A 57671-nucleotide genomic window follows, 5' to 3' on the forward strand; every position below is an offset into this window, starting at 1 on the left:
CGTCGCTCCTGTTGGGCCTGTTGAACCTGTTACTCCCGTCGCTCCTGTTGGGCCTGTTGAACCTGTTACTCCCGTCGCTCCTGTTGGGCCTGTTGAACCTGTTACTCCCGTCGCTCCTGTTGGGCCTGTTGAACCTGTTACTCCCGTCGCTCCTGTTGGGCCTGTTGAACCTGTTACTCCCGTCGCTCCTGTTGGGCCTGTTGAACCTGTTACTCCCGTCGCTCCTGTTGGGCCTGTTGAACCTGTTACTCCCGTCGCTCCTGTTGGGCCTGTTGAACCTGTTACTCCCGTCGCTCCTGTTGGGCCTGTTGAACCTGTTACTCCCGTCGGACCTGTTGGACCCAGCTTAGGAACTGTCCCATCACAACTAAAACAGCAAGAATCAACATGTACACCATTTTGATTATTACACTCACAATACCCATTTATATTATTGCGCCATGAAGACATGTTGACCACTTCCTTCACATTCAATCTTTTAAGTACAATCGCCGAGTTAAAAAACATCTATTTAAATAACAAAGAAATACTTTACCTAGTCGGGATAAACACAGATTTATTCCATACATTCTATTAATTATTACATGCGATTTGCTCTCCTTTTGCTTGTACTTTCGCCTTCTTGCTCAAATGAAATTCTTTTTTTTCATTCTGCATATACATATAAACTTCAATCCAATTGGTGTATTCATCGGCGGACTACTTGCAGTTAAAATTCCCCTTTTTTTCATGGAAATTAGGATTTAGCTCAATAGCCCTTGCTTTAATAGAAATCGGCATTTCAGCTCTCAGCTCAACAATTATTCAACTCTTTATCGTTAACACAAATTTGAACGTTGCTGTACTTGGAGCACCTTATTTCTTATGGTTGATGAGGAAGAGTAGAAGGAAGGTTAGTTAAAAAAGGAAACTATCTTTTTTTCACGAATGTAACCTATGAACATAACTAGGAGGGATAAATATGTACCAAACTATTGAAGGCTTTCTACAATCATGGACATACGAGGCTGAGTCTACTCAAAAGATGCTCGATGCATTAACAGATGAGTCTTTGTCACAAGAAATTGCACATGGGCACTGGACATTAGGCAGAGTTGCTTGGCATATCGTGACGGCAATTCCAGTTATGCTATCTGGTACGGGGCTTAAGTTTGAAGGGGAAACGAAAGATTATCCTGTTCCAACTTCAGCTAAAACAATTGCAGATGGGTATCGTAAAGTGAATGCGACTTTTGTTGAAGCACTTCAAAGCGAATGGACTGATAAGGATTTAACTACTATTAATGACTTCTTTGGTCGCCCTATGCCGAATTCTATATTTTTAATGACACTTATTAATCATCAAAATCACCATCGCGGGCAAATGACAGTTTTAATGCGACAAGCCGGCTTAACAGTTCCTGGCGTATATGGTCCTGCAAAAGAAGAATGGGCTGTGGCTGGAATGGAAGCTCCTAAAATGTAACAACAGAAAAAGACAAGGTGTTTACACATCTTGTCTTTTTCTGTAACTTGTTTCATGTGAAACTATTTTACTAACTTCTATTATTGGAGTTATCAGCGTATCTCTTTATTTCACAAGTTATGGTACCCCTTGGGGAAAACAAACAGCAATTACGGAAACAAAAGAATATATTACAAAATACTTTGATCTAGATGCGGAAGTCAAAAATACTTCTTACGATGCTAAAATGAATAGCTATGCAATCTCCTTTGAGACAAGTAGAGACGGAGAGTTTACTATCGAATATAAAAGTCCTAATAACTTTAATATTTCTCCAGGAGTGCAAGAGTATTTAAGCAAACACTCCAAATTTACAGAGTAGTAACGAAGCATACATATACAAAAAAGAGTTGGTGTAACGCCAACTCTTTTTTCTTATTCTTGTCATACAGTTATATCTTCCTTCTCTATATTTTTAATTCCGTAATATGCAATCGCAACTCCAATTGCAGCAAGTGCTAGTTGAAGGGGAAGAAAAGTTGCTGTAGAAAACATAGGAGTGTTATTAATTGCGATTGATACAACAATCAGAGATGAAACAATTGTAGTTGGCACCGAACGTTTACGCATTCCGAAATATAGAGGGATTAAACTTATTCCCGCAGTTGCAATGGCTAAAGGAACAAGGTTTATCCCTTCTTGCTTCAATTGATCTATTGTGAATGAATTAGGAAGAATTGAAAAATAGCTATCTATCCCAAAGAAAACTCCTACTACTAAAATGTTAGATAAAATAACTGTTATAAATGTTACTATCGCTATAATGGCCAACTTACTACTCATCATTTTCCTCCGATTAATAGGATAAGAAAACATAAGTAGGATTGTTTTGTTTTTATATTCACTAATTATTAACCTTGCGATTAATACACTACCAAAAATAATAAATGTTGCTCTTACTAATGTACTAGCCGTTAACAACATCATCTGCGGATCCCTTATTTCCGGATCACCTTCTACTTGAGCAACGATGCTCGTAAAGATCATTAATGCCAGTATAGCGATATTTGCAATAATCGCTCCCCTTACATACCATCCAAGCTTAAACTTTTTCAATTCTAGCTTCATAAGATGTAGCATAATAGCCCTCCTTTCATTTACATTTTAATCAATATAAATCGCTCCTGTTTTACTTAAAATCTTCACTTCGTTTTTTTCATCACCAATAGTTCCCTCTTTTATTTTTTCTGTATTTTTATCTTTCTTAAGTCCTTTTACATTCACCATTACGTCAGACGAATTACTTTTAGCCGTAAGTTTCAAAGAAGTCGGAACACCTTTATACCGTACGCCAATATCTCCTGATTTTGTTTCTACAAATAATGATTTTCCTTCTTTCATATCTTTCAGTAATACTTCCCCGGATGTTGAAGTAATGTTCATATTTGAGTTACTTACATTTGTTATATAGTTATCACCAGTCGCAGACTTAATATTTAATTCTTGTACTGAACTATCTTTTACAGCTAATTCTCCATTTTGCGCTATGAATTCACCTTTCTCGGCTGATAGTCCTACAACCATTTCATCTCCAGACTCACTTTCTGTCACGATATTTTTCACTTCTATTTCGCTTATTTTCACATCACCCGATTTATTATTTAATACAATTTTATCTATTTTTTTCTTCGGAATAGCTATAGATATACTATTTTTCTTCCGAAACGTAAAACCATTAAAGAATCTGGTCGTCTTTTGCTTTTGCTTAATCACAACTTTATTTCCTTCATGTTCTATTTCGACGGGATCTATCTCTTTATCTACTCGTTTACCTTGAGCCGAAATTACTATTTTGTCAGCATCTGTACTTTTCAACTCAATATCCCAGTTTTCATTGTCCACTTCTATTTCTTTTATATGATTTATCTCAAAAGACTTTTCTTTCTTAAAATCTTTCCCCTGAAATGTCTTAAAACCAAAAATCACACTAGCAATTGTCAGAAATAAAATTGCAATTACTATTATTTTTTTCACTGTTCATACCCCAGTTCGTCGTTGTTTTAAGCTTCCTTCACGCTACATCAATCTTGTCGATTTTACGATACGAAAGATAACTAATAAAAATTCCTAATAAACAGAGTACAATTGGGATAAATATAAAATCATACATACTTACTTGACCGTTTCCAGGACCAACGTTACTGTTCATTAGCATCCCAATTATTACTGCAGAAGTAATCGTTGTCGGTGTTGATTTCTTTCTCATCCCAAAAAATAAAGGAATTAAACTTATTCCAGATATCATAAATGCACTTATAAAAGTAGCTGGAACGGTAGCTATTATTTCTCCTATCGTAATAGGTGTTTCAATTAGCCCTATCATTGGGTTCATAAAAAATATGAGCAAACTAATAGTGAACGTAGCGATAATCATGCTAATAAAACAAAAACTAAAAACAATTGTTAATTTCGCTCTCATTAACTTTTTCCTTTGCAGTGGATACATAAACAATAGTTGCATTGTTTTATTCTTATACTCATCAATTACTAAACGCGATAAAATGACCGCACTAAAAATAAGAAATGTCATCCTAATAAATATGTTTGCTAAAGTCATATATTTTGTGAAATCAGTGAGTGCCGCATCTGCTTCACCTTTCGCTCCCACCCCCATAAGACTTACCGCAGCAAAAATTGCTATAATACAAATGGCTACCCCTTTAAAGTAACTAGATAATTTATGTTTCTTCCATTCAAGTTTCATTAATTTAAACATATAAACCACACCTCCATTACTGACATAACTATCTCTATGCTACTAACATTCTAATTCCAGCAGTAACTACGCTTACTATTCCTATCACTAGTAAAATTAACGGCCATTTCCGCTCAGGTTTTCTATAATATAAAATCCCACTTATGAACATTACAATCAATCCACTTACTAGATTCACTAACAATCCATTAAGCATGAATGCCCTCTCCATCCATTACATTTAAGAAATATTCTTCTAAGGAACTATGTTTCTTATTAATACTTTCAATTTCTACATCGTTCATAATAAGTGCTTTTGAAATAGCTTGCTGCGTCGCTGCCGTATCATACACACGAATCATATTTCCACTCATTATTTTGTAATTTTTTATACCGAGTTTATCTTCTAAAATATAAGCTGCACGCTTCACATCAGGAACAGTAATTTCAATGTACTCTGTTTGTTTTCCGTTAATACTCTTCATTGAAACTTCTTTTATTAGCTTTCCATTTTGAATCATACCGATTGTATCTGCCATTAGTTCCATCTCGCCTAAAATATGACTAGAGACTAATAACGTAATACCATATTCTTTGCAGAGCATTTTAAATAAGTCTCTTAATTCTTTAATACCAATTGGATCTAAACCGTTAATTGGCTCATCTAAAATGAGTAATTCTGGCTTCGTCATGATTGCCCTTGCAATACCAAGTCGTTGCTTCATCCCTAATGAAAAGTCTTTTACTTTTTTATCATCTATACCGTGCAGTTTCACTAAATGTAAAGCATGATCAATTGCATTTTTATCGTAATAGCCCATATATTCACAATGTAATTCTAGGTTTTCCTTCGCCGTTAATTTATCATAAAAGATTGGATATTCGATAATTGTCCCCATGCGCTTTAACAATTCATAAGATGTATCCGTTAACTTCTCACCAAAAATTTCAATATCACCACTCGTCGGTTTTATTAAGTTTGTGATCATTTTCATAATCGTTGTTTTACCTGCACCATTCGGTCCTAAGAAACCATATATCTCACCTTTTTTTACATGCATGTTAACGCTAGAAATTACTTCTTTCCCTTTAAACACTTTCGTTAACTGATTCGTTTTTAATATATATGTCATGTCACTATCTCCTTTCGCACTACCTTATACTTCTATAATAGACAACGGAATTCTCTTTTTTCTTACCCGTTCCTTACAAATTCCTTACGCTGAAAAAAAGCTTGTAGAATCTACTTCTCTACAAGCTAAAACAGCATTTTTTTTAATACAACAGTAAAAATTGTTTTTTCATACGGCTTACTAGAAAGATGTATTTTTCCATCCATCGCTTCCACAAGTCTTTTCGTAATCGTTAACCCTAAACCGCTCCCTTGGTACAATCTATTTCTGGAATCTTCAAGTGTGTACATACGCTCAAACACTTTATCAATATGAGATTCATCAATTCCTTTTCCTGTATCCCATACATCTATATACACACTCGTTTCATCATCTCTTAACGTCACACCAAGTGTCTTTCCATCGTCTCCATATGTAATTGCATTGGATATTAAATTATTCAATACTCTACCTAACACTTCTACATTTCCAAGTGCAAATATATTTCTTTCTGGTATATCAATATGAACTTGAAATCCTTTCGTCGTCACTAAATCATAAAAAGACAAAATCTTCTCCCGACAAACTTCATTCATATTTACTTTTGTCATCTCGATTGCCTTGTCACCAGATTCTAATTTTGCTAAATCAAAAAACTTATGAATTAGTTCCATTACCTCTAATGTCTTCACATGCACCTTTTCAAGTAATATTTGCTGTTCTTCCTTTTTAATCGCTTTATCCTTATTTAACATTTCTGTATATCCAAGAATAACTGTTAGTGGCGTCTTTAAATCATGTGAAATATTTGAAAGCATTTTTCTCATCGAAATTTCTACTTTTGCATGATCTGCATTCGTTTTCTGTTTTGCATCTAATAGTTGATTAATTGCCACTAATAATTTTTGCAATTCTAGATTATCTGTCATAACGAGTAACTTCTCGCCTGTTTGTTCATTTACAATACTTTCTAACTTTTCGTATGTGTATCGTAAATTTTCACTACTGTTTTTCCTCATTTTATACTGTATGTAAATGACACATAAAAATATAAAAATAATACCTATTAACAAATTGACCATATTACATCACTTCCAACTTATAGCCGATGCCCCATAACGTTTTAATATATTCTGGATTAGATGGATCACTTTCGATTTTCTCACGCAATCTTCTCATATGAACATTAATAACGTTATCGTCACCGTAATACTCTTCGTTCCAAACTAACGTATATATTTGTGCTTTCGTAAATACGCGATTTTGATTTTTTACGAATAGCTTTAAAATCTCAAATTCTTTTAAAGTAAGTTTGAGGGGCTTCCCGTTTTTTTCAACCGTAAAATTAATCGGGTCAATTGTTAAATCACCAATTTGAATCATCTTTTCTGTTGTTTCTGTAGCCGAATATTTCGTAGACCTCCGAATACCCGCTTTTACACGTGCAGCCAATTCAATCATAGAAAACGGCTTACAAATGTAATCATCTGCTCCAAGTCCTAATCCAACAGCTTTATCAACATCTGTATCTTTTGCCGACATCATTAAAATCGGAACGGCACTCTTTTCCCGAATGATTCGCACAACCTCTAAGCCATCTAGCTTTGGCATCATAATGTCGAGGATAACTAAATCAAAGGATGATTTAAAAAATGATTGCACCCCTTCTTCCCCGTCAGACGCGATTGTAACTTGAAAACCTTCCTTTATTAAATACTTTTCCACCATCTCTTGAATTGAAATATCATCTTCAACTAATAAAATATGATGTGACATATGTCTATCCCCTTTTTTTACAAACATTAACATTTCAATTGTATCGTAACGAATGAATACTGGAAAGAATTATATGAATTTTCAAACCAACTTCCCTTCCTTCCTTAACAATGATATGATAAAATTCACTACTAATGTTCATAATTAACTTTATATAAAGGAGACTTATCATGTCAGAAAACAAAAAAGTAAGCTTAGCTGATTTAATGCGTGAACAACTTGCTAAGAAAAAGCAAGGAAATGGAAATGGTGCAAATAATACAAATCAAAGCCAAGCAACGAAAAAATTACAAAACCAACAAACGAAGAAAACAAACAACCAACGTAGACGTACAGGTGTATAAATGAACGGACAAAAACGTTCTAATATCGCACCCGGTCTTGAAGTTGACATTGTATTAAAACAAGATCAACGCACTGGTAAATTAACACGTGGAATTGTAAAAGATATTTTAACAAACTCCCCTTCTCATCCGCATGGCATTAAAGTACGATTGCAGGACGGGCAAGTCGGTAGAGTACAAAATATCGTTCAATAAGAAAAGGAGCTCAAGTCAACTCGAGCTCCTTTTTCTTTATTAACCTTTAATTTTCTCGATGAAAACTACTTTTAAATAGTCTCCTTCTTTGAATTGATCAATAGTACGAAAATCTTCTGGTAAAGAATGTTCTTCTAATATTTTGTATTTACCATTCATTTCTTTAAATGCTGTATCGATAAAGCCTTTAAACTTTTTCATATCGAATGCGCTACAATTTGTAGAGGCAACGATAATCCCATTATTTTCTGTAATCGCAATTGTTTCTTTTAATAAGTTTTTATAATCTTTCGCTGCACTAAATGTATATTTTTTTGAGCGTGCAAAGCTTGGAGGATCAAGTACAACCATATCAAATTTCATCTTTTTCTTAGCTGCATATTTGAAGTAAAGAAATACATCTTCTACAATAATATCTTGCGCTTCATAATCAACTTCATTTACACTAAATTGCTCAATCGTTTTACTTAAACTACGATTTGCAAGGTCGACACTCGTCGTTTTACTCGCTCCGCCCAGCGCTGCAAATACAGAGAAAGCACCTGTATAAGAGAACATATTTAATACTGTTCTCCCCTTTGCATATTTATCACGAATTTGTTTTCGAACGTTACGCTGATCTAAAAATACACCAACCATCGCTCCGTCATTTAAATAAACAGCAAAGTTCACACCGTTCTCTTTTACGATAAGCGGGAACTCACCGCGTACTCCTGCTACGAAATCATCGCCTTCAATGTATTTCCCTTTCGTATCAAAACGCTTTTTCTCATAAATACCTTTAAAGTTTGCTACTTTTTGAAGAGCTGCTATAATCTCATCTCTGAAAGTATAAATCCCTTCACTATACCAACTGACTACATAATAGTCGTCATAATAATCGATAATTAAGCCTCCAAGACCATCACCTTCACCATTTAGGGCACGGAATGCTGTCGTATCACTTGATTTGTAAAATTGCTTTCGTTTATGTAAGGCAGATTTTATTTTACTTTCAAAGAAAGATTGATTAATTTGTTCACTCTCTTTTCTCGTTAAAATCCAGCCGTATCCTTTATTTTGTTTTCCATAATAACCTTTTCCGACAAAATTGTTCTTCTCATCTACTACTTTAATGATTGTTCCTTCTTCCTGAACATCATTTAAATTTTGAATCGCATCTTTTAAAATAAGCGGATATCCACTTTTAATTTCTTTTATAAATTTCGGTTTTATTTTTACAGTTACTTCTGATCGCATATAATAACTTCCTTTCCATTTGCATGCTTTCTCTATAGGAAGCATTTAAAAAACGAGCCTGAAAAAACAGCCTCGTTTCACTATACCATATTATTGCTTTGCTAGTACAACTCACTCATTCTCTCACTTAACCGCCACATATTTACTACATTTTGAAATGGAAATCTTACTGTCCAAAATAATAAAAAAACTTATTTATTTCACATTTACCATTGACAATGATAATGATTTTCATTATCATTTAATGTATATGAGTTCTCGAAAATAAAGGCTACATTTATAGGAGGAATAAAACATGATTATTGTTACAAATACAGCTAAAATTACAAAGGGAAATGGGCATAAATTAATTGAGCGTTTTAATAAAGTAGGTCAAGTCGAAACGATGCCAGGCTTTTTAGGATTAGAAGTTCTTTTAACGCAAAATACAGTTGATTATGATGAAGTAACAATTAGCACACGCTGGAATGCAAAAGAAGATTTCCAAGGTTGGACGAAAAGCTCAGCATTTAAAGATGCTCACTCACATCAAGGCGGGATGCCAGAATATATTCTTGATAATAAAATCACTTACTACAATGTTGAAGTTGTACGTATGCCAATGGCTGCAGCACAGTAAACATATTTCTTTTTTAAAGTATAGAATATGAGAAGCGTTACCACTTCTCATATTCTATACTTTTTTATTTACTGCCTTTTTACTAGTTTCGCATGCACGACTAACCTTCCTGCTTCCGGATCAAGTGCATAGTCACACGTCGAAAGTGTTACGATTTGATCACTTGCAGTCAATTTTGTATCCGTTTTGTACAGCGATTTTTCTTGAATTTTCTCCAAAAATGATGTGTATTCCGTATCATTGCTAAAATCCGTTTCAATGTAATAAAAATCAGTTGTTGTTGTATACACCGAGAACACTTCAAGATCATATCCTTCAAATAATGTATCGTAATATAATTTACGATGAGACATGAAGAACTCTTCATCTAACATTTTCTTTAAACTTCCAAACATAGAACCATCTTTCATACGGTGACCATATAAAATAGTATTTCGATTTTGAGATTTCACATCATTACGATAGTCCATAAAAATGCTTCCTGCTCTCATATCTTCACCTTTATAATTACGAAATAAATAGTAATCATTGTCTTTCGCCTGAACGATTGGATAATTAATTTGTGTATCATCCATCGTAATCCATCCAACTATTTCTTGGTTAATTTGCTGCAGAGCTTTGAACTGTTTACGTACTTCCCCGTCTTGTGATTGCTCTTCCATCGGACTCTTTTCATAAATGTTTTGTGCTTCGGCCATTACTTTACGATTTTCATAGTAATCCATGAAAATATCACCTAATTCATATACTGAATAGAAAAAGGTACCTAAAAAAACAACTGTAAGTATTCGTTGAAAAAAAGAATTCTTCTTCCGTTCTTTTTTACTACTCAAATCATCACCTCAAAACGGATTGTTCGCATATTTAAATACCCATTGGGACCATATACAACCCTGTATCTTCATCTTGCTTTACAACGACATCTACACCGTATATCGTCTTTATCATACTTTCTGTCACAACATCATTCGGCTTACCTTTCGTAACAATTTCGCCGTCTTTCATAACGATAATATGATCACTATAGCGAATCGCCTGATTGATATCATGTAATACCATAACGATTGTCAATCCATGTACTTCATTTAACTCTTTTACTAGCTCTAATATTTCAAGTTGATAATAAATATCTAAATATGTTGTCGGTTCATCTAAAAAGAGCATTGGTGTTTTCTGAGCTAACGTCATGGCAATCCAAACACGTTGTCTTTCTCCACCAGATAAAGCGTGAATCTCTTTATCACGTTTACTTAGCAAATTCGTACATGCTAAAGCCCTTTCGATTGCTTCTCTATCTTCATCAGTTTGCGAGGAAAAAACATTTTTATGAGGCATACGACCATAACTTGTTAATTTCTCTACCGTCATGTCTGCCGGTGCTTCATTTTGTTGATGGACAACGGCTAACTTTCTAGCAAACTCTTTTGGTTTATATTGACTAATCGCCTTCCCATCGAGTATTATCTCTCCGCTACGAGGGTCGTGATTTCTTGACATCACGCCAAGTAATGTCGATTTCCCGCAACCGTTTGGACCAATAATTGTTGTAATTTTACCAATTTCTATTTCACTACTAACCGACTTTAATCGATCCGTTACATTATCATACGAAAAGGTTACATTTTTAATTTCCATGAACTTTATCACTCTTTCTAAGCAAGAATATTAAGAATGGGCCACCAATTACTGCCATAATCGTCGCTGCTGGTATTTCGTTAGGTGGCACAATTAACCTTCCAATCGTATCCGCCGTCAAAATTAATAACGCTCCTGCAAGAGCAGAAAATGGAATTAATACTTTATGATCCGAACCGACTAGTTGTCTTGAAATGTGCGGAACGAGTAATCCTACGAAAGCAATAACACCTGCAATCGCTGTTGATACTGCTGCTAAAAGTACTGCAATAGCAGAAATAATAAGACGAACTCTCGTCACGTGCAAACCTAAGTTTTTCGCAGTCTTATCTTGTAGCGATAATAAGTTACACCAAGCTCCTACAAACAGAGCAAGAATAAGACCAATTGTTCCATATGTAACCATTATTTCTACATCGCCCCACGTCTTCATCGTTATGTTAGAAGTCGTCGTTTGCTTAATACTCTTAATGAAGTATCCGCAAATCGTAATGAACGATTCATTTAATCCAGTGAACATTGCATTAATAGCTATACCAACTAAAATAATGCGAAGCGGACTTAACCCTGACTTCCATGAAAATGCATAAACGAGATAACATGCAAACGCACCACCTAAAAAGGCGAATACGGGTGTCCAGAAAAAGAATTGCGGGAATAACGTAATAATAACAAGTGTCATAAAACTTGCTCCAGAAGATATCCCAATTACCCCAGCATCAGCAAGTGGATTTTTCATAACAGCTTGAAAAAGCACACCTGAAACGGCCAGAGCTGCTCCAGTAAATAGTGCAATAATAATACGTGGGAAACGTAAATCTTTAATCACTTCAACATCTTCATTCCCCCCTGTAAATATCCCTTGCACAAGCTCAACAATACCTATTTCTAAACTCCCTTTCATCGCTGACAATGATGTCATAACAATAAGCAATGCAGTAACAATGAGGAAACTCCAAGTTTTTTTATTCATTCCACTCTTCCTTTATATTAAAATGCATCACGGATACATCATTTTTTTCAATTCATCTAACGCTTCAATTGCTGCTAGATTACCTGTCGTCCCAAATAAGCGCTCTTCTAAATCGTAAACACGGTTATTTTTAACTGCAGCGAAATGTTTCCAAATATCATTTGTTTTAAATTCTTTATCAAACATTTTCACAACTTCATCAGGCATACCATGAGCTGCTCGTAAAATAATATCTGGATCAGCTTTTTTTAAATACTCTGTATTAGAAGCTAAATACTCTACTTGTTCACCTTGCACAATATTTTTACCACCTAGTTGTTTCACTAAATCTCCAATATAAGAATGCTCTGTTGCTACTAAATAACTCCCTGGTACACCTAATAAAATAAGCACTGTCGGTTCTTTCTTTCCCTTTACTGCTTTTTTAATCTCTACAACCTTGTTATCTAACTTCGTTACAACTGCTTCAGCCTGTTTTTCACGTCCATATCGCTTACCTAAATCGCTAATGGAATTTTGCATATTTTTCAAGCTTGTTAAATCTAAAAAGTTTGCTTTCATGCCCACACCATCAAAAACTGGCTTTAATTCATATTCAAGTGTTGTCACGGATAAAACTTCTGACGGCTTTAACGATTTTACCTTTTCCATATCAGGACTCATCGGATTCCCGACTTCAGGTAAACCTTTATATCTCTTTGGTAAATCTTTCGTACTTGTTGGAACACCAACTAAATCTACTTCTAACGCATCCATAATTTCAGTAACAGCAACTGTCGTTGCAACAATTCTCTCTTTACTCTCACTCTTTACCTGTTTTGCTGCTTCTTTTTTGGGCGCCGAGCATCCAGCTATACTCACTAATAGAATGATAGCCATTAGTACACTAGCAATTTTCTTCACTCTCAATCACCACTCCTTTCCAAACAATATGAAACAAGTCTTGATGCATGCGAACATGCATCAAGACTCCAAAAATTACAATCTTCCTGCTCTATATTTACGAACTAGTAAAGCAAGTGACCCAAGCAATAGCACCATGTATAAACCTAGTTGTGCTGTATCTGCCGTTTTTGAGTTTTTCTCTTTTTTCGAATCATTTTTTTGATCTTCTTTTTTCTTCGTATCATCTGCATTTCGGTTAAAATCAGGATTATCTACTTTTTTCACATTATCTACTTTCGGTGTAATCACCGGATTGTTCGGATCATTTTTTGGATCCTCTTTAATCGTTCCTAACGCACCAATATTATTTGTATCAAATTGAATTTGGACATCGTAGAAATGATGGTAGTTCATTTCGTTGATATCAACTTTTACTTTTGCATTTAATTTTGCAAATAAATCACTTACTTCAAATTGCACTACTCTCGTATTTGCATTTTTATCTTCGCTTACTACTTTCGCATCAGCAAAAAGACTGTTATTTTCCGTTTGGAATTTTGTAATCCATGCACTATTTTTCAACGTCATCTCAATGTACTTTTTACCATCTTTAACGATTAATTTTGCTGGGTGTACAGTATAGTCATGCATCTTTGAAAACTCATTTGTTTTATCTTTTAACACTTTAAATGGAATATCATATTGACCATCCACTAAATTTTTCGGATCAACTATTACTTTTGGTTGATTATTTCCCCCTTGGTTGTCGTTTCCACCTTGGTTATCGTTTCCGCCTTGGTTGCCGTTTCCACCTTGGTTGTCGTTTCCGCCTTGGTTGTCGTTTCCGCCTTGGCTACCTAAAACTTTAATACTATCTTGATCAAATACAAATTGAACATCGTAGAAATGGTGATAATTCATCGCATCAATATCTACTTTTACTTTTGCGTTTAATTTTTTAGATAAATCATCTACTTCTAACTCTACTACTTTCGTATTTTGCTCTTTATTCTCACTTAACACTTTTGCGTTAACAAAAGAACTATTCTTTTCAAACTCAAACTTTGTAATCCATGCACTATTCGTTAATGTAAACGATACATACTTCTTACCATCTTTCACTTTTAGTACAGCTGGACTCTTTGTATATGTGTTCATCATTGAGATTTCTTCTGTTTTATCTTTTAGAACTTTAAAGCCAATGCTGTATTCACCATCTTTAAGGGCTTTTGGATCAATGGTTGTGTTGTTACCTTGGTTATTGTTTCCACCTTGGTTATTGTTTCCACCTTGGTTATTGTTTCCACCTTGGTTGTTGTTTCCGCCTTGGTTGTCGTTTCCGCCTTGGTTATCGTTTCCACCTTGGTTATCGTTTCCACCTTGGTTATTGTTTCCGCCTTGGTTATCGTTTCCACCTTGGTTATTGTTTCCGCCTTGGTTATCGTTTCCGCCTTGGTTATCGTTTCCACCTTGGTTATTGTTTCCGCCTTGGTTATTGTTTCCACCTTGGTTATTGTTTCCGCCTTGGTTATCTAACGGTTTAATGCTACCTTTATCAAATGCAAATTGAATGTCGTAGAAATGATGATAATTCATTGAATCGATATCTACTTTTACTTTTGCATTTAACTTTTTAGATAAATCGTCTACTTCCACTTCCACTACGCGTGTATCGGCTTTTTTATCTTCACTTAATACACTCGCATTAACAAACGAACCATTTTTCTCAAATTCAAACTTTGTAATCCATGCACTATTCGTTAATGTGAATGATACATATTTTTTACCATCTTTCACTTTTAACACGCCTGGACTCTTCGTATACGTGTTCATCATTGAAATTTCTTCTGTTTGATCTTTTAAAGCTTTGAAACTGATGCTGTATTCGCCGTCTTTCATTGTTTCAACATTCGGCTTCTCTACTTCTGGTTTCTCTACCTCTGGCTTTTTATCTCCATCTGGTTGCTTTTCTTCGTTCTTAATTGGCTCTAATTTATCTTGATTAAATTGAAGTTGTAATTCATGCGTTTGTTTATAATTTTGTGATGCCACTTCAATAAATACTTTTGCATTAAACTTTTTAGATAAACTGTCTACTTCAAATTCTACTACTCTTGTATTTTTCTCTTTATCTTCACTTACTACTTTCGCATCAACAAATGAACCATCTTTTTCTGTTTGGAAATTTTTAATTGATGCGTTATCTGTTAATGTTACAGTCGCTTTTTTCTTACCATTTTCTACTTTTAATACTGCTGGACTTATTAGCTTGTCTTTCATTCTAGATTCTTCATCTGTCTTATCTTTTAATACTTTAAATGGAATGCTGTACTCTCCATCTTTAATTGTTTCAACTTCTGGTTTTTCTACTTCCGGCTTTTTATCTCCATCCGGTTGTTTCTCTTCGTTTTTAATTTGTTCAAGCTTATCTTGTCCAAATAAAAGTTGCACATCATGTGTTTGCTTATAGTTTCTTGATGCCATTTCGATAAATACTTTTGCATTTAGTTTTTTAGATAAATCGTCCACTTCAAACTCTACTACTCGTGTATCTTTTTCTTTATCTTCACTCACTACTTTCGCATCAACAAATGCACCATCTTTTTCCGTTTGGAAATTTTTAATTAATGAGCTACTTGTTAGTGTTACAATTGCCTTTTTCTTACCGTTTTCTACTGTTAATACTCCTGGATTTACCATGTAAGTATTCATCTTAGATTCTTCATCTGTCTTATCTTTTAACACTTTAAATGGAATACTATAATTCCCATCGTTAATTGTGTTAGAATTGGGTTGTTGATCTGGGTCAGGCTTTTGGTCGGGCTTCTGACTTGGATCCGGTTTTTCATTTGGATCTGGCTTGTTTGCTGGATCCTCTTTTTCATTTGGTTTTTCTACATGAATCGGTGTAACACTATTTTGATCAAATGCAATACGCACATCATAGTCATGATGATAATTTAAAAAGTCTATGTCTACTTTTACTTTCGCATTTAATACTTTCTCTACATCGTCCACTTCAAATTCTACTACTCGTGTATCTTTTTCTTTATCTTCACTAATTACATTTGTCGCAACAAACTGGCCACTTTTTTCTGTTTCAAACTTCGTAATCCATGAACTATGTTCTAACGTAAAGGATACCTTCTTCTTCCCATCCTTCACTTTTAAAGTTCCTGGACTTACAGAGTATTGATTCATCATAGATTCTTCATCTGATGTATCCTTAAGAACTTTGAAACCGATTGAATATTCACCGTCAGCCAACTGGGTAGCTGCTTGAACTGCAAGTGGTTGTAATGTTGATACGAATGTAAATACCATTAAAAACATAGCAACAATAATTTTTACATACCTGTTCAATGGAACGACTCTCCCTTTTGAAAATTTTTTAATTATTTATGTTCCCATCAAATACAAAACGAATATCATATGAAGCATTATAATTAATAATTGGGATATTAATTTTCACCTTGCCATTTAGTTTTTTTGACAAGTCAGCAACTTCAAATTCTACAACTCTAGTATTCTCTTTTGTATTTTCACTTAACACAGTAGCTTCTACGAATTGACCATTTTTTTCTACTTGTAAACTTTTAATAGAAGTACTATCTTTCAATTTGAATGAAACATATTGTTTTCCATCTTTAACTGTTAATGTTGCCGGACTTTCAAAATAACTATTCATTCTAGATGATTCATCTTTATCGCCTTTCCATACAGTAAAAGCAATATTATATTTTCCATCAGCCAATTTTGTAGCAGCCTTTGTATCTTGTAAACCTAGTGTTGCTATAAACGTAAATAAAACAGCAAATACGGCAATAATCATTTTAAATTGTTTAAACATATATTCATCACCCTTCAAAAGATTTATTTACTTAACTTCACTTTACGAATTAAGAAAACACCTGAAATAAGAATTAACACTGCAAATAATCCGATGCGTGCTTCATCGCCTGTTTTTGGGTTATCTGTTTTTTCAGCTTTACCACTTTCATTTGTTCCTTTGTTCGCCTCTTTATTTGTTTCTTTATTCTCTTCTTTCTTCACTTCTTCTTTTACTTTTGTATCTGTTTTTGTCTGATCATTATTCTTTGTTGCAGCAGTTACCTTATTCTCTCCACCTACCGCTTTTACATTTGCATCAAACGCAAAGCGAATTGTGTAGTTATGGTCATAATTTACGTTAGGTACAACAACATGAATTTTTACAGCTGCTGGTTTAGATAGGTCGTCTATTTTAAACTCTACAGTTCTTTTATCTGCAGATTCATCTTTACTAACAACTTTTGCATCAACAAAGTTCCCGTTCTCTGGTGCTTTAAATTCTGTAATCCAAGCACTATGATTCATAGGAATTTGTACCCTCATCTCACCATTTTTCACAATTAACTTAGCTGGTTTTTCAAAATAATCATTTGCCATTGAAGCTGAATCATTTTCTGCTTTTTGTATGACATAGTTAATATCGTAAGTACCGTCAGCTACATTTGCCGAAGCTTGTCCAAATGGCACTACGAAAAAAGCTAGCATACATACGAATGTCATAATAAAAGCGGGTAATACCGAAAACTTTCTCATTTACCTTACTGCCTCCTTGTTTTCCTTTTTTTGAAAATGATAATTATTCTCAATATATAAGAAAAAAATAATCTTTCTATCTCTATTTTATAACGAGTAACAATATGTAGTTAGAAATGTATTGATTATCATTCTCATTGATAGGTAAAAAAATAATCCCACCAATTTTTCCTATAAGAATAAACATAAAACTCTTTCATCATTTTATTGATTATCATTCTCAACGAAGTTCAAAAAAAATAAACCGCCTAATTCTATCGTTCTATCACCTCTTCTTACAAAAATGATATAGTCATAGAAAACCTCTTTCCTTCCAATATTTCCACAACTAAGTCAATCTTAGCCTACTGGTAATTTTTTTGTCAACTATATTACGTATAATTTTTTTAATATCCGAATTCTTCTATATATAATTTTTCTACAAAAAAAGAGGCTTTCTTTTAAAGAAAGCCTCTTCCCCTTATTTTTCTACAGCAATTTCTTGCTTTTGAAATAAAGAAACTACATATCCAATTGCAATTCCAATGATACCCGGAACTAGCCAACCAATCCCTACACTATATAATGGAATTTTATCTAAAATAGGAGCAAGAGCCGCTACTTGAAGATTTGCATTATGCAATCCATCAAAGAAGCTAATTGCAAATGCGCCTACAATACCACCTACATACATAGCTAATGGAAGACGAATATAGTTTTCAACAAGTGATAATACAATCAGTACGATACCAATTGGGTAAATTGCAATTAAAATTGGTAATGCTAATGCATTTAACTGAGTTAATCCAAGATTCGCTACCATAAATGCTAATACACAGAAAATGAAAATGACTTTTTGATAAGAAAGCTTTGGTAATAAGGAAGAAAAATATTCTCCACAAGCTGCAACAATACCTACAGAAGTTGTTAAACATGCCGCTGTAATTGCGATCCCTAATAATAGAGTTCCGTAACTACCAAATAAATGATTTACAACGTTTGTTAAAATAATCCCTCCGTTTGCTCCCATTCCAAGAGACACACTAGAAGCTCCCAGATAAGCAAGTGCTAAATAAACAAGTAGTAAACCGAGCGCTGCAATAAATCCTGCAAAGATTGTTACTTTTGCAATGCTGTTCTTATTTGTAACGCCTTTTGCTTTTAAAGCATTAATAACAACATTTCCGAAAACAAGTGCTGCAAGTCCATCTAAAGTTAAATAGCCATCAATAAAACCTTTAAAGAGCGGAGCATTATACGCTTCTGTCGGTGCACCAAATTCTCCAATTGGTGTAATAATTGCTTTACCTACGATAATTGCTATAACAGCTAACAAAATCGGAGTTAATACTTTACCGATGCGGCCCACTAATTTCGATGGGTTTAAAGCTAAATAGAAAGTTACTGCAAAGAAAATGAATGTAAAGATAACAAGTGGATAAGATTGACCAGCTATCTCACTTGGTAAAAATGGTGCAACGCTCATTTCATAAGCAACTGTTCCTGTACGCGGAACACTTACGAATACGCCTAAACATAAATAAATTGCAGTGATAAAAACAAGTGCGAATACAGGGTGTACACGTCCCGCTAGCTCATTAATATCTCCCTTTAGAGCTATAACAATTACCCCTAATAAAGGTAATCCAACACCTGTTACGATAAAGCCAAATAACGCGATCCATACGTCTGTTCCAGCACCTTGCCCTAAAGCCGGCGGGAAAATCATATTACCTGCACCAAAAAATAGTGCAAACAACATTAAACTTATTGCAAACATCTCAGAAAACTTTAAAGATGATTTCATTTCTACTAACCTCCTAAATTTTTATATTAACAAAATATTCTGAATTAAAATCCGTCACATATCCTCTTTCAAGCATACTTCCCCGTAAAAGAACGCAAAAAACACCCGTCCCTAACAAAGGGACGAGTGTTGAAATCGTGGTTCCACCCTTATTCTAATAAAATGAATTTATAACAAAATAAGCTCATTTTATAGCTCGTGTAAATTGATAACGGTTTTATCCGCCAAGAATTACAATGCATCATGCAGTTCACTCTTGAAGTTTAGAGGTGGTAAGTTTGTCTTTCCGTATTAGGAAGCTCACAGCCTAGGCTTCCCTCTCTGAGAATCGTCAAAAACAACTCATGTCCTCATCATTACTTTTATAAAATATCTTGTCGAAACTTGTTGTTTTTTATTATATGGGCTATTTTTTAAAAAATCAATAGTTTTATTTTTTCTGACAAAAAAATATAGGGAGAAAATTTTTCCTCCCTATAGCTGTCCTATTAATAATTCTAATTCTTCAGCTGTAATGTCTCGCCAATTTCCTACTTCAAGATCATTTAGCTCTATATTCATAATGCGTTCTCGCTTTAATTTTGTTACAGTAAACCCGAAAGCTCGGCTCATTCTACGAATTTGTCTGTTCATCCCTTGCGTTAAAACGATGCGAAATGTAGACTGATCGACTCTCTTCACTTTACATGGCTTTGTCATGCCATCTTTAATCTTTACACCTCTGGACATCTCATCAATAAACCAATCTGTAAAAGGTTTATCGACTGTGACAACATATTCTTTCTCGTGCTCATGATCTCCGTGTAAAATTTGATTCGCAATCGCACCGTCATTTGTTAATAAAATAAGTCCTTCTGACGCTTTATCCAATCGCCCAACAGGAAAGATACGCTCTGGGTAATTGATATAGTCAATAATATTATCTTCAATATGATCAGCTGCTGTACAAGTAATGCCAACTGGTTTATGAAAGGCGATATACACCTTTTCTTTCTCTTCTTTTGCAATAACCTGTCCATCAATCGTTACTACATCACCATCACTCACGAGTGCACCGTGCATACATATTTCGCCGTTAATAGCCACGCGTTCTGCTTTAATGAGACGATCTGTTTCACGTCTTGAACAGGATTTTGCTTCGCTTATGTATTGGTTGATTTTCATGTTTTATTCCTTTTTGTATAGATTATTTATAAATAAGACGCATCAGCCCATAGTGATATCTATAGGACCTCAGGGTTGATTAACGGCTTATAATATTTCTATTCTGTAACTCGATAGCACTGTTCTCTATTATAGATTGTACTTCTTCGCTCCCATACTTCTCCAAACATTTTAAGTTTTCTTCAATCTTATTTATGAATATAGACTCTTGATAGTCTATATTTCCAAATCTAGTTGTCAAATTATTCTCACTGTAATCTTTTTGCTCTATTACCCAATTTAATGTATAAACAAGGTATTCTCCTATATTTTCCACTATGTTTCTCAGCTTAGATAAATTAGGATATTCTGCTCCATTATACTTTTTGCTATTTTCGTCTAATTCTAAATAATGGTTTATTATTTCTACATCTACTAACTCAATAATCCTAGCATATCGCCCTATAAGATTTCTATTCTCTCCACCCTCTCCACCGATTGGATAAAGTATTAGCGGAATTAGCATCTCAAGATCATCCTTTTTTTGTATCCACTGTCTAATAATTTTCCGCTTTTTTTCTGTATCTTCTATGTTATTCCATAATGAAAAGAATTCACCGTTAACCCCAAAACTATATTTATTTAAAATATCTATGGAACTATGAAGCACCATATATTCCCTTAAAATCTTCTTTAAATTGTCAATCAAATATTGAACTTCATTTACTGAAACTCGATTAATTTTACTAACATCATTTATCCCACTTATATATTCATTTAAGATTTTATTAATTCTGGGTAATAGCCATATATCTAATTCCTTATGGAAAATTGGGTTCTTTTCACTTGCTCCCAAATAAATACTTAGTACAGCAATTAGCCTTACATATTCTTCCTCTTGATAACTAATTTTTTTATCACGCTCTTTTATAAGCAATTCTTGTAATATTGCTATTACATTTGTATACTGCATCTCATTAAATTTTTTCATATTATATTCCACAACAGAAAAAACTTTCTCAACAGAATACAAATTCAAAAAGCTTTCAAATCGCCCACTTAGATCTTCTAATGGTTGAAATTTTAACTCCTCAAAGAATTTAGATAGAACCCTTTCACTTTCTGATACATCATACATAAAATATCGGTTAAAATAAGCTTCTGAACAAATTCGTTTCTTTCTTTCTATTGCATAATACTTCGTAGAATCCTGATCGCCCTTAATTGAAACTCCAAAATCAGGAAATATTTTTTTTATTATCTTTTCATATCCTGGGTATTTCTTTTCAAATTCTTCCTTTACCCAATTATAATTATTTACATTATTTCCTAAAAGTTCAGGCGAGGATACTCTAATAATCTCATATAACCCCGGTGCACTAACTTTAATAAATAATAAATAGAGCAAATCATCAATATGAGTTTCATCTTTTAAAAGTGGCACCATAAACTTTAATGTATTCAAATATCGGTTAATATTTCGGGGACTAAATTCAAACTTTTGCAAATCAATTAATCGATTAACACTCGAAAATTCCATTCTTAAAAATTCAGATTTGCTCCCCAAATCATTCTCGTCTAAAACCTTGCTCACACCATTCCATAGTATTTCATTTAAACTATAGACATCCGTTTCTGGTATATACAAAGGGATTTGAATAAACTTCTCTAAATAGTCTCTACCAACCTTTTTAGCATCACCATTCTCATCTTTTCCATGCAATTCAGCTAAAGCAGAAGCGACAATCTCTTCATCTAACGCTACAATATATGTTATGTTAGGAAAATCGCAAATTAATCTTACTAACCTAAATATTGTTTGAATCTCTTCTTTATTTAGCCTGTCTATATCATCGATAAATACTACAATTTTTTTATCGGAATTTTTAAGTAACTCTTCAATAGCCTCTTTAATATCCTTTATACTTTGTGATTTCTTACCAAATAATTCTTCGATTAAGCTGTGAGTTTCTTTTAAATTAATTGTGACACCTGGTAAACGCAAGCTAACAGAAGAAAGAGCACTTGAATATTTAATAATATTTTTTTCAATTTCAGGGTCAAACCCACTCTTTTTCCTTATTTCGTTTAATAATTGCTCGAGAAATTCAACAATTATTTCATGATCTTCTTTTCCAAAATACCAAGGCTTAAATTCAAAAATTAAGTATTCATCCTTATTATTTTCATCCTCAATTTTTTCTTTAATCATCTTGAAAATAGATGTTTTTCCTGATCCCCACTTACCATAAAATCCGATTGTTAAATTTTCTCCATTTATCTTATTTAAGCTACTAATAACATGATTAACAAATTTTTCTCTGTTCAATTTATCGTCTCTATTATTACTAACTGGGTTATCAGAATAAAAATATGGTTTACTACTACTTTTCGACTCTTGTAATTTCTTTGATTTTTGTTTTCTTACAATCTTTTCAACCAAAAGTATTCCAAAAACACATAAGCTACTCATTGAATAATAAAAAACCATATCAAATAAGACTGATAATAGATTCCCTTGGAAATTCATTTGATAGAACGGTGGAGTTAAATAATTAAACCCTATTCCAAACCAAAACATCATTTGTACTAAATAACGTTTTGGAAAATATTCATATTCTTTGTAATACAAACCTTTACGTTCCAAGTTAATATTTATATAACTTACAAAACATAATACAAATGTAAAACTTGCTATAAGAAATAATTTCATCATGTTATTTTCAAGTAAACTGTTCAAAGTAGATAGATTCATTCTACAAACAGATAATATAAAATAGATAAATATACTCCCTATACCAACTCCAAAAAGCTTCTTCATATTCATATATACCTATTCCTCTTCTTGATACTCTCTTATAACGACTACTGTTCTTTCTAAGTAAAACAGCGCCATTCACCATTAGGGAATGACGCCATTAATAATTCTTTACTTCGCAAAAACAACTAAATAAATAACCCCAATCACCAAAAACATTCCGCAACAAGCTAACAATACTTTTGCAAGTTTGTCCATAAACATATAATGGTTCCCCTTTGTTTCGTTGTTTGCTATTTTAATTCGACAACTGTTACGCCTAGGCCTCCCTCGCCCATGTCACCGTAGCGGTAGTTTTTCACACCGCGATGTTTCTTCAAGTAATCTTGTACACCTTGGCGAAGCGCTCCTGTTCCTTTACCGTGAATAATTGATACGCGCGGATAGCTTGCAAGCTGTGCATCGTCTAAATATTTTTCAACGCGCATCATTGCATCTTCATAACGTTCACCGCGAAGATCAAGCTCTAACGAAACGTGATAATCTCTACCCTTCACACTTGCGACTGCTTTTTTCTCAGTTTGCTTCGGTGTATTAATGTATTCCATATTGGATTCTTTCACTTTCATCTTCAGAATACCAATTTGTACGCTCCACTCTGTATCACTTACTTTTTCAAGCAATTGACCTTTTTGACCGAACGTTAACACTTTTACTTCATCACCTGCGCGTAATTGTTGTTTTGGCGCTGTGTTTTTCACGTTTACTTTTTGTTTCTTCACAAGCTCTGGCGCCGTACCTTCTAGACGGCTCTTTGCTTCAATAAGCTCATGGTCTTTCACGTTTATAAGCTGTGCTTTACGCAATTGACGAAGTTCTCGAATAATGCCTTCTGCTTCTTTCTTTGCAGCTTCGACTTTTTCTTCCCCTTCTTTTTGCGCTTTTAATAATTTTTCATCGCGCTCATCATTAAATTCAATAATTTGACGCTGTAATTCTCGATGCAGTTTTTCAGATTGCTTGCGAAGTGCTTCTGCTTCGTTCCAGTCACGCTCTGCATTCTTTTGACTTTCTTCTAACTTCGCAATCATATTTTCAATTTTGTTTGTATCTGTACTAATGTGGTTACGAGCTTGATCAATCACGCGATCAGATAATCCAAGGCGCTTCGAAATTTCAAAGGCATTACTACGTCCTGGTACACCGATTAATAATTTATACGTTGGGCTTAATGTATTCACGTCGAACTCAACGCTCGCATTAATAACTTTCTCACGGTTATATCCGTATGCTTTTAATTCTGGGTAATGCGTCGTAGCAACAACGCGAGCACCACGATTACATACTTCATCTAAAATTGAAATTGCTAATGCAGCCCCTTCTTGCGGGTCTGTTCCAGCACCTAATTCATCGAATAGAACTAAGCTTTCAAAATCAGCTTTTTCTAAAATATCAACAATGTTCACCATATGTGAGGAGAACGTACTTAAACTTTGTTCAATCGATTGCTCATCACCGATATCGGCAAAGATATTTTTAAATACACAAATCTCTGACTCATCCATTACTGGAATGTGAAGGCCAGATTGCGCCATTAATACACAAATACCAACTGTTTTCAGCGTAACTGTTTTACCACCTGTATTCGGTCCTGTGATAACAATTGTCGTGAAATCTTTACCTAACATAATGTTATTTGGCACGATAATTTCTGGATCAATAAGCGGATGACGTGCTTGTCTTAAATCCATATAGCGCTCGTTATTTACGATTGGCTTCGTTGCTTTAATTCGCTTCGCATAAAAAGCTTTCGCAAAGATAAAGTCAAGATTCGCAACTACTTCTACGTTAGATAAAACGATATCTGCTTCTACTGCCACTTCTTCTGTTAACATCAATAAGATGCGTTCGATTTCTTGTTTTTCTTTCACTCGTGCTTCTTGAAGCGCGTTATTTAACTCTACAATGACTTGTGGTTCAATAAATAACGTTTGCCCAGAAGCTGATTGATCGTGAACTATACCGCCATATACACCGCGATATTCTTGTTTTACTGGGATTACGTAACGTTCGTTACGAATCGTTACAATCGCGTCAGACAGCATCTTTTGCGCGTTAGAAGAACGCGTCATGTTTTCTAACTTTTCACGAATACGGCTTTCCGCAGTACGAATTTGAGTACGAATACCACGCAATTTATCACTTGCGCTATCGACTACTTCACCGCCATCACCGATACAATTTGTAATTTTCTTTTCTAAATCATATAAAGATATAATTTGAGCGACATGAGTTTCTAAAATTGGAAGCTCGACACCATTATCAACCATATCTTCAATGAAACGTTTCATATTGCGACTACCATACATCGTATTGGCAATATCAAGTAGTTCATTTGGGCTTAACATACTTCCAATTTTTGCACGCTTCACATTTGAGCGAATATCCGTAATACCACCTAATGGTGCACTACCTTTTAAACGAATGACTTTCGCTGCTTCATCCGTTGTATCTTGCATTTCTACAATTTCTTCAAAATCAGTACTTGGCACTAAATGCTTCACTTTGTCACGGCCAAGTGAAGAGGCTGTATGTTCAAGTAATTGTTCTTTTACTTTATTGTATTCTAATACACGCAACGTTCTTTCTAACATGTTGCAGGTCCCCCTTGTGTTACTTATTACGTTTAATATAGTCTAATAAACGTTCAATATCCCACGTGTTAATCACGTTATCTTTTTGAATCCAACCTTTACGTGCTGCTGCTACACCTGTTTCCATATCTTCTAACATTTCAAGCGTATGAGCATCCGTATTAATCGCTACCTTTACACCAGCATCTTGTGCTTGTTTTAATAATTTCGCGCTTAAATCTAGGCGATTTGGATTCGCATTTAATTCTAAAACTGTATTTGTTTCTTTTGCGAGCTCGATTAATAAATCTGTATCCACATCATAACCCTCACGGCGTCCAAGAAGACGTCCTGTCGGATGAGCAATCATTGTGACATGCTTATTCTCCAGCGCAGTGCGAAGACGTTTCATAATCGTTTCACGGTCTTGTGAGAAGCTAGAGTGAATCGCTCCGATGACATAATCTAATTCTGCTAATACTTCATCATCAAAATCAAGTGTTGCATCCGGTAAAATGTCCATTTCAATTCCGCGTAAAATTGTAATGTCTGGATACTTTTCGTTCATACGTTCAATTTCTTTCGCTTGTTCACGAAGACGCTCTTTCGTTAAACCGTTCGCTACTTTCAAGTATTGTGAGTGATCAGTAATCGCCATAAACTTATATCCACGAGCACGGCACGCTTGTACCATCTCTTCAATGGAAAAAGCACCGTCACTCCATGTTGTATGCATATGTAAATCACCTTGTATATCAGAGAACTGAATTAAGTTTGGATACTCTTTAATTAATTCAATTTCTTTCCCATCTTCACGCACTTCTGGTGGGATAAATGGAAGACCGAAATGAGCAAAGAATTCTTCCTCAGTCTCGAATGTTTTCACTTCACCTGTTTCCAAATTCTCTACACCGTACTCACTAATTTTCTCACCTTTATCTTTTGCGATTTGACGCATTTTCACATTATGGTCTTTTGATCCTGTGAAATGATGCAGAGTTGTAATAAATTCTTCAGGTTTTACTAAACGGAAATCGATTGAAATATCATATTCATATTGAAGACGAACAGAAACTTTCGTATCTCCACTTGCGATTACTTCAATCATATTATCGAATTGCAGTAAATGCTCACGTACTGCAGCTGGTTCTGTCGTTGCAATGATAAAGTCTAAATCTTTCACTGTTTCACGAACACGGCGCAAACTACCAGCGCGAGAGAAACGAATTACTTCAGCAATATTCGACAATTTCTCCTCTATTTCCCCGGCAATAGGCAATACCATTGCGATTGGTAAACGCTCTGGACGAGATCCTACTTGATCGATTGCTTCTAATATTTTCTCTTCTGTCTTCTTACCGAAACCTGCTAAAGCTTGTACTTTATTTTCCTCACAAACCGCTTTTAGCGATTCCATATCAACAACACCAAGTTCTTTATATAACTTAGCTACCTTTTTACCACCAAGGCCTGGTAATTTTAATAACGGTAATAAGCTGCTTGGCACTTCTTTCTCAAGCTCTTGTAATACTTCAGATGTTCCCGATTCTATATATTCTTGAATAACTGCCGCTGTTCCTTTTCCAATTCCCGGAATCTTCGTGAAATCTTCAATTTCAGAAAGACTGCGATCGTCACTTTCTAACGCTGCCGCCGCCTTACGAAATGCAGATATTTTAAATGGATTCGCGCCCTTTAGTTCCATAAACAGACCGATTGTCTCTAATAATTTAATAACTTGTTTTTTATTTACTTTCATCATTACCCCGCCTTTCTTTCATAGAAAAAAACTCCTCTTTCCGAAAAAAGAGAAGTTATACTCTGCTACCTGTCTGCCATAGTTCCTTCACCTTTTCAGAAAGAATCGGTGTATCGTCTACAATTATTTTGCTAATTGATGATTTTTGTAATGGTGTTTGTATTTGTTCAATTGGAAGGATATTTCCAACGATAATTAAAACAAACAAAATAATATATACTTCTAAAAATCCGAGGATTGCCCCCGCAAACGCATTGACTTGCTTTAAAACCGGTATTTCTGCAAACATATTTAACAAATTACCAAGTAATGAAAGTGCAATTTTTGTAATAATAAACAATATGATAAACGCAAGCGCTTGATAAAATACTGTTTCAATATTATTTGCATCAATCCATTCTGGAACAGATACGTTTTTATCAAATGGATACGGAATAAATTTCGCAAGTGCTGGCGCTAAATCTTTACAGTACCAGTATGCAACAAGGTATGCGATAATAAAGCTTGTTAACTTTACAAGTTGCAGAATAAACCCTCTGCGTAAGCCGAGGAAAAATCCCATAACAAGCAGTAAAATGATAATAATATCAATCATGTTATTCCATTCCTTTTTTTGTCATACTTTCTTTCAATTTCTCATGTTCTTCTTTTAATTTTATGTAATCGTGTATGACGTTTACCGCCGTCAATACCGCTAGTCTACTCGTGTCAAGCGAAGGATTCTTGGCATTGAGTTCGCGCATTTTATCATCCACAATCGCTGCTACCATGCGGATATGACTTGTACTTTCATCGCCAACAACTGAATATTGTTGACCATAGATTTCTACATTAATTCGACTTTTCTTTCCCTTTTGTTGTGACAACTCACCGGCCTCCAATCACGTACAGAATCCTAAAGTTTATCATACCATGAACCATCATATTATGGAAACAGAAAGAACAATCCGATATGATAAAAATAACAATATAAAAAAAGGGGCGACCACTATGTCAAATTCTATCGTAATTCAAACAAATTCTACAGTAATTGAAGACATGAAACAACAATATAAACAAGCGCTTAGCCCGAAAATTCCACAAGGCGGAATCTTCATGGCAAAGGTGCCATCTTGCACAATTACAGCGTATAAATCTGGAAAAGTAATGTTCCAAGGTGGCCGTGCTGAAGCAGAAGCTTCTCGTTGGCAAACTGTCTCTCAAACACCGAAAACAGCTGTAAAAAAATCTGTCGATTCACACCGTTATGCACCGCCCGCTTCCATCGGTACAATGTCTATCGTAGGGTCAGATGAAGTTGGTACTGGTGATTTCTTCGGACCGATGACAGTAGTTGCTGTATATGTGGACGCTAAGCAAATTCCACTTTTAAAAGAACTTGGTGTAAAAGACTCTAAAAACTTAAATGACGATCAAATTACTGCCATTGCGAAACAACTTCTACACGTTGTTCCTTACAGCTCTCTTGTCCTTCATAATGAAAAATATAACGAGCTATTTGATAAAGGGAACAACCAAGGTAAGTTAAAAGCTTTACTACATAATAAAGCTATTACAAACTTATTAGCTAAAATTGCACCTACAAAACCTGAAGGCGTCTTAATTGATCAATTCACACAACCTGATACATACTACAAATATTTAGCAAAACAAAAGCAGGTACAGCGTGAAAATGTTTACTTCGCTACGAAAGGTGAAAGCGTCCATTTAGCAGTAGCCGCTGCTTCTATTTTAGCTCGTTACTCATTCGTAAAACAGTTTGACGAGCTAAGTAAAAAAGCTGGTATGCCACTTCCGAAAGGTGCTGGTAAACAAGTTGATATTGCTGCCGCTAAGTTAATTCAGAAACTTGGTAAAGAAAGATTACCTGAGTTTGTGAAAATGCATTTCGCTAATAAGGATAAGGCGTTTCGCTTATTAAAATAGTATCGACAAAAACAGGAGCCTACAAACTCCTGTTTTTTGTTTCACTCTACTATTGTCCTTTTATTTTTGTTACAATTAAAATATACAGATTATTCTAACACAGGAGGAGATTCCCATTGCTACTTCTACAAATGATTCTAAATATTTTACTAGGCGATCCACACGAAAGACAGTTTGAAATTAGAGAAAACATTCAGCTACTAAGTGAACAACGAGAATTCAACGATTTAATAGAGCGCTACGGCCGATCTTTCTTATTAAACTTTCGGATTCGAAGATTTATCGGGAAACACGATGCCCGCTTGTTAATACACAATCCAGCAAAACTACAACACTTCTGTGAGGAACTTGAATCTATGATTAGAAAAAAAGGATTATTTACATAAGGAGAGAATTCATATGAACGCTGTGAAAATTAAAAAGTTATTATATGTTTTTGTACACCTCGTAGGCCCACTTTCTTTCCTCACTATTTCTATCATTTGGGGAGCTTTTTTCACCTCTAAATCCACATTCGAAAATTTATCTGATAGTCTTTGTGTGATGGCCATTTATTACGTGCTCATGAGCTTACTATGGTTTTTCTATTTAGATCGATTAGACAAAGATGTAGATAAAATTACAAAAGAAATTAATGATAATAAGGTGTAATACATATAAAAAAGGAGAGCCGCCAAGACTCTCCTTTTTTATGTTAACTTCTTTTCTGCTTCTTATTTGATGAAGATACTTTATGAGAACCTGTTTCATGTGTCGTCGTTCCTTGTCCTTCTACTTCTGGAGAACCAAGGCTTGATCTTGAATGATCTTTTTTCACTTTTTTACTCATTTATATTCACCCCTTCACGTTACTTTTGGCTACGGGGTAATAAACTATGCAAACAAAAAAGCGAGAGGAAATCCTCTCGCTTTTTTATATTTTAGAATTCAGAAGAACCTGGAGTTCTTGGGAATGGAATTACGTCACGGATGTTAGCCATGCCAGTGATGTACATTAGGAAGCGCTCGAAACCTAGACCGAATCCAGCGTGTTTTGTACCGCCGTATTTTCTAAGCTCTAAGTACCACCAGTAGTCCTCTTCGTTCATACCTAGTTCTTTAATTCTATCTACTAAAACGTCCATTCTTTCTTCACGTTGACTTCCGCCGATTAATTCGCCGATGCCAGGAACTAGAAGGTCAGTAGCAGCTACTGTTTTTCCATCTTCATTCATACGCATGTAGAACGCTTTAATGTCTTTCGGATAGTCAGTTACGAATACAGGGCGTTTGAAGATTTCTTCTGATAAGTATCTTTCGTGCTCTGTTTGTAAGTCAATACCCCATTCTACTGGGTATTTGAAGTCAGCACCTGACTCTTGAAGCACTTTAATTGCTTCTGTATATGTGATACGACCGAAGTCAGAGTTGATTACGTTGTTCATGCGCTCTAGAACTGTTTTATCAACGAAGCTGTTGAAGAATTCCATTTCTTCTGGTGCATGCTCTAGTACGTATTTCATTGCATATTTCAGCATATCTTCTGTAAGATCCATTACATCGCCTAATTCAGCGAATGCAATCTCCGGCTCAACCATCCAGAACTCAGCAGCGTGGCGAGTTGTGTTTGAGTTTTCTGCACGGAATGTAGGTCCGAATGTGTATACGTCACGGAATGCTAATGCATAAGCTTCAGCGTTCAGCTGTCCACTTACTGTTAAGTTTGTTTCTTTACCGAAGAAGTCTTTTGACTCATCAACCTGTCCGTCTTCACCTTTTGGTACATTGTTTAAATCTTGCGTTGTTACGCGGAACATTTCGCCTGCACCTTCTGTATCACTACCAGTGATAATTGGTGTGTGAACATGTACAAATCCACGCTCTTGGAAGAACTGGTGAATCGCAAATGCTGCGACAGAACGTACACGGAACGTTGCAGAGAATGCATTTGTTCTTGGACGTAAGTGAGCGATTGTACGTAAGTACTCAAACGTGTGACGTTTCTTTTGAAGTGGGTAATCAGAATCTGATAAGCCCTCGATATCAATTTTTTCTGCTTTAATTTCAAATGGTTGCTTCGCTCCAGGCGTTGCAATTACTTTACCTTCTACTTTAACTGAAGAGCTAAGTGGAAGTTTTGCAATTTCTTTGAAGTTTTCTAACTCTGTATCGAAAACGATTTGAACGCTTTTGAAGAAGCTACCGTCGTTTAATTCGATGAAACCAAATGATTTTGAATCACGTAAGTTACGAATCCACCCTGATACTTGTACTGTTTGACCTGCGTATTTATCTGTATCTCTATACAGACTTTTTACTAATGTGTTTTCCATAGTGAAATTCTCCTTTGCACATATATTTAAATACAAAAAAACCTTTCATCCATAAAGGGACGAAAGGTTAAACTTCGCGGTACCACCCAATTTGTCATAAAGACCAACTTTAACTCGTATGTAATACATACTTCCCGGTTTGTAACAGGCCGGATTCCCGTCTAAGTCTACTCTTGAATACAAGATTCAATTTCGGTTAGCAACTCCAAGGTGTTCTTCACATATACCGTCTCATCAGGCTCTCACCGTCCCTGACTCGCTTTGGATTATAGTATATACTACTTTTCCTTATCATCGTCTTTCATTTTGTTAAACTAAAATTAATGTACTACATTCGAGAGAAAGATGCAAGATACCAAAAAATATATCAGCGATTTTTGTCATATATCGATTTTCCGACAATCGTGCCATAAAAAAATTGCCGGACTGAATCCGGCAATCTTTTATTACTTACGTAACTCCGCACCAAATTTCTCTTCTACCGTTGTTAATACACGGTTATGTGCTTCTGTTACTTCTTCGTCTGTTAACGTGCGTTCTGCATCGAAGTAGGTCATAGAGAATGCAAGTGATTTCTTGCCTTCTTCCATTTTTTCACCTTCGTATAAGTCGAATAGCGCTACGTCTTTCAGAAGTTCTCCGCCAGCTTCAGCAATGACTTGCTTCATTTCGCCAGCTTTTGTTTCTTTTGTTACGACAACAGCCATATCACGTGTCATAGATGGGAAACGTGGAATTGCTGAGTAGTAAGTTTCTTCTGCGTCTGCACCGAACACTTTTACAAGAGAGAGTTCGAATACGAATGTATTTTTCACATCTAATTGTTTTTCTGCTTCTGGGTGCAATTGACCGATGAAACCAATTACTTCGCCATCTAATACGATGTCAGCTGTACGACCTGGGTGCATACCTTCACGTTTTGCTGGTACATATGTGATTTGGTTTGCAACGCCAAGTACGTCGAATAACCCTTCTAGTACACCTTTCACAACGAAGAAGTCTACTACTTTCTTCTCACCTTGCCATGCATGGTGAAGAGCAAGACCTGTCATAACACCTGCAAGATGTTGTTCTTCTTTCGGAAGTTCTCCTGCTTCTGTTGGTAAGAAGACAGAACCTACTTCGTATAAAGCAACGCTATCGTTTTTACGTGCAACATTGTATGAAACAGCTTCTAACAATTGTGGCACTAAGCTTAAACGAAGTTGGCTACGCTCTTCACTCATTGGAAGTGCAAGATTTACAGGTGCCTTTTCGTTTGGCTCAACCATATATTGTTTCGCTTTGTCAGCACTTGTTAATGAATACGTGATTGCTTCATATAAACCAGCACCTTCTAAGAAGCGACGTACTTTACGACGTTTCGTTTGTGCTGATGTTAATTTACCACGAGTCATTGTTCCAGAAGGTAATGTAACTGGAATGTGGTCATAACCGTATAGACGACCCACTTCTTCTACTAAGTCTTCTGAAATTGTAATATCAGGACGACGTGCTGGTACATTCACATGGAATGTTCCTTCTACTTCTGTGAATGGGAATTTTAAGTTTGTGAACATTGTACCCATTTCAATTGCAGAAATATTTGTACCTAATACACGGTTTACTTTTTCAGCAGTAACAGATACTGTACGCTCTTGTACTTGTAAGTTGTCAGCTTCTACTACACCTTCAAGTGCTTCTCCGCCAGCGTATTTCGCCATTAAAGCAGCTGCATGTTGAATTGCTTCAAATGTACGTGTTGGGTCAATTCCTTTTTCAAAACGTGCACTTGATTCACTGCGAAGACCTAAGTCTTTTGATGTACGGCGTACTGTTTGACCTGCAAAGTATGCAGATTCAATTAAAACGTTTACTGTCTCATTTGTAACTTCAGAATCCGCTCCGCCCATTACACCAGCAACAGCTAAAGCTTTTGTTCCGTTTGTAATTACAAGGTGGTGGCTTTGTAACGTACGCTCTTGATCATCTAACGTTTCAATTTTTTCGCCTTCTTTTGCAAGACGAACAACGATTTCTTTTGAACCTAATTTATCGTAATCGAATGCATGTAACGGTTGACCGTATTCCATTAAAATGTAGTTTGTAATATCAACTACATTGCTAATCGGACGAATGCCAGCTGCCATAAGGCGCGTTTGCATCCACATTGGTGATGGACCAATCTTTACGTTCTTCACCATTTTTGCAATATATAATGGGTTTTCTTCTTTCGCTTCTACACTTACAGAAATGTAATCAGAAGTTTTTTCTGCTGTTTCTTGTAAGCTGATAGCTGGAAGTTTTACTTCACGGCCGTAAATAGCAGCGACTTCATATGCAACACCTAGCATGTTTAAGCAATCTGCACGGTTTGGTGTTAAACCAAGCTCAAGTACTTCATCATGTAAGTTTAAAATTTCAAGTGCGTCTGCACCAACTTCAGCGTCACTTGGGAAGATGAAGATACCGTCTGCATATTCTTTTGAAACTAACTTTCCATCAATGCCAAGCTCTTGAAGCGCACAAACCATACCGTGAGAAGCTTCACCGCGTAGTTTTGCTTTTTTAATTTTGAAGTTGCCAGGAAGTACAGCACCAACTTTTGCAACTGGTACTTTTAAACCTTTTGCAATGTTAGCAGCTCCACAAATAATTTGAACTGGCTCTTCTTCACCGATATCGATTAAGCATTTACTTAATTTATCAGCTTCTGGGTGTTTTTCACATTCTAATACGTGACCAACTACAACACCTTTTACACCTTTATTTAATACTTCAACACCTTCTACTTCAATACCACTTTTCGTGATTTTGTCTGCTAGTTCTTGTGCTGTTACATCTTTAATATCTACATACTCTTGTAACCAACGATATGATACGAACATACTTATCCTCTCCTTCCCTTACGCTCGTTTGAATTGTTGTAAGAAACGTACATCATTTGTATAGAAATGACGAATGTCATCTACGCCGTATTTCAACATTGCGATACGCTCTGCGCCCATACCGAATGCGAAACCTTGATATTCTTTTGAATCATAACCAGCCATTTCAAGTACGTTCGGATGAACCATACCTGCGCCTAAAATTTCGATCCAGCCAGTTCCTTTACAAGTGCCGCAACCTTTGCCGTGACACATCATACAAGAAATATCCATCTCTACAGATGGCTCTGTGAATGGGAAGAAACTTGGACGAAGACGGATTTCACGATCTTCACCGAACATCTTTTTCACGAATACTTGCAGTGTACCTTTTAAGTCACTCATGCGAATGTTTTTATCAATTACAAGACCTTCAATTTGCATGAACTGGTGTGAATGCGTCGCATCATCGTCATCGCGGCGATACACTTTACCAGGACAAATAATTTTAATTGGGCCTTTTTCTTTATTATTTTCCATCGTACGTGCTTGCACAGAAGATGTATGTGTACGTAGTAACGTTTCTTCTGTAATGTAGAATGTATCTTGCATATCACGCGCTGGGTGATCTTTCGGTAAGTTTAATGCTTCGAAGTTGTAGTAGTCTTTTTCTACTTCTGTTCCTTCAGCTACTTCATAACCCATACCGATGAATACATCTTCAATTTGTTCAACAACAGCTGTTAACGGATGGTGACAACCTGTTTCAACAGGACGGCCTGGTAGTGTAACATCAATTGTTTCCGTAGCCAATTTCGCTTCAATTACTGCTTTTTCTAAGTTACCAATTTTGTCTTCTAAACGCGTTTGGATCGCTTCACGTACTTCGTTTACTAATGCTCCCATACGTGGACGCTCTTCTGCTGATAATTTTCCCATGCCACGTAATACTTCTGTAATTGGACCTTTTTTTCCTAAATACGCTACGCGTACGTCGTTTAAGCCCTTTAGCTCTTTCGCTTCTTCAATAAGCTCTAACGCTTTTTGCTTTAGCTCTTTTAAACGTGCTTCCATTTGGAACCCTCCTAATTTTAAAAATAAAAAAACCTCGCTCCCAAAAAGGGACGAGGTAAATTCGCGGTACCACCCTAAATTGACAGACCAGGTCTGCCCACTCATTAGTTATAACGATCAATTCTGACCGGAACGCCTTTACATATATATATGGTCCTGGCGTCAACTCCAGAGGTGAATTCACTTCCGTCTACCATAAGAATACTTTCAGTCTAAGGCATTCTCTCCCTTTATGGCGATTTTGTAAGTTACTCTTCTCTATCAACGTTTTTCGTTATTTAACTTTTAATATAATATACTTCAACTTATTATAAGAAGTTTTTTATTTGTTCGCAACTGGGCTTTGCAAATAATACGTTAAAATCCCTGCTGCAACCGCAACATTTAATGATTCTGCCCCGCCGTAAATTGGAATATACAAGTTTTGATCACTTTTTGCAAGAATTTCTTCGCTTACGCCGCTTCCTTCATTTCCTACAATTAATGCAAAACTACCAACTGGTGTTACTTCACCATACGGAACTCCATTTTCAAGAGCTGTTCCATATACAGGGACGTTTTGTTCTTTTAACTTGTCTACCCACTCTTCTAAGTTCCCTTTTACAACTGGTAAATGGAAAATAGAACCTTGTGTAGAGCGAAGCACTTTACTATTATATGCATCAACGCATCCTTCTCCAAGCACAACAGCATGAATACCAGCTGCATCCGCTGTACGAATAATTGTCCCTAAGTTGCCCGGGTCTTGAAGACCATCTAATAAAAGAAACTTTCCATCTGCAAGAGCTACTTCACTCTCGTGTTTCTCACAAACAGCAAATACCCCTTGCGTCGTTTCTGTTTCACGGAGTACTTTTACGATTGCTTCAGGTACGATATACATTTCCACATCATTAACTGTCCAATCTTTCGGAAGATCTGTCTGATCAGAAACGATAAGTTCTGTTACAACTCCTGCTTTTAAAGCTTCCTCCACTAAGTGGAATCCTTCTACAAAAAATAAACCTTTTTTATCGCGCTCTTTTTTCGTCTGCAGCTTTTTCCACTGCTTCACACGCGGATTTTGCACTGAATCAATGTTTTTCATAATATGTATTTCCCTCTCTTCTTGTCTTATCATTATAGCCTATTTTTCATACATATTTACATAAAAAAGAACAAAAACTAACGTCAGTTTCAATTCTGAAGAAGAGGTGAAGATAATGAGTTTTAATTTACGCGGTGCTGTATTAGCGAATGTATCTGGAAATTCACAAGATCAATTACAAGAAACGATTGTCGATGCAATTCAAAGCGGTGAAGAAAAAATGCTTCCAGGTCTTGGCGTTTTATTCGAAGTCATTTGGAAAAATGCTGATGAAAATGAAAAACACGAAATGTTAGGAACACTGGAGCAAGGTTTAAAAAAATAAACAATAAAAGGTCACCTTAGAAAAAAAACTAAGGTGACCTTTTATGTCTATAAAATTTTTCTTCTCCTAAACATTTCTACTTTACTAACGCTATCCCGATGGAGTACAATGTTCAAAATACATTTAAACCGATCGATTTTCTTATAGACACCATTAGATAAAAAGGAGTGAATGTTTTATGCAACGTATTACGCTTGAACAAGTTTTTAAACATCACATTACACAAAAATATGTAAACCGTTCTGGAATGGTCCACGCGATTGCTGTCGCTTACCATGCGTTTCACTTAGCGAAAAAGCATCATGCCTCAGTCGATGCTGCAACAAAAGCTGGTTTCCTTCATGATATCGGACATCACACATGGTACAGTGAGGGAGAATGGGACTATGACTTGTATAAAAAGAATGATATACATGCGATTAAAGGAGCAGAAAGAGCTCATAAATTGCTTATTAGATTAGGAGAACATCCTAAACTAGCAAAAGAAATTTCTATCGCGATTCTTCTTCATACAGATTCTTTCTTAGTACAGCAAGAAATTGAAAGAACATCTCTTCAAAACATTATTAAATGGGCAGACGAAGCAGATGAAGAACCGGGCGGAGCGCACCATTATAGAACAATTTCTTATGAAAAAGCACTTAAAGCTATTCAGCAGTTAGACCGATTGGTAGAACGTGAATTACAAATAGAGCAATCAAAATCTAAGAACAAGGCAGAGCATAGTTATCAATGAGAAAGAGGCATCACTATAGGGTGATACCTCTTTTATTATTTTATGGAAAATACACCTTTACCCCGCATTAACGGGCAGTAAGACCCCCACCTCGAAATTCAGCAAATACGAGGAAGTTAAGCAGGGAATCAACTGCCCGTAAAAGCCCGATTGGTTCAACTAATAATCAGTGGGGGATGAACCTCCCCACTGATTAAAGTTTCACTTTATATGTAATATTTAAATATTACATATAAAAACAAAATACTTTATAATTAAATATATAAATATAAAGAGGTGATTTTACAAATGCAACCCGCTACACAACTTTCTAATGAACAGAAATACTCTATGTCATGGGGACAATTTATTAGCTCCGTTTTATTTACTTTTTTCGGAACCGGACTTATTACTGTGTTCCTCGCAATGCCCTTAACAATTTATACAGCCGGTCTTACAGATAAAAAACAAATTGCCCTGTATGAATCTATTGCAAATACTGCAAGTATCGTATTACAACTAGCCGTGTTGTTATTCTTCATTTTTAAATTCGAACCCGCAAAAAAATTACTACTAAAATCTTTTAACTTTAAAGCACTTAAAGAATGGCGTACATACGTATACTTACTTCTTTTCTTCACTATAAACATTATACTCAATTACATCTTGTTAAATTATATGTTCCAAGACGCAACAAAGCAGCAATCTTCCGCACTTAACTTAGACGTTTTTAAGCAGTATCAAATATTATTACTTCTCGGCTTCGCAATACTCACACCAATTTTTGAAGAACTTATTTTCCGTGGCTTTATACTTCGCTTCTTCTCAGAGCGATTTCCATTTTGGATTGCAGCCATCATAACAAGCTTCTTCTTCGGTATCGCTCATACATACTCACTTGGCGTAATGGTAATTACTTTCTTCATGGGATTATTAATGGCTATTTTATGTAAAAAAACAAAATCCATTATTCCAGCTATGTTATTTCATATTATGAATAATATGTTGGCATTTTTGAGCTAAAAAGAGATATCATCGCGATACCTCTTTTTACTCTTTTATCACAACTTCAAACTCTTCCGTTTGCACAGAACATCAATGTAAAATCATTACTGTCTGTAAATATTAGCTTCAAAATATCATTTTTACTACACTGATGACTTTTTTGTATAAATATTCTATAATCTTTATATATAACTATAAAATAAACAAGGATAGGTGATTCACTATTATACAAGCCACGCAACTAACTTACCCACAAAAACACCCTATGTCACTCTCACAATTTCTATTTTCACTCGTTTTTGCGATTTGGGGAACAGGATTTCTAGCCGACCTCTTTATAGGTCTTCCTACCGTTATTTATACAGAAGGTTTAACCGATCCAAAACAAATTGCTTTAACAAAATCACTTACTACTTTTGGGAGGCATTTATTTGTATTGTGCATTTTATTAATTTTAATTTATGCATATAAGCCATTAAGAAATTTAATTGTCCCAACACTAAACTTTACAGCATTAAAAAAAGTAAGCACATACATCTATATCATTCTTTTTTACGGACTATATATTGTTAATGACATATTTATAATTAGTAATCTTTTCCCTGATGCGGTAAAAGAGCAATCATCCACTTTAAACCTAGAAATGTTAAAACAATACAAACTAGTATTGCTACTAGGTACTGCTATATTTGTACCTATTTTTGAAGAACTTATATTCCGTGGTATTATTCTTCACTTCCTACAACAGCGCTTCCCTTTTTGGATTGCAGCACTTGGGTCTAGCTTTCTCTTCGGAATAGGTCATATGTACTCAACTGGTGTGATGTTTAGCATGTTCATACTAGGTCTATTTATGGCTATTTTATGTAAAAGAACAAATTCCATTATTCCAGCTATTTTATTACACATGCTGAATAATACCATTGCATTGTTATAAAACTTCCATCAGTAGTGGATTCTTTATCCTACACTGATTACTTCTTACTTAAAAATCAAATTTATTAGTGACACCCCAATTCCAGCTATGTTATTTCATATTCTGAATAATATGTTGGCATTTTTAAGCTAAAAAGAGGTATCATCACGATACCCCTCTTTACTCTTTTATCACAACTTCAAACTCTTCTTCCGTTAGCACTTTTCGATAATCCGTTTTCTTTTCTCCTTCTTCACCAGAAGTTAGGACAGGTGTCAGTATAATTTTCGTTACATTATCCTCTAGTTTTTCAAATTGCCAATAAAACATCATCCATACATTCCTCTTGTACATCTTGAAACGAAGCTAAATGCTTCTGAATAATACTTTTTATAAGTCCGTCGTACTGGTCGATAATAAAGTATAGTGCTTTTTCGTTCCTTTTCCGTATTTGCATTGCAACGTTCTCCTCTGTAATTTTCATATGCACCCTCCTCTCTAACGTTCTCTATATCTATTAATTCGTATCATTACTTCTCATTTCTATCAATTTATACATATTCATTAATAATATCCAAAATAAACCTCATGTAGTAAAATATAACTGATTACATAGAAGGAGACTATATATGTTGAGCTTACTTTGGGTTGTTTATATGCCACTCCTTGTGTTATGTGGATTTTTCGGTGGTATTTTCTTAATTATTACTAGTATGAAACATCGTAAATTATTTGTCGGTTTAATGGGGCTACTTAGCTTCTCCTTTGTCACACTACCTTTTGTTTTTTGGGGCATGGGAGTGGATAGCAATACAATCCTCCCTATTTCAACAACTTTATATTGGATACTGTTTTCTTTAACTGGATTATTAGCAGGGGTAAGTGGAGTCCAAGCCAAAATTAAAAGTATACGTAATATGGGACTCATTATTTTTATCGCTGGTATATTAGGGGTTATTTTCTGGTTACTCATGACTGTAGGTGATTCATACTATATATAATATTTTTTAGAAACACATAAATCGGAGGCAATACAAAAGTGTTCGGAATATTAACTTGGATGATTTTCGCTCTTACTTTGATGTTATACGAGCTCGTCGTCGGCATTTTTTAAATTATCACTGGAATTAAATGTAATAAACCATTTACTATTATGGCTGGTTTGATTAGTATATCGCTTATCTTTGTTCCTATCATTTGTATAGGTTATGGAATAGATTTAGAGGGGATGGTTCCAATTTGAGGAACTTTATATTGGTGTTTCTTCTCTTTAGCTGGACTATTGGCTATTATAAGCGGAAGACAAATATCAAGTATTCGTGCCTTGGGAATGGTTTTGTTTATAACAGGATTGTGCTCCGTAACTGGTTATCATTTTTTATATCTCACTCTTTAACAAGACAAAAAAGCAGGGAAATTAATTCCCTGCTTTTCTACTTGGTTTATTGCCTGACGGTAAGAAGAACGATAACACCCAAGCAATACCAGCTAATATTGTTGCAATTAAGAAGGCATCGTTAATACCGTTAATTGCAGATAGCTTTGAAATTTGTCCAAATAATAGTTGCGTGCTCATCGCATCTCCTGCTTGAGCTGATCCAGCAATCGCTGCTAAACTTTGCCCCATGCCGTGTACTTTATCAACTAAAATTGGGTTTGATGTTGTTAACATATTTCCATAATCTGCTACGTGAGCAGTCGTTTGCTGCGTCATAAGTGTGATTAAAATCGCTGTTCCAATTGAACCAGCTACTTGTCTTGACGTATTTTGCGTTGCTGTACCGTGAGAAATTAATTTCATCGGCAGTGCGTTCATACCTGCTGTCATAATTGGCATCATAATGAATGACATACCAATCGAACGTATAATATAATCCGTCATAATAACGCTATACGGTGTATCCATCGATAACGTTGTGAATTCATATGTCGCAAACGTTGTAATGGCTAAACCGACAATTGCTAACGGACGAATACCATACTTATCAAATAGTTTACCTGCAATAGGTCCCATGATCCCCATAATTAATGATCCTGGCAGTAGTAATAAACCTGATTCTATCGGTGTGAAACCGCGAATGTTTTGCAGATATACCGGAAGTAATAACATACCTCCGAATAATGCCATCGTAACAATTGCATTAATTACTAAAGTAAAAGTAAATACTGGGTATTTAAACACTTGTAAATCAAGCATTTTATTGTCCGTTGTTAGCTCTCTCCAAATAAATACCGCAATACCTACTACACCAATGATAAGTGAAATAACAACCTCTGCACTAGTCCAACTATTATTTCCTGCTTCACTAAATCCGTACAATAAGCTACCTAGTCCAATACTTGAACTAACAACACCGAATACATCTAACTTCGTTTTAGATACTGGCTGAGCTAGTGTAAAGAATTTTAAAGATAGGAATGTAATAATTAAACCGATAATAAACATCGCATAGAACATTAAGTTCCAGCTATAGTTTTCAATCACCCAGCCCGTTACAGTTGGTCCGATAGCTGGTGCTAAAATCATCGCTACACCTAGTAATCCCATCGCTGCTCCGCGCTTATGAGGCGGGAATAATGTCATGAAAATATTCATACCAACCGGCATTAAAATACCTGCACCCACCGCCTGAATAACGCGGCCCGTCATCATCATTGTAAAGTTTCCTGAAATAGCACAAATGATAGATCCTACCGTGAAGAATAACATTGCCGCTACGAATAATTTACGATACGTAAATCGTGAAACTAAAAAGGCACTAATCGGTACTAAAATACCATTTACAAGCATGAAGCCTGTAATTAACCATTGTGCTGTTGAAGTTGATACGTTAAATTCATTCATTAACGGAGGCAATGCAACGTTAATGATTGTTTGGTTTAAAATAGAAACGAACATACCGAGAATTAATACAGCTACAACTGCTTTTACGTTCACATTCTCTGCAGGCGTAAACATTTGTTTTTTCGGCACTTCTTTTTCTTGTTTTACTTCTTCTTGCTTTCCTGTTTCTAACTCAACTACATTAGAAATTTCTGCTTCTTGCTTTCGTTCAATTTCTTTCTCTTCTGTTTCTACCTTACTTACTTCTATTTTATTTACGGCTGGGACTTGTTCTTCTCCCACGTTCGTTTTTTTCTTTCGTAAAAGACGATTTACAAGGAAGAAGACGATTATACAAAATAGTGCATATCCTGCAATTGCAATTGAGGACATCTCATCTCCCCCTTACTTATGAATACGAACTGACACATTCATTCCAGGAACAATATTTACTGATTTACTATGATCTAAAGAAATTTTAACTGGTACTACTTGTGTTACTTTCGTATAGTTCGCTGTTGCGTTGCTTGATGGTAACATAGAGAATGTATTCGCTGTTGTTAATCCAACTTGCTCTACTTTTCCTGATAACGTTGTATCTGGGTATGCATCTACATACACATCTACATCTTGACCTTTTTGTACATCGTCAACATCTGTTTCTTCAATGTTTGCTGTTACCCATAAATTGTTCATATCAAATGCATAAGCAATTGGGCTACCTGCTCCAACGAAAGCATTTGTTGTTGCATTTGATTGTACAACTGTTGCATTTTGTGGAATTGTTACATCTACTGTTTGTTCTCCATTTGCTGCCACTACAGTAACAGCACCTAATTTATCATTTTCATTGTAATTCTTTCCTACTTCAGCTTTCCAGTCAGTTAATTTACCTGCTACTGGTGATGCAATCGGAATTACTTTTCCATCAATTTTTGCATTTTCTGTTTTTAAATAATTTTCCGCTTGATTGTAATAGTAATAACCGCCAATACCGCCGCCAACTAGTACAATTAATGTGATAATGTTGATAATCACCATTCTTCGAAACTGATTCATTGCATTCCTCTCCTTATATCGCATATAATTTTTTTCTAAACTATTTACGTCCTTATTGTTTAGACTGTTTAATTGTTAATTATATTAACTTTTAAACAAAAAAATCACACCATCTGCGGTGTAAATCGAAATTTATCTACCTGCGAGCGGTGCTGATTTCTGAAGGACTATCGTTTATAATTATAAATAATTATTTTGAATCTACAACCAACAATTTACGTATGAAATGTCGCTTAAACAACAATATAATACCTATATGTTGTTTAAGTATAGAAAATTAAACGAGGGGAAGTAAAAATGTCTATTAAAAATACAAATGATCCACGTGTAAAGCGGACGAGACAACTCATACAGGATGCTTTTGTCGCTTTAGTAGGCGAAAAAGGATTTGATGATGTAACTGTTCAACATATCGCAGAACGTGCTCCTGTAAATCGTGCTACGTTTTATAGCCATTACCATGATAAATATGACCTATTAGACAAAAGCATTGAAGAAATGTTAGAGAAGTTAACAGAAGTTATTAAACCAAAAAATAAAAATAAAGAAGAGTTTCAACTTACATTTGATTCACCAAATCCAACTTTTTTAGCTTTGTTCGAACATATCGCAGAAAATGTGAACTTCTATAACGTTATGCTTGGTGATAAAGCCGCTGGAAACTACTCTTATAAAATGATGAAAACAATACAAACACATTTAACATTAAGCTTGTCTATTTCACAGCCAGATGATAAAGATCTTATGGTTCCTCGTGATATTTTAATTAGTTATGTGACAGGAGCTCATATCGGGATGATTATGTCATGGTTAAAAAGAGGGATGATTTATACCCCGCATTTTATGGCCATGCAATTAACTCGTTTAATTATTTTAGGAGCTCATACTGCTGCAGGATTAGAACGACCTTTTTAAAACATAAAAAAGCGAAGGAGAACCTCCTTCGCTTTTTCTATTAATTAAATGTAATGTTATGTACAGCCTCTTTATCAAGACGTTTAATAACTTCTACAATTAACTTCACTGCATTTTCATAGTCATCACGGTGTAACATTGCCGCATGAGAATGAATGTAGCGCGTCGCAATCGTAATTGCCATAGACGGAATACCATTTACAGCAATATGAATGGCACCTGCATCCGTTCCTCCGCCCGCTACTGAATCATATTGATACGGAATTTCTAATTCGTCAGCAACATCAACTACAAAGTCACGTAAACCAGTATGACCAATAACAGACGCATCATATAAAATAATCTGTGGTCCATCGCCCATTTTACTTTGCGCTTCTTTTGCCGTTACACCTGGCGTATCTCCAGCGATGCCAACATCTACTGCGAATGCGATATCTGGTTTAATATAATTCGCAGATGTTTTCGCGCCACGAAGGCCAACTTCTTCTTGTACAGTCCCTACGCCGTATACAACGTTTGGATGCTTTTCATCTTTTAATTGTTTTAATACGTCAATTGCAATTGCACAACCAATTCGGTTATCCCATGCTTTTGCAAGTAACATTTTTTCATTTTTCATCACTTGGAATTCAAAGTAAGGTACAACTTGATCTCCTGGTCGTACGCCCCACTCCATTGCCTCTTCTTGGCTAGAAGCACCAATATCGATGAACATGTCTTTAATTTCAACTGGCTTTTTACGCGCTTCTGGAGGTAAGATGTGCGGTGGTTTTGAACCAATTACACCTGTTACATCTCCTTTACGCGTTACAATTGTCACGCGCTGCGCAAGCATAACTTGTGACCACCAGCCACCAACCGTTTGGAAACGAAGGAAACCTTTGTCATCAATTTGCGTGATCATAAAGCCGACTTCATCTAAATGACCTGCAACCATAATTTTCGGGCCGTTTTCTTCCCCTACTTTTTTCGCAACTAAGCTTCCTAAATTATCAGTAGAAAGTTCGTCCGCAAACGGCTCAATATATTTCTTCATTACTTCGCGTGGTTCACGCTCGTTACCCGCAATACCACGTGCATCTGTTAATTCTTTTAGCATTGTCAATGTCGCGTCTAATTTTGTCATTGCCAACACCCTCCTTTTTCTTCAGTCACTTCATTATACAAAACGAAATTGAAATATTCAAAAATTAAATTAGTATCCTTGTGTTTGACGCTGATGATTTACTTCATTTTTATCTAAATATGCCTTTTCAATCTCTTCTTGCTCAAACTCTAGCGCTTGTCCAAGTCGAAGATAGCTTGTAAATAATTCAATATAGTTCGTAATAGATGGTTGATCTGTAAAACGAATTACTTTCGCATATGTGTCTAAGAAAATTTCTACTTGTGTTTTATTCGTTTGTGCACATTTATAGAATAGGAAGTTTTTATCAATACCTAAATCAATTCCGATTGATAAAATAAAATGCAAGCCATCTACGTATTCTTCTAATATTACTTCACGTTCTGATGCTGGTTTGTTGCTCCAATATTTAAAACAACGTGTTTCATTTGCAAGTTCTCCAATTTCTACAAGAAGAGCTAACATTTTTTCTTTTAACAACTTTTTCGGTTGTAAATCATGCTCTTTCACAATACGGTCGTCTAATTCTTTTTGTAATTTAAATAGTTGTAGTAAGTCCATTCTATTGTCCTCCTCCAACATCGCATTTTACGCAACAATGTTGTTTCATCTCAAAGTTCATTATTATTTTTCGTTTCTTATTAATAAGTCAGCCATTTATCTCTTTACAAAATAGCTTGTCCTTAATTTACAAATACGTTTCAATCATCACTATTAGATTGTTCACTCCGATTGGTGATAGTTAATCATTATCCGGGGATTGTCCACTGATAAAAAATTTATTTTATCTGATGAAAGTTCCATATCATCTTTCCATTATAGCAGTGTCGTTTCAGGTAGGAAAGATACTCTTCTTTCCAAAGGGGGATAATTGAAAAAAGCCAGGAGAATTCTCCTGACTTCATATATATATTCTTCTATATCGCTATAGCTTTTATATTGATTTTGTCATATCGATAACGACATACTTTTCTTTGAATACAAATAAAAAAACCTTAGAAGAAAAATCTTCTAAGGTTTCAACTAATTAATTAGTTAATGTTGTTTTTTGCAACTGTTGCTAATTCAGCGAAAGCTTTTTCGTCATGAACAGCTAAGTCAGCAAGCATCTTGCGGTTAACTTCGATGCCAGCATTTTTAAGACCGTGCATTAAACGGCTGTAAGAAAGACCATTCATACGAGCTGCTGCGTTGATACGTGTAATCCATAATTTACGGAAGTCACGTTTCTTTTGACGACGGTCACGGAATGCATACATTAGAGATTTCATAACCTGTTGGTTAGCAACCTTGAATAATGTACTCTTAGAACCGTAGTAACCTTTTGCTAATTTTATAACTTTTTTACGACGTTGACGAGTAACTGTACCACCTTTTACTCTTGGCATAATATTACCTCCTAATTGTTCTATATATCAGCCGAACTTATTTTAAGTTGTCAAGCATTTGACGAATGCGTTTGAAGTCACCAGCGCTTACTACACCAGCTTTACGTAGTTTACGTTTAGCTTTTGTAGATTTGTTAGCGAATAAATGGCTTGTGTAAGCGTGAGAACGTTTCAGTTTACCTGATCCAGTCTTTTTGAAACGCTTTGCAGAGCCGCGATGAGTTTTTTGTTTAGGCATAGGTATTTCCTCCTCTATCTATTACTTATCGTTTTTCGGTGCTAAAACTAAGAACATACTACGTCCTTCCATTTTAGGCTTAGATTCAATTGTACTAACTTCAGCACAAGCTTCTGAGAAGCGATCTAAAACACGTTGACCGATTTCTTTATGAGTAATGGCACGTCCTTTAAAGCGAATTGACGCTTTAACCTTGTCGCCTTTCTCTAAAAACTTGATAGCATTACGAAGTTTTGTGTTAAAGTCGTGTTCATCAATTGTTGGACTTAAACGAACTTCTTTCATGCTAATTACTTTTTGATTTTTGCGCTGTTCTTTTTCTTTCTTCTGTTGCTCAAAGCGGAATTTACCGTAGTCCATAATGCGGCATACTGGCGGTTTCGCATTTGGAGCAACTAATACTAAATCAAGATTAAGATTTGCAGCTAAGTCTAAAGCGTCATTACGAGACTTGATTCCAAGTTGATCGCCATTTGCACCAACTAAACGTACTTCACGTGCACGAATTTGCTCGTTAATCATCATATCCTTGCTAATAGTAAGCCACCTCCAAGGTTTTTTCAGAACATCTTTTGTAGTCATAGAACCCGACAAAAAAAGTGCGGGCATACGACACCCACACTTGTAAATTCTTAAGTAAGAAATACATTTACCTGTAAACTGCGAATGCGTCCATCAGGTGAGAAGCGGGTGCTTCTACTTGTTCCACAAAACAATATTCTATTATCCTTGATGAGTTTATCATAGGACATGACGTCTGTCAAGAAGACGCGATGTGTTTTACTAACAACAAGAAATATTGTAACAAACAACTAACATACTTGCAATACTTTTTTATGATAAGTATAGTTTGGTTATTTTTTCTAGTTTTTCTTTTTTATAATACATACGAAAGCCGCGGTATACCGCGGCTCTGTCTTATCGTTTTCCTTCTACTTTAATCATATCAACAAAAGCATCTAATGCAATTGTTTCTGATTTTTGTTCACCGTATTTACGTACGTTTACGCCATTTTCAGTTACTTCATTGTCACCTACTACAAGCATGTACGGAATTTTTTGCATTTGTGCTTCACGGATTTTATAACCAATTTTCTCTTCACGAGTATCTAATTCAACACGGATACCAGCACGACGTAATTCATCTTGTACTTTCTTCGCATAGTCTAAATGTACTTGCGGAGAAACTGGAATTACTTGCGCTTGAACTGGAGCTAACCAAGTTGGGAATGCACCTTTGTATTCTTCAATTAAGAAGGCTACGAAACGTTCCATAGTTGATACAACACCACGGTGAATTACAACTGGACGATGTTGTTTACCGTCTTCACCAACGTAAGATAATTCAAAGCGTTCTGGAAGTAAGAAGTCTAATTGTACAGTTGAAAGTGTTTCGTCTTTTCCAAGAGCAGTACGAACTTGAACGTCAAGTTTTGGACCGTAGAATGCCGCTTCACCTTCAGCTTCATAGTAATCAAGACCCATTTCATCCATAGCTTCTTTTAACATACCTTGTGCTTTTTCCCACATCTCATCATCAGCATAGTACTTTTTAGTATCAGCTGGGTCACGATAAGATAGACGGAATGAATAGTTCTCTAAACCGAAATCTTTGTACACTTCTAGAGTTAAGTTTACAACACGTTTTAGCTCTTCTTTAATTTGATCTGGGCGAACGAAAATGTGCGCATCGTTTAAAGTCATTCCGCGTACACGTTGTAATCCAGATAATGCACCTGACATTTCATAGCGGTGCATTGTTCCAAGTTCCGCAATACGGATTGGTAATTCACGATAGCTGTGAATATCATTTTTATAAACCATCATGTGGTGAGGGCAGTTCATTGGACGAAGAACTAACTCTTCATTATCCATTTCCATTGATGGGAACATACCATCACGGTAGTGATTCCAGTGACCAGAAGTTTCATAAAGCTCTCTGCTTCCTAGTACTGGAGTGTATACGTGATCATAGCCTAAGCTTGCTTCTTTATCAACGATGTAACGCTCGATAATACGGCGGATTGTTGCACCTTTTGGTAACCAAAGTGGTAAACCTTGTCCTACTTTTTGGCTATTAGTAAATAGTTTTAATTCTTTACCTAATTTACGGTGATCACGCTCTTTCGCTTCTTCAAGCATACGTAAGTGCTCATCTAATTCTGCTTTCTTAACGAATGCAGTACCGTAAATACGTTGTAGCATTTTATTATTGCTATCGCCGCGCCAGTAAGCACCCGCAACGCTTAATAATTTAAACACTTTAATTTTCCCTGTAGATGGAAGGTGAACACCACGGCAAAGGTCGAAGAATTCGCCTTGCTCATAGATTGAAATAACTGCATCCTCTGGAAGATCGTTAATTAAATCTAATTTTAACTCATCGCCGATTTCTTCAAAGCGACGAAGTGCTTCTGCACGTGGTACTTCATGACGAACGATTTCTAAGTTTTCGTTCACGATTTTTTGCATTTCTTTTTCGATTTTCTTGAAGTCTTCAACTGTAATTGCTTCTTCCATATCAATATCGTAGTAGAAGCCATTTTCAATTACTGGACCAATGCCAAGCTCAAGCTTAGCATCTTTATATAAACGTTTTAACGCTTGTGCTAATAGGTGGGCTGTTGAATGGCGTAAAATGTATAAGCCATCTTCAGAATCTAATGTAATAATAGAAACTGCACCATCTTCTTCGATTGGTGTAACAAGATCGATCATCTCATCGTTTAATTTTCCAGCCACAGCTTTTTTCTTTAAGCCTGGGCTAATAGAAGCTGCGATTTCTTCAGTTGTTACGCCTTTTGGAAACTCCTTCACAGCTCCATCAGGGAAAGTAATTTTAACTACATCTGCCATCACTGGTCACTCCTCTTTTTTTTCAAAATAAAAAACACTCATCCCGTAAAAAGGGACGAGTGTTGAATTCGTGGTTCCACCCTTGTTCCAATTAACATTATTGTTAATTGCTCAAGTTCAACATAACGGTGTTGTCCGTTAGCAATTACTAGAAAAAACCGTTCACTGCTAAAGTTTAGAGGTGGTAAGTAATAATCCCGTACTAGGAAGCTCACACCCTAAGGCTTCCCTCTCTGAAAATCGTAGAAAACTACTCATGTCCTCATCATGACATTTCAATATATTTCATTTATGTAGGTAATTATATGCTCAAAAACTTAGAAAATCAAGGGCGTTACCTTTATTTTTTAAATTTTTCACATTGCGCTCAAACTCATGTAATCCATGTAATTGGACCCGTTCTTGAAATACATTTCGCAAAGTAATAATCATATTATGGTCTTGTTCTTTCGTATATAAATAAATTTTTTTCGGCGAAATAGAAAGAAGGGGTGCAATTACTTTCGTATCAATATATACATCCTTTTGCTTTAATAATTCCTCATCTATATATTGGACCAATTTCTCCTGTTTTAAACGTCTACCTTTATCATCATAGAAAATAAAGCTTTCATCAAAAATAAGATGCACACAGGACAAACGTGATTTTCGGCTACGCACTTGTTGCCTTAGCGTCTCAATAAACATTTGATATTCTTGTTCCAACTTATACTCATCAATCGACACTTCAGCAAGCTTAGCTACCATTTCCCTATATGTACGAAGGCGAAAACGAACATATGATGAAAACGAGAACGAAAGCGGATCACAAAGCCAGTTATTTAAAGAAGATTTAATATATGATTCAAATGCGTGACGTGTTAATTCTCGAGCAATCTCTTTTCTTCTTCCCTTTAAAATCTCTTGTGCCATATGCAATATTTGATGACACTCTTCCTCTTCTTCATAAAAAAACTTCTCTTTTAAGATTGTATAAATCCACTCATTTTGCTTTACATTCACAATGAAATATACCATTACCGGCAATAAAATCTTTTCAATATAATTCGATTCACATACTGGTATGTGAATCACCACTTTTTGTTCCTGTAAATACACACTCGTTTCCTTATATAACAGTTCCGCTCTTTTCAATAGTTGTCTATATACATGCATAGCATCATTTTTTTCTTCGAAGCAAATTTCAATCACTTTTGTCCCCCCTTTTATCCCTGCTCTAAAGGATTGTATCTATACGTTACAAATCCTATAAGAGTCCGTCCCGTGGAAGTTCACTCTTAGTAGAATTACATTTCCTATCGTTAGAAAATCCACTCGATATGGCTTGCTAATTTTATATATATTAAGGGAGGGAGAAAAAAATGATACAAGCTACAATGAATTTTCCATAAGAACTTTTCGTTTTACAATTCACCTAGTCTGAAAAATGTTCAAAACGAAAAAAGAGCAAGCTTTTCAGCTTACTCTTTACTTATGACGTCGGTTTTTCCCGCCAATCGGAATTGGCTTCGCTAAATATTTAATTCGTTCCATAATACGTGCTGCTTTCATTTGTTCTGCTTCACCACGCTGTGTATACGTTAAATGATGTTCCAATTCCTTGAAATCAAAGTTAGACGTAAAGAACGTCGGTAAGTTTTCTAACATACGGAATTGCAAAATTGCACCAAGCACATCGTCACGCACAAAGCTTGACATCGCTTCTGCTCCGATATCATCTAGCATTAAAACTTGTACGCGTTTCACCGCATCAATCTTTTCCCCAATCGAATTATCTTGAATCGAACTTTTAATTTCACGTAAAAATTCAGGGAAGTATACGAGCATCGAACTTATTTTCTTTTGAGCAAGTTCATTCGCCATTGCTCCTAACAAATATGTTTTCCCTACACCAAATTTACCGTACAAATATAAACCTTGTACTTTTTTACCAGGTTCATATGTACTTAAAAATTCATTAGCTGCACCAATTGCATCAATACGCGCATCTAAATCTGAAGGATCTAAGTTTTCCATCGTTGCCTGTAAAATGTCAGTTGGCATATATACACTTTGAACGAGTTTTTCATATTTCTTTCTCTCGTCATACGCTACTTTTCTAACGCAACGATCGTATTGAATATCAATCATCTTCCCTTGGATAACGAGCTTTGGCTCATATCCTTGCAGCATATTTTTACACGAACCTAGATCCGGACAATCTGCGCAACCTACACTTTGTCCAATATATTCGTATAACTTCACAAGGCTGCGCTCAATCATAGAAGTTGTTACTTCACCTTGATGTTCGTCTATAAATTCTTTCACACGCGGATGTGCCATTACTTCCGCCTTTAATACTTCATATCTATTTTTAAAATTTTTATTTTCCATTAACTTTGCAAATGAATTTTGAATATGCTCCATTTTCTCACCTCAAAGAGCGTTCATTCTCTTCTATTAATCACGCTTATATTTTTTTAACACTTCTTCTAGTCGTTTTCGTTCATCATCTAACGTACTCGCATCTTTTTTCTTACTTACATCTTTCTTCACTGTTTCTTTCTCTTGTTCTTTCGGCTCTTCTTTCAGCCAATCTGGTACCATTTCTTTTCGTATCGTTTTCTTCGACGTACGGCCTTTTTTCTTCGTCTCAGCCCATTCTTGATATTGACGATTTTCTTCTTTCGCTAACGCCATTGCTTCAGCTACTGTACCGACCTTTTTACGTGCCCAATGCCCAGCAATTTTCTCCACATACGTTTTCGCAAGCTTCATATCTGAGCGTAGCATAACGTAATAAATAAGTACATTCACAACACCTGGCGTTAATTTTTGATTGATCATTACATCTTCAACGATCTGCAAGTCAGCCTTTGTCGCCTCTGCACCACCAGAGATTTCTTTCAATAGTTGTTTTGGTGAGATTTCCTCTAACTGTTTGATTAACATCTCTTCTTGCGTAGAAGGCTCTTTCCCTTTCATCATACGTGCAGCGTGAGGCTGTACCCTTTCACTTAATACAGGTAACGCTTGACCGTTTTCGAACTGATACCAATCACGTGCTCCTTTTCTAAGCCTTTCGATATCAATTGTCTGCATCTCTGTCACCGTACCAAGAACGATATTTTGCATCGATAACACATCTACATCGTACACGTAAGCAAGTGTAATGACACATTCCCGCACTTGATCTGTAATCGCCTTTTTAGGGACAAGAGCGGACAAGCCATCTACAAATAAGGAGAAATCAAAGAAATCATTCCAAACTTTCGGAGCGTCTCCCTTCTCGTTACTTGGCATAACTGTCGTTTTTGGAATACGAAGATCTTCTTGCGCATGCTCAAGCTGTCCTGGATTAAACGAACCAAACACATCATTGAAAGAACGCGTAACATTCTCATAAGAAACAAAATCAAATTCTTCTTCTAAGAAATATTGCTTTACTTGATTATATTTTGTCCTACTCAATCGATTGTATAAAAAGATGCTTAACACAATATCATCAAAAAATTGCTTCGGAGATAAAGGTGGTTGCAATTCGTATATAAACATTCGAATATCTTTTTCTTTCTTAATATATACCTTCAAAAGCCCAATTGCCTCTAACTTTACTCGTTCCTCATATATTTCGGGAAGCTGCATTTGCATGGTCACCATAAGGGAATGATGTGTATTCTCTTTTCCAAACACACGATCTTGCTCTAACTCTCCCCATAGCGTCATGTACAAGCTAAAAGCTCTACTACCTACTAACGGCTGATACAACATCGTTAACACTTTTCGGTCGTAATTATGCAGTAACCCTTTCGCACTTACTTTATAACGATCAATTGGCAATAGCTCCATCCATGACTGTTTTTCCATTCTTGCTTTTCCTTTCTCTCATCCAATCTATCCTCTACTTCATTCGTTCTATCTTCATTATATAATTCCTTAGCGAAAAAGAGCTATTAGCTTTCGCTTCTAGCTCTCTTATCTCATTACTTACGGTATGTAAAGAGAATAAAATACAGCTTCTACTCTCTTTCTTTTTGCAGTATATCTTTTAATTCTTCAATAAATACATTTAAATCTTTAAATTGGCGATATACAGAAGCAAAACGCACGTAAGCAACATCATCAATATCACGCAGTTCTTCCATAACAATTTCACCAATCATATCACTTTTCACTTCTGATATACCTAAATTACGAAGTTCACGTTCCACACTTTGAGTTACTTCTTCTAATTGTCTTAAAGATACTGGTCTTTTTTCGCACGCTTTAATTAAGCCGCGCAAAATCTTTTCTTTATTAAACTCTTCTCGTGTGCCTTCTTTTTTTACAACGATAAGAGGTGACTCTTCTACTCTTTCAAATGTCGTAAAGCGACTTAAACAACTTTCACACTCTCTCCTTCTTCGAATAGAGCGCCCCTCGTCTACCGGACGCGAATCTAACACTCTTGTACCATTATGAGAACAGGATGGACAACGCAATATATTCACTCCTTTACACTATACTCTTTATTTTTTCTCTACTTACTTCATCTGACAATATATATACAATATTATATAACTCATTCTAACTCTCTTACCACTTTAAGTTTAAGCACATTATTTTATCATCTCGTTTTCAAAAATAAGATGGTAGATGTGGTGCTAACTTATTCATAAGAGCTCAATTTATTAACTAACGAGTACGTTATATTTTTCCTTTTTTATAAACTAAAAAAGAGGTGCATTATACACCTCTTTACATTTTAAATCAATTATGTTCTTTTTTAAAGAGCTTTTGTTTCTCTCTGCTTAATTTCGAAGCTACCAGTGCCTCGAGGAAGCTCGATGCTCTCACGCGTTTTCGCGTTTAAACCTTCTGCAATATATTCTGCAGCAACATTTGGATCAATACGATCCCCACAAGTATAAACATCAATACTTGCGTAACCGTGCTCCGGAAAGCTATGAATTGTTAAATGTGATTCCGAGATAATTACTACTCCACTTACACCTTGTGGTGCAAATTTATGGAAAGCAACCTCACGCACTTCAGCACCGGCTCTCAGTGCTGCATCCACAAATAATTGTTCAATATACGGCATGTCATTAAGCTTGTCGAAATCACAATCCCAAAGTTCAGCGATTACGTGACGACCCATCGTATCCATAGTATCCATTCTACAGTTCCCCCTTGTAAATTTATTCTAACTGTTCGAATTGAAAACTAATTTGCAATTTGGCTTGCTCCACTACCACGGGGGAAAGTTAGTCCAGAGAGGTCCTAACCCTTTAAGTAGTGACTACGTACCTCAGCTCTTAAGTTTACGAGTGTTAGTATACTTTGTTTATTTTCATTTTGCAACAACAGTTTTTTCGATTTTCTGTCATATTTTCCTCTTTACTTTTCCCTAAAAAAAATAAACGATTCACAAATACAGTAATCACAACGTTTCGTGGTATGTCCACTTTCAAAAATATACTTATATAATTTTTTTCCTTTTCAGAAAAAAATAAAAAAAAGAAGGCAAATATCCACTTGCCCTCTCCCTTATTCACTTAAATATGTTGCACATTTTTTTGTTTCGCTAATTCGTCAACAACTAACGTTACAAGATCTACAACACGACGAGAGTAGCCCCACTCGTTATCATACCAAGCAAGTACTTTCACTTTACGATCACCCATTACCATTGTAGATAAACCATCAATAATAGCTGAGTGTGTATTTGTATTAAAGTCAATAGATACTAAAGGCTCTTCGCTGAATTCTACAATGCCTTTTAACGCACCGTTTGCAACAGTTTTGAATGCTTCATTAATAGCTTCAACTGTCACATCACGCTTTACATCTACTACTAAGTCAACAAGAGACACGTTTGGCGTTGGTACACGAAGTGCCATACCATGAAGTTTTCCGTTTAAGTGCGGAAGAACTTTTGCAAGCGCTTTCGCGGCACCTGTCGTTGTCGGAATGATCGATTGTCCGCAAGCACGTGCTCTTCTTAAATCTTTATGTGGGTTATCAATATTTTTTTGGTCATTTGTATAAGCATGAACAGTTGTCATTAAACCGTTTTCAATTCCAAACTGCTCATCTAACACCTTAACAACAGGCGCTAAACAGTTTGTTGTGCAAGATGCATTTGAAATAACAGTATGTTTTGTAATATCTAATTGGTCTTCGTTCACACCAACTACAATTGTTACATCTTCATTTTTACCAGGCGCTGTTAAAATAACTTTTTTCGCTCCAGCTTCAACATGAAGAATTGCTTTTTCTTTTGAATTAAATTTACCAGTTGCTTCAATTACAACTTCAACACCTAGATCTGTCCAAGGCAATTCCTTTGGATCGCGGTTGTTTAAAAGGCGAATCATTTTCCCATCAACTAATAAGTGATCTTCAAATGCTTCTACTGTTCCGTCAAACTTGCCGTGAACTGTATCATATTTAATTAAATGTGCTAACGTTTCAGATGGATAGCTTGCATTGATTGCTACAATTTCGAATGCGCTTTCTTTTATTGCCTGACGAAATACCATTCTCCCAATACGTCCAAATCCATTAATTGCCACACGAGTCATAATATGTTATCCCCCTTGAATGCGTTATACTATTTATCTCCAATCCCAATAATAGTATAACACAAAAAGGGGATATGTCACTAAGCATTTTCATTAATTTCACAATTTTTTAGTCAATAATGTTCCAATTCTTTAAAATCACCTGTAATTGTGTTTTCGTTCCCATAATTGTGCCATCATTATTGATCACTTCATCTGCATTCTTCACTTTTTCTTCTAACGGCATTTGAGATTGAATACGAGCTTTTGCTTCTTCTTCTAAAAAATTATTTCGTTTCATTAAACGCTCTAATTGCATATGTGGCTTAACTGCTACAACTAAAACACGGTCAACGAGACTTGTTAATTTGCTTTCAAATAAGAGAGGAATATCTAACACAACCGCTTGCATACCTTCATTTATGTACATTTCCTTTTGTTTATTCATTTCCTCACGCACTGCAGGATGAACAATTTTATTTAACTGCAATCGTTTTTCTTCATTATAGAAAACGACACTTCCTAATTTTGGACGATCCAGTTCTCCATCTTCTTGTAATACTTCCGTTCCAAACACTTCTACTATTTTGTTATATGCTGGTTTCCCTCGCTCTACAACTTCTCGCGCGATAATATCTGCATCAATAACTGGTATACTCAGTTCACGAAACATTTGAGACACTGTACTTTTTCCACTTGCAATGCCTCCCGTTAATCCAATTACCACTGTCATAATACTTCTCCTCCTCATAATAAAAGGCGCGAAACTAATGTTCCACGCCCATACTTACATTTTCCAAATTCCAATAATAATGAGTAATACCCCAGGCAGGAATGTAAATTTTTGTAACCATTTCATATTCGATAAAACCGTTCCAAGTTTCATTCCAATAAA

The 57671-nt window shown here is 35.5% G+C and carries 57 protein-coding genes, 4 pseudogenes and 5 other annotated features (1 of these 66 running past the window's edge); of the genes and pseudogenes, 15 read left to right on the plus strand and 46 right to left on the minus strand.

Annotated features, from left to right (window positions below; genetic code table 11):
• A pseudogene (locus MKO96_RS25910) lies at window positions 1-450 on the minus strand (BclA C-terminal domain-containing protein); the annotation flags it as partial.
• Between the two features lie 511 nt (window positions 451-961).
• On the opposite strand from MKO96_RS25910, the gene MKO96_RS25915 reads away from it, so the two are divergent.
• Window positions 962-1465, plus strand: a complete 504-nt coding sequence (locus MKO96_RS25915; protein ID WP_240589112.1) for a DinB family protein — start codon at window positions 962-964, stop codon at window positions 1463-1465.
• A 64-nt stretch (window positions 1466-1529) separates the two neighbouring features.
• The gene (locus tag MKO96_RS25920) at window positions 1530-1826 is read left to right on the plus strand and encodes a YfjL-like protein (RefSeq protein ID WP_240589198.1); all 297 of its coding nucleotides are present in this window, start codon (window positions 1530-1532) and stop codon (window positions 1824-1826) included.
• Window positions 1827-1888: 62 nt separating this feature from the next.
• On the opposite strand, the gene MKO96_RS25925 is transcribed toward MKO96_RS25920, so the two are convergent.
• The 7 genes from MKO96_RS25925 to MKO96_RS25955 all read right to left on the minus strand — a co-directional run bounded on the left by MKO96_RS25925 (window position 1889) and on the right by MKO96_RS25955 (window position 7087).
• Window positions 1889-2584 carry an ABC transporter permease gene (locus MKO96_RS25925; RefSeq protein WP_002190820.1) on the minus strand — a complete coding sequence of 232 codons (696 nt, stop codon included), beginning with the start codon at window positions 2582-2584 and terminating at the stop codon, window positions 1889-1891.
• A 24-nt stretch (window positions 2585-2608) separates the two neighbouring features.
• Window positions 2609-3478 (minus strand): DUF4097 family beta strand repeat-containing protein, encoded by an 870-nt coding sequence (locus MKO96_RS25930; protein WP_240589113.1) that lies wholly within the window; start codon window positions 3476-3478, stop codon window positions 2609-2611.
• A 37-nt stretch (window positions 3479-3515) separates the two neighbouring features.
• Window positions 3516-4220, minus strand: a complete 705-nt coding sequence (locus tag MKO96_RS25935; protein ID WP_240589114.1) for an ABC transporter permease — start codon at window positions 4218-4220, stop codon at window positions 3516-3518.
• 34 nt (window positions 4221-4254) lie between these two features.
• Entirely contained in the window at window positions 4255-4416 is a 162-nt protein-coding gene (locus tag MKO96_RS25940; RefSeq protein ID WP_002112131.1) for a hypothetical protein, read from the minus strand.
• Window positions 4409-5332 (minus strand): ABC transporter ATP-binding protein, encoded by a 924-nt coding sequence (locus MKO96_RS25945; protein WP_240589115.1) that lies wholly within the window; start codon window positions 5330-5332, stop codon window positions 4409-4411. Before MKO96_RS25945 ends, MKO96_RS25940 begins: the two co-directional genes overlap by 8 nt.
• 125 nt (window positions 5333-5457) lie before the next feature.
• Entirely contained in the window at window positions 5458-6393 is a 936-nt protein-coding gene (locus tag MKO96_RS25950) for a HAMP domain-containing histidine kinase (protein ID WP_240589116.1), read from the minus strand.
• Window position 6394: 1 nt separating this feature from the next.
• Window positions 6395-7087: a response regulator transcription factor gene (locus MKO96_RS25955; protein ID WP_240589117.1), complete on the minus strand. Its 693-nt coding sequence runs from the start codon at window positions 7085-7087 to the stop codon at window positions 6395-6397.
• Between the two features lie 170 nt (window positions 7088-7257).
• Between MKO96_RS25955 and MKO96_RS25960 the strand changes: the two genes are divergently transcribed.
• Window positions 7258-7431, plus strand: a complete 174-nt coding sequence (locus MKO96_RS25960) for a hypothetical protein (RefSeq protein ID WP_048544295.1) — start codon at window positions 7258-7260, stop codon at window positions 7429-7431.
• Window positions 7432-7626 (plus strand): YwbE family protein, encoded by a 195-nt coding sequence (locus MKO96_RS25965; protein WP_001014310.1) that lies wholly within the window; start codon window positions 7432-7434, stop codon window positions 7624-7626.
• Window positions 7627-7665: 39 nt separating this feature from the next.
• On the opposite strand, the gene MKO96_RS25970 is transcribed toward MKO96_RS25965, so the two are convergent.
• Window positions 7666-8865: a class I SAM-dependent rRNA methyltransferase gene (locus MKO96_RS25970; RefSeq protein ID WP_240589118.1), complete on the minus strand. Its 1200-nt coding sequence runs from the start codon at window positions 8863-8865 to the stop codon at window positions 7666-7668.
• 295 nt (window positions 8866-9160) lie between these two features.
• On the opposite strand from MKO96_RS25970, the gene isdG reads away from it, so the two are divergent.
• Window positions 9161-9484 (plus strand): heme oxygenase, encoded by a 324-nt coding sequence (gene isdG / locus MKO96_RS25975; protein WP_000587825.1) that lies wholly within the window; start codon window positions 9161-9163, stop codon window positions 9482-9484.
• Between the two features lie 68 nt (window positions 9485-9552).
• On the opposite strand, the gene srtB is transcribed toward isdG, so the two are convergent.
• From srtB to zapA, 14 genes are all read right to left on the minus strand, one after another.
• The gene (gene srtB / locus MKO96_RS25980; RefSeq protein WP_087982261.1) at window positions 9553-10317 is read right to left on the minus strand and encodes a class B sortase; all 765 of its coding nucleotides are present in this window, start codon (window positions 10315-10317) and stop codon (window positions 9553-9555) included.
• Between the two features lie 31 nt (window positions 10318-10348).
• On the minus strand, window positions 10349-11119 hold the full coding sequence (locus MKO96_RS25985; RefSeq protein ID WP_240589119.1) for an ABC transporter ATP-binding protein: 771 nt from the start codon (window positions 11117-11119) through the stop codon (window positions 10349-10351).
• On the minus strand, window positions 11109-12092 hold the full coding sequence (locus MKO96_RS25990; protein ID WP_001036828.1) for a FecCD family ABC transporter permease: 984 nt from the start codon (window positions 12090-12092) through the stop codon (window positions 11109-11111). The genes MKO96_RS25985 and MKO96_RS25990 overlap by 11 nt, the downstream gene beginning before the upstream one ends.
• A gap of 27 nt (window positions 12093-12119) precedes the next feature.
• On the minus strand, window positions 12120-13001 hold the full coding sequence (gene isdE / locus MKO96_RS25995) for a heme ABC transporter substrate-binding protein IsdE (protein WP_240589120.1): 882 nt from the start codon (window positions 12999-13001) through the stop codon (window positions 12120-12122).
• 69 nt (window positions 13002-13070) lie between these two features.
• Window positions 13071-16340, minus strand: a complete 3270-nt coding sequence (locus MKO96_RS26000) for an NEAT domain-containing protein (RefSeq protein WP_240589121.1) — start codon at window positions 16338-16340, stop codon at window positions 13071-13073.
• 28 nt (window positions 16341-16368) lie between these two features.
• Window positions 16369-16827, minus strand: a complete 459-nt coding sequence (locus MKO96_RS26005) for an NEAT domain-containing protein (protein WP_240589122.1) — start codon at window positions 16825-16827, stop codon at window positions 16369-16371.
• Window positions 16828-16850: 23 nt separating this feature from the next.
• Window positions 16851-17561 carry a heme uptake protein IsdC gene (gene isdC / locus MKO96_RS26010; RefSeq protein WP_240589123.1) on the minus strand — a complete coding sequence of 237 codons (711 nt, stop codon included), beginning with the start codon at window positions 17559-17561 and terminating at the stop codon, window positions 16851-16853.
• A gap of 460 nt (window positions 17562-18021) precedes the next feature.
• Complete coding sequence (brnQ6, locus tag MKO96_RS26015) at window positions 18022-19347, minus strand: branched-chain amino acid transport system II carrier protein BrnQ6 (RefSeq protein WP_087982274.1); 1326 nt, start codon at window positions 19345-19347, stop codon at window positions 18022-18024.
• Window positions 19348-19462: 115 nt separating this feature from the next.
• Window positions 19463-19713 (minus strand) — a binding site (T-box leader).
• A 108-nt stretch (window positions 19714-19821) separates the two neighbouring features.
• Window positions 19822-20511, minus strand: coding sequence for a 23S rRNA pseudouridine(2604) synthase RluF (locus tag MKO96_RS26020; protein ID WP_240589124.1), 690 nt, complete (start codon window positions 20509-20511; stop codon window positions 19822-19824).
• 79 nt (window positions 20512-20590) lie between these two features.
• Window positions 20591-23317: a KAP family P-loop NTPase fold protein gene (locus MKO96_RS26025; protein WP_240589125.1), complete on the minus strand. Its 2727-nt coding sequence runs from the start codon at window positions 23315-23317 to the stop codon at window positions 20591-20593.
• Window positions 23318-23541: 224 nt separating this feature from the next.
• On the minus strand, window positions 23542-25902 hold the full coding sequence (locus MKO96_RS26030; protein WP_240589126.1) for an endonuclease MutS2: 2361 nt from the start codon (window positions 25900-25902) through the stop codon (window positions 23542-23544).
• Between the two features lie 19 nt (window positions 25903-25921).
• Complete coding sequence (polX, locus tag MKO96_RS26035) at window positions 25922-27640, minus strand: DNA polymerase/3'-5' exonuclease PolX (protein ID WP_240589127.1); 1719 nt, start codon at window positions 27638-27640, stop codon at window positions 25922-25924.
• A gap of 55 nt (window positions 27641-27695) precedes the next feature.
• Window positions 27696-28235, minus strand: coding sequence for a CvpA family protein (locus tag MKO96_RS26040; RefSeq protein ID WP_000565411.1), 540 nt, complete (start codon window positions 28233-28235; stop codon window positions 27696-27698).
• A 1-nt stretch (window position 28236) separates the two neighbouring features.
• Window positions 28237-28506, minus strand: a complete 270-nt coding sequence (zapA, locus tag MKO96_RS26045; RefSeq protein WP_000082701.1) for a cell division protein ZapA — start codon at window positions 28504-28506, stop codon at window positions 28237-28239.
• A gap of 124 nt (window positions 28507-28630) precedes the next feature.
• Between zapA and rnhC the strand changes: the two genes are divergently transcribed.
• From rnhC to MKO96_RS26060, 3 genes are all read left to right on the plus strand, one after another.
• Window positions 28631-29566: a ribonuclease HIII gene (rnhC, locus tag MKO96_RS26050; protein ID WP_240589128.1), complete on the plus strand. Its 936-nt coding sequence runs from the start codon at window positions 28631-28633 to the stop codon at window positions 29564-29566.
• A gap of 116 nt (window positions 29567-29682) precedes the next feature.
• Window positions 29683-29952 (plus strand): hypothetical protein, encoded by a 270-nt coding sequence (locus tag MKO96_RS26055; RefSeq protein WP_000925542.1) that lies wholly within the window; start codon window positions 29683-29685, stop codon window positions 29950-29952.
• 13 nt (window positions 29953-29965) lie between these two features.
• Window positions 29966-30217 (plus strand): hypothetical protein, encoded by a 252-nt coding sequence (locus MKO96_RS26060; protein WP_240589129.1) that lies wholly within the window; start codon window positions 29966-29968, stop codon window positions 30215-30217.
• Window positions 30218-30260: 43 nt separating this feature from the next.
• Here the strand turns inward: MKO96_RS26060 and MKO96_RS26065 are convergent, their stop codons facing one another.
• The 5 genes from MKO96_RS26065 to MKO96_RS26085 form a co-directional block, all read right to left on the minus strand.
• A complete protein-coding gene (locus MKO96_RS26065) occupies window positions 30261-30395 on the minus strand; it encodes a YuzL family protein (protein ID WP_000039594.1) in 135 nt (44 codons plus the stop codon).
• A gap of 91 nt (window positions 30396-30486) precedes the next feature.
• Window positions 30487-31878, minus strand: coding sequence for an asparagine--tRNA ligase (gene asnS / locus MKO96_RS26070; RefSeq protein ID WP_240589130.1), 1392 nt, complete (start codon window positions 31876-31878; stop codon window positions 30487-30489).
• A gap of 52 nt (window positions 31879-31930) precedes the next feature.
• Window positions 31931-32182, minus strand: a binding site (T-box leader).
• A gap of 142 nt (window positions 32183-32324) precedes the next feature.
• Window positions 32325-34745, minus strand: a complete 2421-nt coding sequence (pheT, locus tag MKO96_RS26075; protein WP_240589131.1) for a phenylalanine--tRNA ligase subunit beta — start codon at window positions 34743-34745, stop codon at window positions 32325-32327.
• Window positions 34746-34763: 18 nt separating this feature from the next.
• Entirely contained in the window at window positions 34764-35798 is a 1035-nt protein-coding gene (gene pheS, locus MKO96_RS26080; protein ID WP_000388220.1) for a phenylalanine--tRNA ligase subunit alpha, read from the minus strand.
• A 43-nt stretch (window positions 35799-35841) separates the two neighbouring features.
• Window positions 35842-36072, minus strand: a binding site (T-box leader).
• Between the two features lie 48 nt (window positions 36073-36120).
• Window positions 36121-36918: a TrmH family RNA methyltransferase gene (locus MKO96_RS26085; RefSeq protein ID WP_240589132.1), complete on the minus strand. Its 798-nt coding sequence runs from the start codon at window positions 36916-36918 to the stop codon at window positions 36121-36123.
• An 82-nt stretch (window positions 36919-37000) separates the two neighbouring features.
• Here MKO96_RS26085 and sspI point away from each other — a divergent pair, with 82 nt between their 5' ends.
• The 4 genes from sspI (at window position 37001) to MKO96_RS26105 (ending at window position 39867) form a co-directional block, all read left to right on the plus strand.
• Window positions 37001-37210 (plus strand): small acid-soluble spore protein SspI, encoded by a 210-nt coding sequence (gene sspI / locus MKO96_RS26090; protein ID WP_000009511.1) that lies wholly within the window; start codon window positions 37001-37003, stop codon window positions 37208-37210.
• Window positions 37211-37388: 178 nt separating this feature from the next.
• Window positions 37389-37946, plus strand: coding sequence for an HD domain-containing protein (locus MKO96_RS26095; RefSeq protein WP_240589133.1), 558 nt, complete (start codon window positions 37389-37391; stop codon window positions 37944-37946).
• A 288-nt stretch (window positions 37947-38234) separates the two neighbouring features.
• Complete coding sequence (locus tag MKO96_RS26100) at window positions 38235-38948, plus strand: CPBP family intramembrane glutamic endopeptidase (protein WP_240589134.1); 714 nt, start codon at window positions 38235-38237, stop codon at window positions 38946-38948.
• Window positions 38949-39195: 247 nt separating this feature from the next.
• On the plus strand, window positions 39196-39867 hold the full coding sequence (locus MKO96_RS26105) for a CPBP family intramembrane glutamic endopeptidase (RefSeq protein ID WP_087982293.1): 672 nt from the start codon (window positions 39196-39198) through the stop codon (window positions 39865-39867).
• A gap of 159 nt (window positions 39868-40026) precedes the next feature.
• On the opposite strand, the pseudogene MKO96_RS26110 reads toward MKO96_RS26105, so the two are convergent.
• Together MKO96_RS26110 and MKO96_RS26115 are read right to left on the minus strand one after the other, a co-directional pair.
• A pseudogene (locus tag MKO96_RS26110) lies at window positions 40027-40170 on the minus strand (DUF4179 domain-containing protein); the annotation flags it as partial.
• Window positions 40160-40330: pseudogene (locus MKO96_RS26115) on the minus strand (sigma-70 family RNA polymerase sigma factor); the annotation flags it as partial. The pseudogenes MKO96_RS26110 and MKO96_RS26115, both read right to left, overlap by 11 nt.
• A 145-nt stretch (window positions 40331-40475) precedes the next feature.
• Here MKO96_RS26115 and MKO96_RS26120 point away from each other — a divergent pair.
• Together MKO96_RS26120 and MKO96_RS26125 are read left to right on the plus strand one after the other, a co-directional pair.
• Complete coding sequence (locus MKO96_RS26120; protein WP_240589136.1) at window positions 40476-40847, plus strand: DNA-binding protein; 372 nt, start codon at window positions 40476-40478, stop codon at window positions 40845-40847.
• Window positions 40848-40999: 152 nt separating this feature from the next.
• Window positions 41000-41242, plus strand: a pseudogene (locus MKO96_RS26125) (ammonia permease).
• 21 nt (window positions 41243-41263) lie between these two features.
• Here the strand turns inward: MKO96_RS26125 and MKO96_RS26130 are convergent.
• A complete protein-coding gene (locus MKO96_RS26130) occupies window positions 41264-43063 on the minus strand; it encodes a DHA2 family efflux MFS transporter permease subunit (RefSeq protein ID WP_240589137.1) in 1800 nt (599 codons plus the stop codon).
• 12 nt (window positions 43064-43075) lie between these two features.
• Window positions 43076-43729 (minus strand): HlyD family secretion protein, encoded by a 654-nt coding sequence (locus MKO96_RS26135; protein ID WP_240589138.1) that lies wholly within the window; start codon window positions 43727-43729, stop codon window positions 43076-43078.
• 297 nt (window positions 43730-44026) lie between these two features.
• Between MKO96_RS26135 and MKO96_RS26140 the strand changes: the two genes are divergently transcribed.
• The gene (locus MKO96_RS26140) at window positions 44027-44644 is read left to right on the plus strand and encodes a TetR/AcrR family transcriptional regulator (protein WP_087982309.1); all 618 of its coding nucleotides are present in this window, start codon (window positions 44027-44029) and stop codon (window positions 44642-44644) included.
• A 40-nt stretch (window positions 44645-44684) separates the two neighbouring features.
• Here the strand turns inward: MKO96_RS26140 and MKO96_RS26145 are convergent, their stop codons facing one another.
• From MKO96_RS26145 to ytaF, 14 genes are all read right to left on the minus strand, one after another.
• Window positions 44685-45770: a M42 family metallopeptidase gene (locus MKO96_RS26145; RefSeq protein ID WP_000163550.1), complete on the minus strand. Its 1086-nt coding sequence runs from the start codon at window positions 45768-45770 to the stop codon at window positions 44685-44687.
• Window positions 45771-45839: 69 nt separating this feature from the next.
• Window positions 45840-46331 carry a dUTP diphosphatase gene (locus MKO96_RS26150; protein WP_000365057.1) on the minus strand — a complete coding sequence of 164 codons (492 nt, stop codon included), beginning with the start codon at window positions 46329-46331 and terminating at the stop codon, window positions 45840-45842.
• 470 nt (window positions 46332-46801) lie between these two features.
• Entirely contained in the window at window positions 46802-47158 is a 357-nt protein-coding gene (gene rplT / locus MKO96_RS26155) for a 50S ribosomal protein L20 (protein ID WP_001138364.1), read from the minus strand.
• Window positions 47159-47195: 37 nt separating this feature from the next.
• Window positions 47196-47396, minus strand: a complete 201-nt coding sequence (gene rpmI / locus MKO96_RS26160; protein WP_001125946.1) for a 50S ribosomal protein L35 — start codon at window positions 47394-47396, stop codon at window positions 47196-47198.
• Window positions 47397-47417: 21 nt separating this feature from the next.
• Window positions 47418-47921 (minus strand): translation initiation factor IF-3, encoded by a 504-nt coding sequence (infC, locus tag MKO96_RS26165; protein WP_000973214.1) that lies wholly within the window; start codon window positions 47919-47921, stop codon window positions 47418-47420.
• A 62-nt stretch (window positions 47922-47983) separates the two neighbouring features.
• Window positions 47984-48104, minus strand: a sequence feature (ribosomal protein L20 leader region).
• A 210-nt stretch (window positions 48105-48314) separates the two neighbouring features.
• On the minus strand, window positions 48315-50252 hold the full coding sequence (gene thrS / locus MKO96_RS26170; RefSeq protein WP_000786074.1) for a threonine--tRNA ligase: 1938 nt from the start codon (window positions 50250-50252) through the stop codon (window positions 48315-48317).
• Window positions 50253-50300: 48 nt separating this feature from the next.
• Window positions 50301-50530 (minus strand) — a binding site (T-box leader).
• Between the two features lie 31 nt (window positions 50531-50561).
• Window positions 50562-51443 carry a putative sporulation protein YtxC gene (ytxC, locus tag MKO96_RS26175; protein WP_087982311.1) on the minus strand — a complete coding sequence of 294 codons (882 nt, stop codon included), beginning with the start codon at window positions 51441-51443 and terminating at the stop codon, window positions 50562-50564.
• Between the two features lie 276 nt (window positions 51444-51719).
• Window positions 51720-52658 (minus strand): primosomal protein DnaI, encoded by a 939-nt coding sequence (gene dnaI, locus MKO96_RS26180; protein ID WP_000400114.1) that lies wholly within the window; start codon window positions 52656-52658, stop codon window positions 51720-51722.
• 33 nt (window positions 52659-52691) lie between these two features.
• Window positions 52692-54098 carry a replication initiation and membrane attachment family protein gene (locus MKO96_RS26185; RefSeq protein ID WP_087982313.1) on the minus strand — a complete coding sequence of 469 codons (1407 nt, stop codon included), beginning with the start codon at window positions 54096-54098 and terminating at the stop codon, window positions 52692-52694.
• A 152-nt stretch (window positions 54099-54250) separates the two neighbouring features.
• Window positions 54251-54712: a transcriptional regulator NrdR gene (nrdR, locus tag MKO96_RS26190; RefSeq protein ID WP_001203687.1), complete on the minus strand. Its 462-nt coding sequence runs from the start codon at window positions 54710-54712 to the stop codon at window positions 54251-54253.
• Between the two features lie 284 nt (window positions 54713-54996).
• Entirely contained in the window at window positions 54997-55380 is a 384-nt protein-coding gene (gene speD / locus MKO96_RS26195; RefSeq protein ID WP_002003660.1) for an adenosylmethionine decarboxylase, read from the minus strand.
• A gap of 388 nt (window positions 55381-55768) precedes the next feature.
• On the minus strand, window positions 55769-56797 hold the full coding sequence (locus MKO96_RS26200; RefSeq protein ID WP_000198978.1) for a glyceraldehyde-3-phosphate dehydrogenase: 1029 nt from the start codon (window positions 56795-56797) through the stop codon (window positions 55769-55771).
• 109 nt (window positions 56798-56906) lie between these two features.
• Window positions 56907-57509 carry a dephospho-CoA kinase gene (gene coaE / locus MKO96_RS26205; protein WP_240589139.1) on the minus strand — a complete coding sequence of 201 codons (603 nt, stop codon included), beginning with the start codon at window positions 57507-57509 and terminating at the stop codon, window positions 56907-56909.
• A 54-nt stretch (window positions 57510-57563) separates the two neighbouring features.
• Window positions 57564-57671, minus strand: partial view of a sporulation membrane protein YtaF gene (ytaF, locus tag MKO96_RS26210; RefSeq protein WP_000281739.1) — the 3' portion only. 525 nt of this gene lie beyond the right edge of the window; only the last 108 of its 633 coding nucleotides appear in the window; its start codon lies off the right edge, out of view — the gene reads right to left on this strand; the stop codon is at window positions 57564-57566.

The sequence above is a fragment of the Bacillus sp. ES1-5 genome (genome assembly GCF_022487605.1).
Classification (GTDB): Bacteria; Bacillota; Bacilli; order Bacillales; family Bacillaceae_G; genus Bacillus_A; species Bacillus_A wiedmannii.

Excerpts from the sequence above, each read along its gene's own strand:
- MKO96_RS26120 (WP_240589136.1), top strand. The coding sequence starts at position 40,476 with ATGTTGAGCTTACTTTGGGTTGTTTATATGCCACTCCTTGTGTTATGT.
- MKO96_RS26005 (WP_240589122.1), bottom strand. The coding sequence starts at position 16,827 with ATGTTTAAACAATTTAAAATGATTATTGCCGTATTTGCTGTTTTATTT.
- MKO96_RS25940 (WP_002112131.1), bottom strand. The coding sequence starts at position 4,416 with ATGCTTAATGGATTGTTAGTGAATCTAGTAAGTGGATTGATTGTAATG.
- MKO96_RS25935 (WP_240589114.1), bottom strand. The coding sequence starts at position 4,220 with ATGTTTAAATTAATGAAACTTGAATGGAAGAAACATAAATTATCTAGT.
- rpmI (WP_001125946.1), bottom strand. The coding sequence starts at position 47,396 with ATGCCTAAACAAAAAACTCATCGCGGCTCTGCAAAGCGTTTCAAAAAG.
- MKO96_RS26145 (WP_000163550.1), bottom strand. The coding sequence starts at position 45,770 with ATGACAAAATTAGACGCGACATTGACAATGCTAAAAGAATTAACAGAT.
- MKO96_RS26040 (WP_000565411.1), bottom strand. The coding sequence starts at position 28,235 with ATGATTGATATTATTATCATTTTACTGCTTGTTATGGGATTTTTCCTC.
- MKO96_RS25970 (WP_240589118.1), bottom strand. The coding sequence starts at position 8,865 with ATGCGATCAGAAGTAACTGTAAAAATAAAACCGAAATTTATAAAAGAA.
- MKO96_RS26105 (WP_087982293.1), top strand. The coding sequence starts at position 39,196 with ATGTCACTCTCACAATTTCTATTTTCACTCGTTTTTGCGATTTGGGGA.
- MKO96_RS25955 (WP_240589117.1), bottom strand. The coding sequence starts at position 7,087 with ATGTCACATCATATTTTATTAGTTGAAGATGATATTTCAATTCAAGAG.
- MKO96_RS25985 (WP_240589119.1), bottom strand. The coding sequence starts at position 11,119 with ATGGAAATTAAAAATGTAACCTTTTCGTATGATAATGTAACGGATCGA.
- MKO96_RS26060 (WP_240589129.1), top strand. The coding sequence starts at position 29,966 with ATGAACGCTGTGAAAATTAAAAAGTTATTATATGTTTTTGTACACCTC.
- MKO96_RS25915 (WP_240589112.1), top strand. The coding sequence starts at position 962 with ATGTACCAAACTATTGAAGGCTTTCTACAATCATGGACATACGAGGCT.
- MKO96_RS25945 (WP_240589115.1), bottom strand. The coding sequence starts at position 5,332 with ATGACATATATATTAAAAACGAATCAGTTAACGAAAGTGTTTAAAGGG.
- MKO96_RS26025 (WP_240589125.1), bottom strand. The coding sequence starts at position 23,317 with ATGAATATGAAGAAGCTTTTTGGAGTTGGTATAGGGAGTATATTTATC.
- rplT (WP_001138364.1), bottom strand. The coding sequence starts at position 47,158 with ATGCCAAGAGTAAAAGGTGGTACAGTTACTCGTCAACGTCGTAAAAAA.
- coaE (WP_240589139.1), bottom strand. The coding sequence starts at position 57,509 with ATGACAGTGGTAATTGGATTAACGGGAGGCATTGCAAGTGGAAAAAGT.
- isdG (WP_000587825.1), top strand. The coding sequence starts at position 9,161 with ATGATTATTGTTACAAATACAGCTAAAATTACAAAGGGAAATGGGCAT.
- brnQ6 (WP_087982274.1), bottom strand. The coding sequence starts at position 19,347 with ATGAAATCATCTTTAAAGTTTTCTGAGATGTTTGCAATAAGTTTAATG.
- MKO96_RS26100 (WP_240589134.1), top strand. The coding sequence starts at position 38,235 with ATGCAACCCGCTACACAACTTTCTAATGAACAGAAATACTCTATGTCA.
- dnaI (WP_000400114.1), bottom strand. The coding sequence starts at position 52,658 with ATGGAGCATATTCAAAATTCATTTGCAAAGTTAATGGAAAATAAAAAT.
- thrS (WP_000786074.1), bottom strand. The coding sequence starts at position 50,252 with ATGGCAGATGTAGTTAAAATTACTTTCCCTGATGGAGCTGTGAAGGAG.
- sspI (WP_000009511.1), top strand. The coding sequence starts at position 37,001 with ATGAGTTTTAATTTACGCGGTGCTGTATTAGCGAATGTATCTGGAAAT.
- MKO96_RS25990 (WP_001036828.1), bottom strand. The coding sequence starts at position 12,092 with ATGAATAAAAAAACTTGGAGTTTCCTCATTGTTACTGCATTGCTTATT.
- MKO96_RS26135 (WP_240589138.1), bottom strand. The coding sequence starts at position 43,729 with ATGAATCAGTTTCGAAGAATGGTGATTATCAACATTATCACATTAATT.
- asnS (WP_240589130.1), bottom strand. The coding sequence starts at position 31,878 with ATGGAAAACACATTAGTAAAAAGTCTGTATAGAGATACAGATAAATAC.
- MKO96_RS25960 (WP_048544295.1), top strand. The coding sequence starts at position 7,258 with ATGTCAGAAAACAAAAAAGTAAGCTTAGCTGATTTAATGCGTGAACAA.
- infC (WP_000973214.1), bottom strand. The coding sequence starts at position 47,921 with ATGATGATTAACGAGCAAATTCGTGCACGTGAAGTACGTTTAGTTGGT.
- MKO96_RS25925 (WP_002190820.1), bottom strand. The coding sequence starts at position 2,584 with ATGCTACATCTTATGAAGCTAGAATTGAAAAAGTTTAAGCTTGGATGG.
- MKO96_RS26130 (WP_240589137.1), bottom strand. The coding sequence starts at position 43,063 with ATGTCCTCAATTGCAATTGCAGGATATGCACTATTTTGTATAATCGTC.
- MKO96_RS26140 (WP_087982309.1), top strand. The coding sequence starts at position 44,027 with ATGTCTATTAAAAATACAAATGATCCACGTGTAAAGCGGACGAGACAA.
- MKO96_RS26020 (WP_240589124.1), bottom strand. The coding sequence starts at position 20,511 with ATGAAAATCAACCAATACATAAGCGAAGCAAAATCCTGTTCAAGACGT.
- speD (WP_002003660.1), bottom strand. The coding sequence starts at position 55,380 with ATGGATACGATGGGTCGTCACGTAATCGCTGAACTTTGGGATTGTGAT.
- MKO96_RS26185 (WP_087982313.1), bottom strand. The coding sequence starts at position 54,098 with ATGGAAAAACAGTCATGGATGGAGCTATTGCCAATTGATCGTTATAAA.
- MKO96_RS26200 (WP_000198978.1), bottom strand. The coding sequence starts at position 56,797 with ATGACTCGTGTGGCAATTAATGGATTTGGACGTATTGGGAGAATGGTA.
- MKO96_RS26095 (WP_240589133.1), top strand. The coding sequence starts at position 37,389 with ATGCAACGTATTACGCTTGAACAAGTTTTTAAACATCACATTACACAA.
- MKO96_RS25950 (WP_240589116.1), bottom strand. The coding sequence starts at position 6,393 with ATGGTCAATTTGTTAATAGGTATTATTTTTATATTTTTATGTGTCATT.
- rnhC (WP_240589128.1), top strand. The coding sequence starts at position 28,631 with ATGTCAAATTCTATCGTAATTCAAACAAATTCTACAGTAATTGAAGAC.
- MKO96_RS26030 (WP_240589126.1), bottom strand. The coding sequence starts at position 25,902 with ATGTTAGAAAGAACGTTGCGTGTATTAGAATACAATAAAGTAAAAGAA.
- polX (WP_240589127.1), bottom strand. The coding sequence starts at position 27,640 with ATGAAAGTAAATAAAAAACAAGTTATTAAATTATTAGAGACAATCGGT.
- MKO96_RS25965 (WP_001014310.1), top strand. The coding sequence starts at position 7,432 with ATGAACGGACAAAAACGTTCTAATATCGCACCCGGTCTTGAAGTTGAC.
- isdC (WP_240589123.1), bottom strand. The coding sequence starts at position 17,561 with ATGAGAAAGTTTTCGGTATTACCCGCTTTTATTATGACATTCGTATGT.
- pheS (WP_000388220.1), bottom strand. The coding sequence starts at position 35,798 with ATGGAAGCACGTTTAAAAGAGCTAAAGCAAAAAGCGTTAGAGCTTATT.
- MKO96_RS26150 (WP_000365057.1), bottom strand. The coding sequence starts at position 46,331 with ATGGACTTACTACAACTATTTAAATTACAAAAAGAATTAGACGACCGT.
- MKO96_RS26065 (WP_000039594.1), bottom strand. The coding sequence starts at position 30,395 with ATGAGTAAAAAAGTGAAAAAAGATCATTCAAGATCAAGCCTTGGTTCT.
- pheT (WP_240589131.1), bottom strand. The coding sequence starts at position 34,745 with ATGTTCGTATCATATCGTTGGTTACAAGAGTATGTAGATATTAAAGAT.
- MKO96_RS26085 (WP_240589132.1), bottom strand. The coding sequence starts at position 36,918 with ATGATAAGACAAGAAGAGAGGGAAATACATATTATGAAAAACATTGAT.